Below are 55223 nucleotides of genomic sequence, written 5' to 3'. Positions count from 1 at the left end.
CATCGGTGACGTCACGACCCTGGCCGACAGCACGGTCATGGACCTGATCTCGGAGAAGCTCCCCGCGAGCAAGTCCGAGGACTGACCGGCCCCGGGACGGGCCGCGCCCCCCCCGGGGCGCGGGCCCGTGCCCAGCCCCCCCCCCCCCCGGGGCCCGCGGGCGCCCCCGTTCACGGGGATCCCGTTCACGGGGATTCCGTTCCCGGGGCGGCGGCCGGGACGCCGCGGCGGCGAGCGCCGACGCCAGCAGCCCCGCCGCGAGCCCCGCCCAGGCGACCCGGAACGCGGCGCCGGTCGGCGCGTGCAGCACCGCGGCCAGGCCGCCGATCCCGGCCGCCGCGCCGGCGGACCGGGCCAGCATGATCAGCGCGCTGCCGCTGCCGAACCTGGCGGGCGGGACGTCCTCCACCGCGATGGTCTCGATCGCCACGGCGGCGGCGGCCATCCCCGCCGTGCCCGCGACGAGCGCGGGCAGCACCGCCAGCGGGTAGCTCCGCCCCGCGCCGAGCGCGTCCGCCGCCAGTGGCCAGCACCAGCCGGCGGCGCCGAGCACGCCGCCCGCGACCGCGACCGCCCGCGCGCCCGCCCGCCGCACCAGCGGCCCGCTCCGCCACGACACGACGGCCGAGGTCAGCGGGCCGGGGGTGAGCGCGAACCCGGCGGCGAGCACCGGGTAGCCCCACCGCTCGGTCAGGAACAGCGCCACGCACAGCGCCACCGCGAACTGGGTGACGCTCAGCATCACCATCGCCAGGTTCCCCGCGGCGGCCGACCGGGCCCGCAGCAGCGCGAAGTCGGCCGCCGGGCGCGGATGCCGCAGCGACCGGCGCACCCCGAGGCAGGTCAGCGCTGCGCCCGCGGCGAGCGCGGCGGCGGTCCGGGCGGCCGTCCAGCCCCAGTCCGGGCCCTGCACGACGCCGAGCACGAGGGCGGCGACGCCGCCGGCGAGCAGCGCCGTGCCGAGCAGGTCGGGCAGGCCGCGCCCCTCCGCGGGGCGGGACGGGACGCCGGCCGCGGCGCAGGCCAGCGCGACCGCGCCGAGCGGCAGGTTGACGAGGAAGATCCAGCGCCAGCCGCCGAGCGCGAGCAGCGCGGCGCCGAGCGCGGGCCCGCTCGCCCCCGCGATGCCCGCGGCGGCGCCGAGCAGCCCGAACGCGTGCCCGGCGCGGCCGGGGAACTCGCTCAGCCCGACCGAGATCGACAGCGCGACGACCGCGCCGCCGCCGGTGGCCTGCAGCATCCGCGCCAGCACCAGCGTCACCGGGCCGGCCGCGAGCGCGCACGCGGCCGAGCCGAGCGTGAACACCGCGAGGCCCAGCAGGAAGATCCGCTTGGGCCCGAGCCGGTCGGCCGTGCCGCCGGCGGGCAGCAGCACGGCCGCGAACACCACCGTGTACGCCGTGATCGTCCAGGACAGCCCCGCGAGGGTGCTGCCGGGGAACGCGCGGAGCAGCTGCGGGATCGCGACGCTGACGATGTTGTAGTCGACCACCGCCATGACGTTGGCGAGCACGACCGACGTGAGCGCCAGCGCCCGCCGCCGGGACGGCCGCGGCGGCGCGGCGGGCCGCCCGGCGAGGGACCCGGCGCTCACCGCGCCGCGGCGGTCCGGGCCCTCCGGGCGAACTCCTCCTCGAGGACGCGTTTGCGGACCTTCCCCGTCGGGGTCTTCGGCAGCTCGGCGACGACCTCCAGCCGGTCGGGCTCGTAGCCGGGCGTCATCCCCGCGTCCGCGACGAGCTTCTGGAGGTCCTCCAGCGGCGGCGGCGCGGCGCCCGGCGCGGGCACGACGACGGCGACGGCGGTCTCGCCGAGCAGCGGCTCCGGCTCGCCGACGACCGCGACCTCCGCGACGCGCGGGTCGGCGCGCAGGACGCCCTCGACCGCGACGGCGGGGACGTGCAGCCCGCCCTTGTTGATCATGTCCTTGGTGCGGCCGATGACCTTGATGCCGCCGCGGCCGTCCGGCCGGGCCAGGTCTCCGGTGACGAACCAGCCGTCGTGCAGCGCGGCGGCGAAGACGTCGTCGGCGCCCTCGTAGCCCAGGCACATGTTCGCGCCGCGGACCTCCAGGCGGCCCGGGCCGTCCGCGACGACCGCGCCGTCCTCGCCGACGAGCCGGATCTCCATCCACTCGACGGGCCGGCCGTCGCTCCGCGCGGCCCAGTCCGGCGGGTCGTCCGGGCGGCTGATCGTGACGCCGCCGTTCTCCGTCATCCCCCACAGCGACCGGACCGGGAACCCGAACGTCTCGCGGAACCGCCCCGGCAGATCCGGCGGGATGGGCGTGGAGCCGGTGACCATGTGCCGCAGCGCGACCTCCCGCGGGCGCGCCCGCTGCTCGGCGACCAGCTCGTCCAGGATGAACGGGGTGAAGTACGCGGCGGTGATCCCGTACCGCGCGGCGAGGTCGAGGAAGTCGCCGGGCTTGAACGCGTCCGCCCACACGGCCGTGGCGCCGGCGACGAGCGGCGCGAGCATCCCGTAGAGCCAGCCGCCCTGCCCGCCGACGATGCACGGCGTGGACAGCACGTCGTCCTCGCCGAGCCCGAGCGGGACGGTGTAGGAGCGCGCCATCGCGTACAGGGTGTTGTGGGAGTGCCGGACGCCCTTCGGCCGCCCGGTCGTCCCCGACGTGTACATGATCTGCAGGACGTCGTCGCCGGACGGGCGGTGCGGGGGCGGCGCGCCGCCCGACCCGAGCAGGCCGCTCTCGAAGCCGGTCGCGCCCGCGGGGACGTTCTCCCCCACCACGATCTGGTGGCGCAGCGCCGGCAGCCGGTCGCGCATGCCCGCGATGGTCCCGGCGACGTCCAGGCCGCGGACCCCGTCCAGCGACACGACGGCGCTCGCGCCGGACTCGCGCAGGATCCACTCGGTGTCCGCGGCGCCCGTCGCGATGTAGTACGGCACGGCGACCGCGCCGGCGCGCCCGCAGCCGAGCGCGAGGACGGTGGCCTGCCACTGGTTGACGAGCTGCATCGCGACCCGGTCGCCGGGACCGATGCCCAGCTCCGCCAGGCCCGCCGCGCACCGGTCCACCAGCTCGGCCAGCTCCGCGTACGTCAGCACGACGTCGGGGTCGTCGCCGGTCTCCCAGACATGGCCGACCACCGCCGGGCGGTCGGGGGCGGTCTCCGCCCACCGGTCGAGATCGTCGAGGAACGTCCCGTCCCGCCACCAGCCGCGCCGCCGGAACTCCTCTGCGTCGTGAAGGTTCGCCATCGTCGGCCCCTTCCATGCCGGGTGACTTGATCATGACCACGGCGCGGCGGGCCCGGCAACGGCCAGTGTTGACGAATTCCGGCGGGGGCCTCCGGTTCAGGCGATCTCGCGCCAGTCGAGGACGGGGGCGGCCATGTCCCGGACGGCGGCGAGGAGCCCGAGCCGGTTGGCGCGCACGCCCGGGTCGCCGGCCATGACCATGACGCCGTCGAAGTACGCGTCGACGGGCGCGACGAGCGCGGCCGCGGCCGCGGCGAACTCCGGCAGCGACGGGCGGGCGGTCAGCTCGGCCCTGACGCGGATGAACGCCTCGTGCAGGTCCCGCTCGGCGGGCTCGGTGAACAGGCCCGGGTCGTAGCCGGCGTCCGTCCCGTCCGGGACGATGCGCAGGACCCGCTGCAGCGCCGCGGTGAGCCGCCGGAACCGCGGCGAGCCGAGCAGCCCGGCCAGGTCGCCCGCGGCCCGCGCGGCGTGCGCGGGCGCGCCGGCGAGCGGCAGCACGGCGCGGACGACGCGCACCGGGCGCCCCTCGTCCAGGAGGCTCTGCTCCAGGCGGCGCGCGATGAACCGCTCGGCGTCCGCGAGCGCCTCGGGGGCGACGGCGACCGGCTGGTGCCGGGCGGCGAGGGCGAGGCAGTCCCCGACGGTGACCGGCGCGAGGCGCGGGACGTCCCGCAGGATCGCGGTCAGCGCCAGCGCCGCGCGGCGCAGCCCGAACGGGTCGGAGCTGCCGGTCGGCGCCGACCCGGCGGCGAACAGGCCGGTGAGGAGGTCGAGCCGGTCGGCGGCGGCGAGGACGGCCCCGGCGGTGGTCGCGGGCGGCGCGTCCCCGGCCGAGCGGGGCAGCTCCATCTCGTGGAGGGCGCGGGCGACGGCCTCGTCCTCGCCGGCGCGGCGGGCGTACTCGCGGGCCATCGTCCCGGCGAGGGCCGGCAGTTCGATGACCATGGACGAGGCGAGGTCGAACTTGGCGAGGGCGGCGGCGCGGTCCAGGACGGCGCGCTCCCCGGCGGCGAGGCCGAGGCGGCCGGCGAGGTCGGCGGCGAGCGCGGCGATGCGCGACGACCGGTCGGCCATCGACCCGAGCCGCTCGGTGAACGTGAGCCTGCCGAGCCCGGCCTTGATCTGCTCGGGCGTGCGCCGCAGGTCCTGCCGGAAGAAGAACGAGGCGTCCTCGTAGCGCGCGCGGAGCACGGCCTCGTTCCCGGCCCGGACGGCGCCGTGGTCGCACTCGCCGTCGGCGACCGCGACGAAATGCGGGAGGAGGCGGTTCGAGGGGCCGCGCACCGGCAGGTACCGCTGGTGCTCGCGCATGACCGTGGTGAGGATCTCCTCGGGCAGCTCCAGGTACTTCTCGTCGAACGAGCCGAGGATGGCGACGGGCTCCTCCACCAGGTCGACGATCTCCTCGACGAGCGCCCGCTCGGCGGCGAGGTCGACCGTGCCGCCGCGGCTCCCGGCGAGGTCCCCGGCGGCCTCGGCGACGCGGGTACGGCGGCGGGACCGGTCGGGTTCGATCCCGTGGCGGCGCAGCACGCCGGGCAGCGACGCGGCGTCCGGCACGTCGACCCGCGGCGTGCGGGACGTCCGGTGCACGCGGGTCGAGCGGCCGGCGGTCAGCCCGCCGACCGCGAACGGGATCTCCCGCCCGTCCAGCAGGGCGAGCAGCCAACGGATCGGGCGCGCGAACGACAGGCCGGGGGCGTTCCACCGCATGTTCTTCCCGGCGCGGAGCCCGCCGACGATGCCGGGCAGCAGCCCGGCGAGGACCTCGGCGGCGGGACGCCCCGCCGTCTTCCGGGTGTATCCGGCGTACTCCCCGCCCGCGACGGCGACCTTCCGGACGTCCGCCGGATCGATGCCGTGCCCGCGCGCGAACCCCAGCAGCGCACGCGTCGGCTCACCGGACGCGTCGTAGGCGGCGGCGAACCGGGGCCCCTTCACGACCTGCTCGGTGTCGGGTCCGCGGGCCTCCAGGCCGCGGACGAGCACGATGACGCGGCGGGGCGTCGCGCCCGTGTCGAGCGTGGAGGCGTCCGTGAACAGCCCGGCCTCCTCCAGCCCGCCGCGCAGCCGTCCGGCCACGTGGGCGGCCGTGCGTGCGACCTCGTGCGGCGGCAGCTCCTCGACGCCGATCTCCAGCGCGAACGTCCCGGCCGAGGCGGACTCCGGCGGCGGGCCGGGCTCGGCGGCGGCGGGCCGCGCCGCGGCGTCGCCGAGCGGATGCCCCAGCTCGGCGCGGCGCTCCACCCACAGGGCGGCGACCTCGCGGGCGAGGCCCCGCATCCGGGCGAACGCCCGCGCCCGCTCGGTGGTGCCGATCGCTCCCCGCGCGTCCAGCACGTTGAACGCGTGCGAGCACTTCAGCACGTAGGAGTGGGCGGGGACGGGCAGCCGCGCGTCCAGCATCCGCCGGGCCTCCGCCGCGTACGCCTCGAACAGCTCCCGGTTCGCCGCGATGTCGGCGTCGTCCAGGTAGTAGCGGCTCATCTCGTACTCGGCCTGGCCGAACGCCTCCCCGTAGGTGACGCCGGGCGCGTAGGCGATGTCCTTGAAGTGGGAGACGCCCTGCAGCGCCATCAGGATGCGCTCCATCCCGTAGGTGATCTCGACCGAGACCGGGTCGAGGGTCAGCCCGCCGGACTGCTGGAAGTAGGTGAACTGGGTGATCTCCAGGCCGTCCAGCCACACCTCCCAGCCGAGCCCCCACGCGCCGAGCGCCGGCGACGCCCAGTCGTCCTCGACGAACCGGACGTCGTGGGCGCGCAGGTCGACGCCGAGCGCGGCGAGGCTGCCGAGGTACTGCTCCTGCGCGTCGCCCGGCTCCGGCTTGAGGATCACCTGGAACTGGGTGTGGGTCTGCAGCCGGTTCGGGTTGTCGCCGTACCGGGAGTCGTCGGGGCGGACGCTCGGCTCGGTGTAGGCGACGCGCCACGGCTCCGGGCCGAGGACCCGCAGCGCCGTGGCCGGGTTGAGGGTGCCCGCCCCCACCTCGGTGTTCATCGGCTGCGCGACGAGGCAGCCGCGCCCCGCCCAGTAGCCGGTGAGCCGGATCAGGGCGTCCTGCATGGTCAGCACGGGAGCCTCCAACGGGCGCGAAAGGACAAGCCTAGAAGCGCCCGGGACCCCGCTCGATCGCGACCCGCGGGTTCAGCGGCGCAGCACGTTCAGCTCCACGCCGCCGACGATGCGGCCGCGGAGCACCTCGGCGAGCCGGTCGGACACCCGCTGGATCGTGCCGCGCTCGTCGTGCCCCGGCACCACCGCGAACCGGACGGCGACCTCGGCGGACGTGCCCTCGGTGACCCGGACGCCCGTCACCGACGGGTCGGAGCCGAACGCGGCCTCGACCGCGGCGAGGACCTCCGGGTCCTCGTGCGGCGGCGGGACGGGGCGGCCCTCCGCGAGCAGGTGCAGGCGCAGCCCGTCCACGGCGAACGGGACCGGGCCCGCCACGTCCACGACCAGGGCGTCGGCGCCCTCGTCGAGGGCGGCGCGGCACGCGTCGCCGCCCCGCACCGTCACGGGGCGGGCGTCGGCGCGCCACGCCTTCATCGTCTCCACGCAGGTGAAGCCGAGCACGCCGCGCCGGCCGTCGTCCCCGATCAGCGTCGGCAGCGCCATCTCGCTGCTCTTCTCGCGCCGCGGCTCCCCCGGCGCGGCCTCCTCCTCTTCGGTGAGGACGGCGACGATCGGCACGAGCAGCCGGGCGCCCTGCAGCCGCCGCAGCACGGTGTGCGCGCCGACGCGCCCGGCCGCGTACCCGGCGAGCGCCTCGCACAGCCGGGGGTCGGCGCTCCCGTCGTCCCCGGGGATCAGTGGTTCGGGAATCGTCAGTCCGGACACGCCAGGAAGGCTATAGCCTCCGGCGGCGTCCGCGGGCGGCTAACCGGATACTCTCCGTGTCCGGCGAGTCACCCGAGGTCGGCGATGGCGGCGACGGTGCCGCCGCCCGACGGCCCCTGGTGGACGGCCGCGACCGACACGAACACCGCCGGGTCGCCGGTGACGGACGCCGCGACGCCGCCGACGCACGCCTTGATCTGCCGGTGCCAGTGCACGTCGGAGTCGTCCAGCATGATGTTGCGGCGCCCCCGGACCGAGCCGCTCGGGTCGGCCTCGCACTTGATGAACACGTTGACGAGCCGGCCGCCGAGGTCGGACGTGCGGGGCCGGTCGGGCAGGTCGAGGCCCGTCGTCCGGATCGCGTCCCAGATGCCGTCGGCGTCCAGTGCGTCCTTCATCACACCGTGCCCCGCCCGGTACCGGCCGCCGATGCCGCGCACGTTGCCGACGACGACGATCTGCGCCCGGTCCAGCTCCACGCCGGACGAGCACGACGCCACCGACGAGTACAGCGACAGGTCCCGGTGGATCTGGTCGGCGGAGGGCGTCTCGATCTCGCCGAGCGCGACGGCGATGCCGAGCGCGGTCGTGGAGTTGGAGATGTCCATCGACTTGAGCGTGTCCTCGGTGACGACGTCCCGGCCGCGCGACTTGGCGTCGTTGATCGTGTCGAGGGTGAGCAGCGGCGTCTTCGTCTGCACGTAGTGCACGTCCGCCGGGTCGTCGATCCCGGCGATCTTCATGGCCTCGCGGACGCCGGCGGCGACGGTCTCCACCATCGCGGGCCGCCCGATGTCCTCCGGCAGGATGACGTCGCTCATCGCGACGCCGACCGACAGGCGCGGCTCGTCCGACGCGGGCGCCTTCGCCGGGTCGACGGTCGCGAAGACCGTCGCGTGCGGGCTGAGCACGCCGTCGGTGCCGCCCGACCACACCAGCGGGACGCGCGCCACCTCGTCCGCGCTCCGGGTGCCCTTCGCGGCCAGCACCTCGCGGAACGCCCGGTCGGCCAGCAGCCGCGTGTAGTCGTTCACGCCGCCGTTGCCCTCGGTCTTGCCGACGACGGCGAGGACCCGGTCGGCCTCCAGCACCCCGTCGTCGATCAGCCGGGCCAGCCCGGACGCGTCGGTCACGGACTCGATGGGGATCTTGCGGACTTCGATCGGATCGGGCACGTCATCGCTCCTCAGCTGCTCGGTCGCATCGATCTCTACCCTGCCGGGCCCCGCGGGTCACGCCTCCACGACCGTCCCGGCCTTGCCGTGCGCGGCGTCGCCCAGCCGGGCCAGCGACGCGATCGCGGCGCGCCGCCCGCCGGCCGCGACGAACCGCCGCACCGCCTCCACCTTCGGGCCCATGCTGCCGCCGGCGAAATGCCCGGCGGCGGCCAGCTCCGCCAGCTCCGCGACCGTCGTGCGGTGCAGCGGGCGCGCCCGCGGCGTCCCGAACCCGGCCATCGCGTTCTCCACGTCCGTGGCGATCACCAGGGTGGACGCGCCGAGCCTGCGGGCCAGCAGCTGCGCCGCGAGGTCCTTGTCGACGACGGCCTCGACGCCGCGCAGCCGCCCGCCCGACCGGACCACCGGCGCTCCCCCGCCGCCCGCCGCGACGACGACGTGCCCGGCGTCCAGCAGCACCGCCGCGGCGTCGGCGTCCAGAATCTCCAGCGGCTCCGGCGAGGCGACGACGCGCCGCCAGCCCCGCTCGCCGAACGGCCGCCACACCTCGCCGCGCGCCATGGACCGGCGCGCCTGCTCCTCCGGGAAGTACCGGCCGATCGGCTTGGCGGGGGCGGCGAAGCCGGGGTCGCCGGCGTCCACGAGCGTCCGCGTCACCACCGTCGCCACCGGGCGGGCCGCGCCCCGCGCGGCGAGGGCCCGCTCCAGCGCGTTCATGATCATCACGCCGACAGTGGCCTGGGTCTGCGCGCCGCACCAGTCCAGCGGGACGGGCGGCACCACGCCCGCCGCCAGCTGGTTCTTGATGAGCAGGTTGCCGACCTGCGGCCCGTTGCCGTGCGTGAGCGCGACCCGCGCGCCCGCCGCGACCAGCTCCGCCACGTGCGCCATCGCGGACTCGATCGCCGCCGCCTGCGCGTCCGGCGCGGCGCTGCCGTCCGGGGCGGTCATGGCGTTGCCGCCGAGCGCGATCAGGATCCGCTCGCCGCTGAGCGATCCCCCGTCGTTCCAGGTCACGGGAGGGACGGTAACCCGCGCGAAAGCGGCGCTCACGGGCGAAATCCGCCCAATGAGCGCCGCTTCTTCGGCAACTTCTAGGGGACGCGCACCGAGCGCGGCGGGGCGCTCCGCGAGCGGGGCGAGGCGCTCCGCGAGCGGGACGCCCCACGGACGGGCCGCTCCAGACGGCCGCTCAAGACGGGGCGCTCCACGGGCGGGGCGCTCCACGGGAGGGGCGAGGCGCTCCACGGGCGGGACGCCCCACGGGCGGGGCGCTCCACGGGAGGGGCGAGGCGCTCCACGGGCGGGACGCCCCACGGGCGGGGCGCTCCACGGGCGGGACGCCCCACGGGCGGGGGGCCTCTCAGTGGAGGCGGGTGAGGCGTTCCACGGCCTCGTCGATGACCTCGTCCTTCTTGCAGAACGCGAACCGGACGAAGTGGGCGCCCGCCTCGGCGTGGTCGTAGAACACCTGCGTCGGGATCGCGACGACGCCCGCCTTCTCCGGCAGCGCGCGGGCCAGTTCCATGCCGTCGGTGAACCCGAGCGGCCGGATGTCGGCCTGCACGAAGTACGTCCCCTGCGGCCGGTAGGCGGTGAACCCCGCGGCCTCCAGCCCGGTGATGAGGCGGTCGCGCTTGGCCTGGAGCGACTTGCGCAGCTCCTCCACCCACGGGATCTCGTTGCGCAGCGCATAGGCGGCGGCCTGCTGGTAGGGGGCGCTGACCGCGTACGTGAGGAACTGCTTCACCGTCTGGACGGCCCGGACATACGGGGCGGGCGCGGTGACCCAGCCCGTCTTCCACCCGGTGACGGAGAACGACTTGCCGGCGGACGACACCGACACCGTCCGCTCCCGCATCCCGTCAAGAGTCGCCAGCGGAATGTGCTCGGTCTCGTCGAAAGTGAGGTACTCGTACACCTCGTCGGTGATCGCCACCAGGTCGTGCTCGCGGCACACGTCCGCGATGGCCTCCAGCTCGCCGCGCGTGAACACGGTGCCGGCGGGGTTGTGCGGCGAGTTCACCAGGATCGCCCGCGTGCGGGGGCCGGCCGCCGCGCGCAGCTCGTCCGGGTCGAACGTGAACCGCCCTTCGACGGGGCGCAGCATGACGGGCTTGCGGACGGCCCCGGCCAGCGCGATCACGGCGGCGTAGGAGTCGTAGTACGGCTCGAAGACGATCACCTCGTCGCCCGGCCCGGTGAGCGCGAGCACGGACGCGGCGATGCCCTCGGTGGCGCCGACCGTCACGTACACCTCGGTCGCCGGGTCGTACGACAGCCCGTACCGCCCCAGCCGCTGCACCGCCACGGCCTCACGAAGCTCGGGCAGCCCGGGGCCGGGCGGATACTGGTTCGCGCCGGAGCGGATCGCGTCCACCGCCGCGTCCAGCACGCCCGCGGGGCCCGGCTCGTCCGGGAAGCCCTGGCCCAGATTGATGGACCCGGTCCGGACCGCCAGAGCCGACATCTCGGCGAAGATCGTCTCGCCGAATTCCCGCATGCGCTCGACAAGTGGCTCACTCACGCCACAAGACTAGGCCCCCGATCCCGGCGCGCCCGTGCGCCCCGGGGAGCGCTGCGGGTGCCGAGGGTGCCGAGGAGCGCGCTGCCGATGCTGAGGAGCGCACTGCCGATGCCGTAGAGCATGCTGCCGACCGAGCCCGAGCCGGCCGAAGAGCGCGGGTGGCCGCCCCGCCGCGCTCTTGAGCGGGAGGCCGGCCATGGCCTCGGGGTCGTCGCGGAGCCGGCGGCGGCCGTTGGCGCCCGATGCCGATGCTGCCGCCGATGGCCGGGTCTCCATGCCTTCAGGCTGGTGATTCGGCGGGGCGGCCTGCAGGGGCGTGCGTCGTCGCTCGGCTCCTTTCGTCCGGTTCCTCAGCCCGAGACGCTGATGACGTGCCCGATGGCGGACGGGTCGTCCGCGACGTCGAGGAGGGCCGAGGCCAGGTCGGCGCGGGCGATGGAGGCGCCGCCGAGGACGTTCCGGTCGACGGCCTTGCGGTAGCGGCCGTTGCCGGGCCCGTTCGTGAGCCGCGGCGGGCGGACGATCGTCCAGTGCAGGCCGGAGCCGCGGGTGATGTCCTCGGCGGCGCGCATGTCGGCGAACGCGTGCCTGAGGAGCGGCTGCAGGATCAGCGGCTTGACGACGAAGCGGGTGAACGGGTCGTCGCCCGGTCCGGCGTGCAGGCCGGATGCGCTGACCAGGACGAACCGGTCGGCGCCGGCGGCGGTCATCGCGGTGGTGATGCTGCGCGTGCCGTCCGCGCAGACGGTGGTGGGCGCGCGGCCCTCGCGGGTGCCGAGGGCGGACAGGACGGCGTCGCGGCCCTTGACCGCCTCCTCGATCGCGGCCGGGTCCATGACGTCGGCCTGGACGACGTCGGCGCACGCGCGCAGGTCGGACGGGAGGCGCGCCGTGTCGCGGACGACGGCGGTCACCTCGTGCCCGGCGTCCAGCGCCCGCCGGACGGTCAGGACGCCGGTCCCGCCGGTCGCCCCGAAGATCGTGAGCCTCATCGGTTCCCCCTGATGAACGATGGGTGAGTGAGTATTTACTAACCCCTATCCTGGTAAGCGTTCACTCACCTGTCAAGGGGGCCTCATTGAGCGCGCGGGAACGGATCCTCGACGCCGCGGCGGACATCATGCGGCGGCACGGCGTCGCCCGCGCCACCACCAAGGAGATCGCGAAGGCGGCCGGCTACTCCGAGGCGCTGCTCTACAAGCACTTCCGCGACAAGGAGGAGCTGATGCTGAGCGTGCTGAAGGAGCGGATGCCGCCGTTCACCTCGATGGGCGTCCCCGGCAAGGAGACGGTGGAGGCCAACCTCGTCGCGGTCGTCCACGGCGGGATGCGCTTCTACCGGCTGACGTTCCCGATGATGGCGTCGATGGCGGCGCAGCCCCGGCTGATGAACGCGACCCGCGAGTCGCTGCGCAAGTACGGGGCCGGCCCGCAGGAGCCGGTGCGCGCGCTGACCCGGTACCTGGACGCCGAGCGCGACCTCGGCCGTGTCGCCGCCGGAGCCGACACGGCCGCGGTGGCGGCGCTGCTGATGGGCGCCTGCTTCCAGCAGGGGTTCCTGATGTACTTCGCGGAGGGCGAGGACGGGCCGGACGTCCCGGAGTCGTTCGCGCGAGATCTCGTCCGGCCCGTGCTGGCGGAACTGCTGCCCTAGCGTTGTGAGGGCCACCGGCGGCTGTATGCCGGCTGCTGCCTGCTGCCTGCTGCCTGCTGTCTGCCGTCGGGTGGCTGGCGGGTGGCGGCTCAGAGTTCGTTCAAGCGGGTCTTGACGACCTTGCCCATGGCGTTGCGCGGCAGCGAGTCGACCAGGTGGACGACACGGGGCCGCTTGTGCACCGACAGGCGCTCGGCGACGAAGTCGATCAGCTGGTCTCCGGCGACGCCGTCCGCGACGACATAGGCGGTGACCTGCTCGCCGAGGTCGTCGTGCGGCGTGCCGACGACGGCGGCCTCGCTGACCGCGGGGTGGGCGAGCAGCGCGTTCTCGATCTCGCCGGCGCCGATCCGGTAGCCGCCGCTCTTGATGAGGTCGGTGGACGCGCGGCCCACGATGCGGTGCCAGCCGTCCGGCCCGATCGTGGCGATGTCGCCGGTGCGGAACCAGCCGTCCGGCGCGAACGACGCGGCCGTGGCCTCCGGGCGGTTGAGGTAGCCCTTGAAGAGGAGCGGGGCGCGGACGTGCAGCTCGCCGGGCGTCTCCCCGTCCGGCGGAACGGGCGCGCCGTCCTCGGCGGCGAGGCGCGTCTCGACGCCCGGCAGCGGGGTGCCGACATAGCCGGGCCGCCTGTCGCCGTCGGCGCGCGCGCTGACCGTGATGAGGGTCTCCGTCATGCCGTAGCGCTCGACGGGACGGTGCCCGGTCAGCTCGGAGAGGCGCTCGAACACCGGCACGGGGAGCGGTGCGCTGCCGGAGACGAGCAGCCGCGCGCCGCGGAGGGCCTGCGCGGTGCCCGGATCCGCCGCCGTCCGCGACCAGACGGTGGGGACGCCGAAGAAGAGGCTGCCGCCGTCGTTCTGCGCGGCCGCCGCGTACCGCTCGGGTTTGGGGCGGCCCGTGTGGACGAGCGGCGACCCGGTGCGGAGCGCCCCGAGGACGCCGAGCACGAGCCCGTGCACGTGGAACAGGGGCAGCCCGTGGACGAGGACGTCGTCGGGCGTCCAGGCCCACGCTTCGGCGAGCGCGTCCAGCCCGGCGGCGATCGCGCCGCGCGAGATGAGGACGCCCTTCGGCGCGCCCGTCGTGCCGCTCGTGTAGAGGATCAGCGCGGTCGCGTCGGACGGGGCGGCGGCGCCGCCGCTCCCGTCGTGCGGCAGCGCGTCGACCGGCACGAGGGGCGGCTCGCCCTCCACGGGCTTGGCGTCGCCGGCGGCGAGGAGCAGGCTCGCGCCCGAGTCGCCGAGGATGTGGGCGCGCTCGGCCGGGCCCGAGTCGGGCGGCAGCGGGACCACGGGGACGCCCGCGAGGACGCCGCCGACGACCGCCGCGACCGTCTCCAGGGACGCCGTGGCGTGCACGGCGACGGCGTCCGCGCCCGCGATCTCCGCGGCGACGGCGGACGCCCAGCCGAGCAGCTCGTCGCGCGGAAGCTCGCGGTCCGCGATCCGGACCGGGCCGCCGTTCTCGCCGAGCAGGTCCATCACTCGCCCCTCTCCATGTCGGTCTCGTCGGTCTCGTTCTTGTCGGTCTCGTTCTGCTTGTCGGTCTCGGCGTGGTTCTCGGGCTCGTCGTGGTTCTCAGGCTCGTCGTGGTTCTTGTCCTCGCCGTGGTTCTCGTCCAGACCGTCCAGGGCGTCCAGCCAGGCCAGTACCGCGTCATTGTGCTCGCCGAGCAGCGGCGGCGCGGTGTGCTCGCGCGGCGCCGCGCCGTCGAAGCGCAGCGGCGGCCCCGGCAGCTCGATCCGGCCGAGCTGAGGATGGTCGACCTCGATGACGAGGCCCTGCGAGCGCGTCTGCTCCCACTCGTACACCTCGTCGATCGACCGGATGGCCCCGGCGGGGATCCCCGCCTCGTCCAGGCGTGCGAGCCAGGCTTCGCGCGTGTCTCCCTGGAGGACGCGCTCGATGTCGGACGTCAGCTCCGGCCGCCGTGCCGCGCGGTCCGGGATCGTCGCATAGCGGGCGTCGTCGGGATCGAGGCCCACGATCGGCGCGAACCTGCGCCAGAGGTTCTGGTTGGCGACGCCTATCTGGATCTGCCCGTCCTTGCAGCGGAACGTCCCGTACGGCGCGATCGACGGATGATCGTTGCCGACCGACTCGGGGACGTCGCGGGCGACGGTCCAGCGCGTCCCCTGGAACATGTGGGCGCCGACGACCGAGGCGAGCAGCGACGTGCGGACGACCGTCCCGCGCCCGGTCCGGTCCCGCTCGTAGAGGGCGGCGAGGACGCCGGTGACGCCGTTGTGCGCCGCGAGGATGTCGGCGATGGACAGCCCCACCTTGCTGGGCGTGCCCGGCGGGCCGGTCACGCTCATGATCCCCGCCTCGCCCTGGACGATCGCGTCGTACCCGGGGCGTCCGCCCTCCGGTCCGTCGTGGCCGAACCCGGTGATGGACAGGACGACCAGGCCGGGGTTCAGCTCGTGCAGCCGCTCCACCGGGAAGCCGAGCCGGTCGAGGACGCCCGGGCGGAAGTTCTCCACGAGCACGTCGGCGTGCCGGACGAGCCGGGTCAGCGTGCGCCTGCCCTCCTCGGCCTTCAGATCGAGGGTGATCGACTCCTTGTTCCGGTTGATCGACAGGTAGTAGGTGCTGACCTGGTCGTCCCCCGCGAACGGCGGGCCCCAGCCGCGGGTCTCGTCCCCGCCGCCCGGCTGCTCGACCTTGATGACCCTGGCGCCGAGGTCGGCGAGCGTCATGGTGGCCTGCGGGCCCGCGACCACGCGGCTGAGATCGACGATCACGACGCCTTCGAGCGGTCCGGGCAAGGACGTCCTCCTTCGCGGGTGGGGCACCTGGAAGTATGCCGTCCGTGCCGCACACCACCCAGACCTACTCCGCGCTCGCGGCCCGCCTGCTGGCGCTGCCGCCGTCGTGCGGCCCGGCGCGGCTGGTCGCCGTGGACGGGCCGAGCGGCGCCGGCAAGTCGACGTTCGCCGGCCACCTGGCCGAGGTGCTGGTCGGCGCGCCCGTCATCCGCTCGGACGATTTCCGGGTGCCGTGGGATGCCGACCCGCTGACCTGGTGGGAGCCTCTGCGTGCGACCGTTCTCGACCCGCTCCGCGAGGGACGGCCGGCTGTACTCCGCCGCTACGACTGGCGCCATGACGTCTACGGCCCGGAAGAGGAGATCCCGCCGCCGCCCGTCCTCATCACCGAAGGCGTCGGCGCGGCCTGGGGCGGGTCGCCCGCCGCCTACCGAATCTGGATCGACGCCCCCCACGACCTGCGCCGCGCCCGGGCTCTCGATCGCGACGGCCTCGCCTACGCGGACGCCTGGGACGCCTGGGCCGTCCGCGAACAGGCCCACTTCACCGCCGACGGGACGCGCGGACGCGCCGACCTGCTGGTGGACGGCACCACATTCACCCAGCACCGCTTCTTCACCCTATAAGGCTTTACCGGGTACGTAGAGGTTTCACCGGGTCTACAGAGATGTTGTGACCTCCGCGCGCCGGGCTTGAGGTGTTCGTGCGTATCCGGGTTCACACGTCATCGGAGTCTCGCGTGTATGGGGATAGCGGAGCCGGAGTTCGTTGTTCTGATGTTCTACGGACCCGCGTCTGTAATTTCCGTTCTGGATTCCATGCGCGTTCTCTGAGCGAAGTATCGAGTTCGCCGAATTGTGGTGGGGGCGGCGCTGCGTACGGGGCCGCCCCTCCAAAGTCAAGGGCGCTTCGCGTCGCTTCGCGATGGCCTCCGGCCACCCTTGACTTCGGAGCCTCTGCGGCCCCTGAGTGCAGCTTTCGTCGGGCAGGCTCCGCCTGCCCTCTGCCCGACGCGCCGCCCCCACCCGTCCAGGCGGGAGCCGCCGCACACCGTATTAACGAATGCCCGATTCGAGCACTTTTTTGAGTGTTTGCCAGATTGGCGATTCGGCCTCAGATCATATTCTTGATATTCGTCGTCGGGACGCAAATGTGCCGTCGATCAGGTAGTATTTGGATATGAGCTCAGTTGCGCTCGACCTCGATACGGCGTCCACCATGGAATTGGTGAACGCCGCGTCGGCGATCGCGGCTGAACTCGCTCGTCGCAACCCACCGGAATCGGCTGCGGCCTGTATGGAACTCGCGGATACGCTCGCCACCGCCGGTGACATGCAGGAGGCCGCCCTCACTGGGTTCGTCGGCGTTCTGGATGCGGGCCGGGAAGTGCAGCGTTGGGGGTTTCCTTCCACGCGTGCGTGGCTGCGGTCCCGGCTCGGGATGCGCGAGTCCCGCGCCAAGGAGCGGCTGGCATTGGCGCGGCAGCGGCACCGCCTCACCGAGGTCACCGCCCGCTGGGCCCGCGGCGAGTTGTCCCTCGGCTATGCCGCCACGATCGCCGGCGCGGTCACCCGGCTGGACGACGACGATTGCGCCGCCGCCCAAGGCATCCTCTTGGACATGGTCGACCGGGGCTTCTCGGCCGGAAAGGTCGCCTCCTTCGGCAAGCGCATCCGTGACGTCATCGCCGAGCGCGACGGCACTGAGCACGCCGACCCCGACACCCGGCGCGGCTACGAGCGGTCCTGGATCGACTCGACGCGTTCGCTTGACGGCGGCCGCTACATCAAGGGCTGGCTGAACGCCGAAGACGCCGCCATCTGGGAAGGCGCGCTCGGCCCCCTGGCCAAGCCCGCGGGCACCGACGACCGCCGCGACCTGTCCGAACGCACGGCCGCCGCACTCAGCTCCGTCCTGTCCGGCGGCCACCGCGCCACCAAGGTCACCGTCATCTGCGACCTCGACACCCTCACCGGTGGCCAGGCCCCCGCGCGCCTCACCGACGGCACCCCGATCCCCGCCGCGCAGGCCCGCCGCATCGCGCTCAGCGCGGGCGTCTCACCCCTGCTGCTGGGACGCGGCCACACACCCCTCTACCTCGGTCACAGGGTCCGGTTCGCGACCGGCCCGCAACGCCGAGTCCTGGAGACCCTCTACCCGACCTGTGCGGTGCAGGACTGCGAAGTCCCCGGGACGTTGTGCGAAGTCGACCACGTCAGCGGCTGGGCCCTGGGCTCCCCCACCGACATCGACCGGCTCGCCCTGTGCTGCGGATGGCACAACCGCTACAAGCACGCAAACCCGGAGCGGCTCCGCATCACAAGGGAAGAAGACGGCCGCTACACCTACCGGGTGCACCCACCCGGAGTCAGCCCGCCCGGGGAGGCCGAGCCTCCCCCGGCGCAGGCAGCTTGATCACGGGTCTACGCTCGGGCCATGGCCGGCACCGACCACATCGCGGTCAACAAGGCGCTCTGGGACGAACGGGTGCCCATCCACGTTGCCAGCGACTTCTATGACGTCGCGGGCTTCAAAGCCGGTGGTCTCGCCCTGCGCGACTTCGAGTTGGCCGAAGTGGGGGACGTCGCCGGGCTTCAACTGGTCCACCTTCAGTGCCACTTCGGCCTCGATACCCTCTCCTGGGCTCGACGCGGTGCGCGGGTGACCGGCTTGGACTTCTCTGAGAAGGCCATCGAGGCGGCCCGCGCGCTGGCGGACGAGACACGGCTACCGTCCCGCTTCGTCGCCGCAGACGTGTATGACGCACCCGCTGTCCTCGGCGAAACGTACGACATCGTCTACACGGGCCTCGGTGCCCTGTGCTGGCTTCCCGACGTCGGCCGATGGGCCGAGGTCGTCACATCGCTCCTGCGTCCGGGCGGGTTCCTCTACCTCGCGGAGTTCCACCCCTTCGCCGACACCCTCGACGACGAAGAAGGCCGCACGGTCACCTACGACTACTTCGCTGAGGGACCCCAGATCTGGGACGAGCCCGACGTCGGCAGCTACGCCGACCCGCAGGCCCCCGTCCAGCACACCCGCTCAATCGAGTTCGCCCATGGGTTGGGCGAAGTGGTCACGGCATTGGCCACCGCAGGCTTGCGCATCGACTTCCTGCATGAGCACGACTTCACGCTCTGGCAGCGCTACTCCATCCTGGAGCGGGACGGCACCGCCTAGAGGAAGCGGCGGATCGGGGTGATCGCGAGTTCTTTGGCGCGTTGGGTCAGGGGGCGGCGTGTCCAGCGCTTGGGATCTATCTGTTCGCTGCGGGTCAGGTCCGCGTCGAACTGGGCGTCCAGTGTCGCGGTCAGGTCTTCGTCGATGACGGCGAGCATGACCTCCTCGTCGTGGTCGAGGGATCGCCGGTTGAAGTTCGTCGAGCCGAGCAGGGAGACCTTTCCGTCCATGGTGATGGTCTTGGTGTGCAGCATGGACGGCTGGTACTGGTAGATGCGCACGCCGCAGCCCAGGAGCGTCTCGTAGTGGCGCTGGCTCGCCAGGCGGCTCACTCGCTTGTCGGCGTGCGGGCCTGGTAGGAGCAGTTCCACCTCTACGCCGCGGCCGACCGTTTCGCACAGCAGGTCGACGAAGTAGGAGTCGGGGGCGAAGTAGGCGGTGGCCACCCGTAGCCGCTGCTCCGCCAGTTGGAGGACCACCCTGAAGAGGGTCTGCATGTCCTGCCAGCCGAGGCTGGCCGAGCCCCGCACCACCTGCACCACGGCGTCACCGGCGGGTTCGTGGACGCCGAAGCGGTCGCGGTCGTCGAACAGCGCGTCGTCGACCTCGGCCCAGTTCTGCGCGAACGCGGCCGCGATGCCGTCCACCGCGGGTCCGCGCACGCGGAAGTGGCTGTCGCGCCACTCGTTCTCGTTGCGGGCGTCGCCGCACCATTCCTCGGCGATGCCGACTCCACCGGTGAACGCCGTCTTCTCGTCCACGACCAGCACTTTGCGGTGGCAGCGGTGGTTCTGCTTGAACGGCGAGCGGGTGACGGGCTTGCGGAACCATCTGACCGTGACGCCCGCCTGGTCCATCTGGTCCAGTAGATCCTTTTCGATCTGCCAGCTGCCGATGCCGTCCAGGAGCAGGCGGACCCGCAGGCCGGCGCGCGCACGGTCCGAGAGCGCGTCGGCGAACCGGCGAGCGATGTCCCCGCGCCAGTACACGTAGGTCATCATGTCGATGGTGTGGCGTGCTCCGGCGATCTCGTCCAGCATCGCGGGGAATATCTCGTCGCCGTTGATCAGAGGGGTCACGGCGTTGCCCTCCGTCGCGGCGACGCCGATGAGCCGCTCCAGGGACCGGCGGATCCGGTGCGCGCGGTCGGCCGAGGGGGTGGTCTCAGGTTCAGCCGGTCGTTGCTGGGGGACGGTCATTCCGGCCTCTTCTCCTTACAGTGCCGTCGACGGCCGGCCTCGCGTGGCGCAGCCGGTCGTCTCGGCGGGGATTTGTCCCCCGGTCGGCGTGTTTCATGCCCCGCCGGCGGCCTCGTTCGCGGTCGAGGGGCGGCGCGCGTCGCTGATGTTCCGCTCCCCGACCGCGTCTTCGCCGAGCTCGCCGCCGGCGCGAACCCGAACGGTGAGGCCGCCGAGGCGGGGCTGGGCGCCGGGCGGCGCTTCCACCGGCGACCCGGCTTCCGCCATTGCGGCGGGGTGTGGTCGCCGCCTTCGGCGGTGCGCCGTTTGTGACGACGGCCTGCTTGTGCGGGATCGGGAGTCCGCATCGCCCCTGGTCGTCAGGCCGGTGCGCAGTGCGCGGGGGCTAAAGGGGTGTGCGCTGCGGCTAATGGCCGGCTCGGCGGACGGCGTGCATGCTCTAAAGCGAAGGCGAATGGACGGCGGCGGCCGAGTGCCTTCGCCGAGACTCCAGTCACAACGCCTCGCTCGCCGGATCCCGGGGGCCGCACGTCGATTAGTCGGGCCGTGCTCGGCAGTCCGTATCTCTGACACGCGATCGGCCGCAGGCCGCCAGGAGGGCATCATGACCGCCACCTACACGTTCGACGTCTTCTCCAGCCTCGACGGCTTCGGCGCCGCCGGCGGCGACTGGACCGGCTACTGGGGCAAGCAGGGCCCCGAGCTGCTCGACCGCCGCCTCGCCCAGTACAGCGAGGACCAGCGGATGGTCTTCGGCGCCAACACCTATCGGATGTTCGCCCAGATGCTGGCGTCGAGCACCGAGGACTCCGATGTGCGGGACCCCTGGGTCACCCGGATGCGGGACCTTCCCGCGACGGTGGTGTCGACCACCCTGTCCCGCCCCCTCGCCTCGCTGGACGCGGAAGTCGCCGCCGGCGACGCCGTCGACGTCGTCGCCCGGCTCAAGGAGGAGTCCAAGGTGCCGCTGCGCTCGCACGGCAGCCTGTCCATGAACCGGGCGCTGATGGCCGCCGGCCTGGTCGACCGCGTCCAGGTGACGCTCTTCCCCGTCATCACCGGCCGGACAGGGCTGGACCCCGTCTTCGGGGGCGCGCCCGACTTCGACCTCGAACTGATCGAGCACCGCACGCTGGACGGCGGCATCCAGGAACTCATCTACCGTCCCACCCTGCATCCCTGACAATGGCGGGCACGGCCTTCGACAAGCCTCCGGAGACGGCCGCCTGGCGGCACCTGGACGCCCGTGACGGGTTCGAAGTCCTCCAGGTGTCCTCCCTGCGCGACGGGTGGCGGCTGCACGGCACCACCGCGGCGGTCGAGGACGGTGTGGCCTGGGCCGTCCGCTACGTGATCCAGGTCGATGAGCGGTGGCGTACGCGCACGGCCCGGATCTCGCATCTGCTCGACGGCGGCCCCGGCGAGGTGACGCTCGAGCAGGCCGATGGACGATGGCTGGTGAACGGCAGGCCCGACCCCGGACTTGACGGCTGCCTCGATGTCGACCTGGAGTCGTCGGCCATGACGAACGCGCTGCCCGTGCACCGGCTGGGCCTCGCCGAGGGGGCGGCCGCCGACGCGCCGGCCGTCTACGTGCGGGCCGCCGACCTGGCCGTCGGGCGTCTGGAGCAGACCTACGCGCGGGTCGCCGGCGGTCCGGGGCGGCAGCGCTACGACTATGCGGCCCCCGCCTTCGGCTTCACCGCACTCCTGGTCTACGACGGCTCAGGGTTCGTCGTCGACTACCCCGGACTCGCGGTGCGCTGCGCCTGACGCCCGCTCCAGGGCGTCGACATCGGCGTGGGAGCGGCCGCCGGAGAGTTGGGGGTAGCCGGGGCCCCTGTCGAAGAAGGGGACGGGGCCGCGTTCGGCGCGCAGCCGGGCGCGCAGGGTCGCCGTCGCCTCCTCGTCCACGGCGCCGCCGGTGAGGACCACGCCGTAGTCCCCGCGGGCGCCTTCGACGGAGACCTTGCCGTCGCGGACGTCGTCGGCCACCCGGGACGGGTCGCGGTTCAGCGGGTCGCCCCAGCCGCCGCCCCCCGTCGTGCGGATGCGGATGGTCTGGCCCGCCTTGACCGGATGGTCGTCGACCAGGCCCTCCATCTCCTCGCCGTCGATGTCGACGCGGAAGGGGCGTCCCGCGCGGCCGCCGTTGACGCCCCAGCACGACAGGATGGAGCGGTCGGCGATCGACATGTAGCGGGCGTCGCGGAGCATCCGGATGTGCTTGTCGTAGCCGAGGCCGCCCCGGAACTCCCCCGGGCCGCCGGAGTCGACGGCGAGGCCGAGGCGCTCCACGATGAACGGCCAGCGGGCCTCGGCGAACTCGGCGGGGATGTTGCGGGAGTCGGGGACGACGTGGATGGCGTCCTCCCCGTCGGCGTAGTAGCGGCCGCCGGAGCCGCCGCCGAGCACCTCGCGCATCAGGTACGGGCCGCGGTCGTCCTCGCCGTACACGCCCGTGTAGCGGATCGTCTCCTGGTCGGCGGGCATCCGGCCGTTCGTGGCCTTGGCGAGGACGCCCGCCAGGACGCCCAGGAGCCGCAGGATGACGAAGGTGCGGGCGTTGGTCGGGGCCGGGAAGACCGGCGTGAGGAGCGTGCCCTTCTCCGGGAAGCGCATCTCCATGAGCGGGACGACGCCCTCGTTGACGTCGAGTTCGGCGGCCCGCTCCGGGGTGTCGGCCAGGTTCCGCAGGACGGGGGCCAGCCACTTCTTCAGGAACACGCCGTCGGCGTAGTCGCCCGCGTGGTTGATGGGGCCCTTGGCCTGGGGCGATGTGCCGGTGAAGTCGATGACCAGGGGCACCGCGGCGGACTTGTCCACGGTCAGCGTGATGCGCTGCGCGTGCAGGCGGGGCGGGTCCACCCCGTCGTGCTCGGCGTAGTCCTCCCACGTGAACGTGCCGTCGGGGATCTTGGCGAGCAGTTCGCGGCGGAACGTCTCGGTGGTGCGGTCGATGATCGCGTCGAAGCACGCCTCGACGTCGGCGCGGCCGTAGCGGGCGAACAGGTCGCCGAGGCGGCGGGCGCCCATCAGGCAGGCCGAGCACTCGGCGTCCAGGTCGCCGGCGAGGGAGTCGGGCATCCGCGAGTTGCGGGTCATGATCGTCAGGGCCGCCTCGTTCGGGACGCCCCGGTCCCACAGCTTGATCGGCGGGACCATCAGGCCCTCCTCGAACGCGCTGCGGGCGTGGCTCGGCATCGAGCCGGGGACGGCGCCGCCGATGTCGTCGTGGTGGCCGAACGCCTGGACGAACGCGACCACCTCGTCCCGGTGGAACACCGGGACGGTGACGCACAGGTCGGGCAGGTGGCCGATGCCGCCTTCCGACAGGTACACGTCGTTGTGGAAGAACACGTCGCCGGGGCGCATCGTCTCCGGCGGGAAGTCGCGCGCGACCGGCTGGACGAGCGCCGAGTAGGAGCGGCCGGTCAGCTTGCGCAGGCGGCGGTCGTGGACGCCGGCGCGGAAGTCGTGCGCGTCCCGGATCATCGGGGACCGGGCGGTGCGGGCGATGGCCGTCTCGACCTCGCGCTCCACCGAGGCGAGCGTCCCCTCGACGATCTCCAGGAGGATCGGGTCGATCACCGTGTCACCACCAGGTTGCCGTAGCCGTCGAGCCGCGCGGTGAAGCCGGGGTGGAGAGGCAGGGTGGAGCCGAACTCCTCGATGACGGCCGGGCCCTCGATCGCGTCGCCGGGGGCGAGCTTCTCCCGCCGGTAGATCGCCGTCTCCTCCCAGGCGTCGAAGTAGACGCGGCGGGCGCCGGCGCGGGCGCGGGACGGGTCGCCGTCGCCGCGCGGGCGCTCCGCCAGGCGCGGGCGGTCGATCGGGCCGATGCCGGAGACGCGCAGGTTCACCCACTCCACCGGATGGCGCGGGTCGTCCCGGTAGCAGTAGCCGTAGAGGGCCTCGTGCGCGTCGTGGAACCGGCGGACGACCTCCGCGCGGAACGCCTCGCCGGGCGGCCCGGCCGGGGCGGGCACGCGGACCTCGAACGCCTGGCCGCAGTAGCGCAGGTCGGCGGAGCGGGCGAAGCGGCGCCGCCCCTCCGGGAACCCCTCGCGGGCGAGCGCGCGGGCGGCCTCGCCTTCGAGGTCGGCGTAGACCTCGGCGAGGAGCGCCGGGTCGAGTTCGGCGTCGCGGACGACCCGCGTCCGGACGTAGTCGTTCTTCACGTCCACGGTGAGCAGCCCGAACGCCGACAGGTTGCCCGGGTTCTCCGGGACGACGGCCGCCGGCAGGCCGAGCACGTCGAGGAGCCGGCAGGCGAGCAGCGGCCCGGAGCCGCCGAACGCGACGAGCGGGTAGTCGCGGACGTCCAGGCCCCGCTTCACCGTGATCTGCCGGATCGCGTTGGCCTGGTTCCACGCGGAGATCTCCAGGATCCCCGCGGCGGCCCGTTCGACCGGCAGGCCGAGATCGCCGGCGAGCGCGTCGAGGCCGCGCCGGGCCGCCGCCACGTCCAGCGGCACCTCGCCGCCGAGCAGGTGCGGCGGGATGCGGCCGAGGACGGCGTGCGCGTCGGTCACCGTCACCTCGGCGCCGCCGCGCCCGTAGCAGAGCGGACCCGGGTCGGCGCCCGCGCTGCGCGGGCCGACCTTCAGCGCGCCCTCGGGCGAGCGCCACGCGACCGAGCCGCCGCCCGCGCCGACGGTCACGATGTCGATCATCGGGATCTTGACGGGGTGCCGGCCGATCGAGCCCTCGGTGGTGAGGGTGGGCTCGCCGTCCAGGACGACCGCGACGTCCGTGGACGTCCCGCCGCCGTCCAGCGTGACGACGGAGCCGTGGCCGCTGTGCGAGACGACGAACGCCGCGCCCAGCGCCCCCGCCGCCGGGCCCGACAGGACGGTCGTGATCGGCTGCCGCGCGACCTCCTCCGCCGACAGGACGCCGCCGTTGCTCTTCATCACCAGCAGCCGGGTCGCGACGCGCTCGGCGATCCGCGCGAGGTAGCCGTTCATCGCGGGCTTCACGGCGGCGTCCACCAGCGTCGTCACCGACCGCTCGTACTCGCGGTACTCGCGCAGCACCTCGCACGACAGCGACACGACGGCGCCGGGGTGCTCGCGGCGCAGCACGTCCCGCATCGCCAGCTCGTGGGACGGGTCGGCGTAGGAGTGCAGGAAGCACACCCCGATCGCGCGGATGCCCCGCTCGCGGAACCAGCGGGCCGCCGCCACCGCGGACTCCTCGTCGAACGGGCGGATCTCGGCGCCGGTGTGGTCGAGCCGCCCGCCGACCGTCCGCACCCGGTGCACGGGGACGATCCGGGGCGGCTTCACCCAGAAGTAGCTGTTGCCGTACCCGTCCGGGACGCTCTGCCGCGCGATCTCCAGGATCGACTCGAACCCCTCGGTGGTGATGAACCCGAGGTCGTCGATCCGGTCTTCGAGGAGCCGGTTCGTCGCGACCGTCGTGCCGTGCGACAGCGCCGCGACGTCGTCCGGTCCGGCGCCGAGCAGGCCGAGCACCTTGCCGACCCCGTTCGCGAACCCCTCCGCCGGGTCGGCGGGCGTCGACGGGGTCTTGGTGGTGACGAGCGCGCCGTGCTCGTCCAGCGCGACGACGTCGGTGAACGTCCCGCCCGTGTCGATGCCGATCCGCAGCCGCCTCGCCATGGTGAAGGGTCTACCGGACGGCGGCCACCTGCGAAACCGTCGCAATGTGACAACGGGCGCGTCGTTCTTTGGTGAGAGCGCATAGGGCTAGGCTGAGCCTTTTCCCGACAGACGTTCCCGACAGACGAACCGTCACGACATAGCTGGAGCCCTTCCATGGCGCTTGAACGCCCCGAGATCGACTTCCCCGAGGGACGGCCGCCCGAGTACCTCGACATCACCGACATCACCGAGGGCGACGGCCCCGAGGCGGCCAAGGGGTCGCACGTGTCGATGCACTACGTGGGCGTGTCGTGGTCCACCGGCGAGGAGTTCGACGCGTCCTGGAACCGCGGCTCCACGCTCGACTTCCAGCTCGGCACCGGCCGCGTCATCAAGGGCTGGGACATGGGCATCCAGGGCATGAAGGTCGGCGGCCGGCGCAAGCTCGTCATCCCGCCGCACCTCGCCTACGGCGACCGCAGCCCGAGCCCCGCGATCAAGCCCGGCGAGACGCTCATCTTCGTCGTCGACCTGGTCGCGGTCGGCTGACCCCTCGCCTCCGCCGGGAGGCACCGGCGGACGATCCGGGCGGGCGACCCGCGGGTGAGGACCCGCCCGGATGCCCGCCGCCGATGCACGTCGCTCATCCCGGCGAGGTTCGCGGCGAGGTTCACGGCGCTGCCCATCGGCCGGCCCGGTCCGCACCGGCGCCGCCGGGGGGCGGCGCGGGCGGCGCGGACGTGACTCAGCCGGACCGCCGGGCGCGGCGGCCGAGCAGGTAGCCGAGCGCGACGCCGGCGAGCGCGACGACGCCGCCGGAGACGAACGCCGCCACCATCGGCGGCGCCGCGGACGAGGGGCCCGGCGGGGCCGCGGCGCGTCCCGGGTAGACCGCGCCGCCGCCCGCCGGGACGGCGGGCGGCGCGGGCTCCGCCGCGGCCGCGGGCTCGGCGGGCGCTACCGCCGCGGTGCGGGCGCACAGGTCGCGTTCGACCGCGGCGAAGAACTCCCCGGCGGTGCGCTTGGCGACGCTGCCCAGCATCCGCTGCCCGACCCCGCCGACCATCCCGCCGACGACCGCGTCGGCGTCGTAGTCGATGCGGGTCGCGCCGCCGCCGTCCGACAGCCGGACGCGGACGGTCGCGTCCACCGTGCCCGGCGCGCCCTGGCCGCGCGCCTTCAGCACGAACGATCGCGGCGGGTCCGGGTCGGCGAGTTCCACCTGGCCCACGTAGGTGCCCTGGATCGAGGCGACGCCCGCGGTGACCGTCATCCGGTAGGTGTTCGGGCCGGTCTCCTCCAGGGAGCTGCACCCGGGGATCGTCCTGGCCAGGACGGCCGGGTCCTGGAGCGCGTCCCAGACGCGGTCGAGCGGCGCGGCGACGCCGGCACTGCCGTTCAGCTGCATGTCCCGACTGTAGAGAACGCCGCCGCCGCGCCGAACGGCAACATCTGCCGAGTACACGCCGATGTTTGGGCAGAGCACCCCGAAGGCCGGTGCAAATGATCAAATGTGTCGGGAGGTTCCGGTCCGGCGCGAACCCCGGCGGCGGCCGGCGCGTCAACCGATGCGGGACCCACAACCGAAGACCCCCCACCGAAACGGAGTACGCGGCCGATGCGAGGGAAGACGCCCGTGATCGCCATGGTTGCCGCCGGAGTGCTCGGCGTGGCGCTGGGCGGCTGGCCCGCCGTGGCCGCGCAGGTCGGCGACTCGGGACCGTCCATGCGGACGCAGCTCGCCTCGGTGCTCGGCGACAAGACCTGGGCGACGCCGAAGCCCGGGTCCTGGACGATGCCGAAGCCGGCCCCCAACGGCCTGCCCGCGGTCATCAACCACATCGAGACGCAGGATCGCGTCGTCTTCCTCACCATCGACGACGGCTACACCTACGACTCGGAGTTCGTGGACCTCGTCCGCAAGGAGAAGGTTCCGATCATGACGTTCCTGACCTCGACCTACATCAAGGGGCAGGGGCAGTACTTCTGGGCGATGCGCAACGCGGGCTCGCCGATGGAGAACCACACCGTCGACCACCCGAACATGGCGACGCTCAGCGCCGAGGCGCAGAAGAAGCAGATCTGCGGCGCGTCGGACGCCATCCAGGCGCAGTACGGCCGGCGGCCCGAGGTCTTCCGCCCGCCGTTCGGCAGCTACAACCAGACCACCCTGCAGGTCGCCAAGGAATGCGGCATCAAGTCGGTGCTGCTGTGGTCGGCGGAGTTCTACAACGGCACGTCCGGCCCGGGGGTCGGGTACAACGGCTTCGCCCGCGGCGACGGCGGCAAGGGGTTCAAGCCCGGCGACATCATCCTGATGCACTACCGCAAGGGGCTGGCCGGGGAGTTCAAGATGATCCTCGGCTGGATCAGGCAGGCCGGGTTCCGGCCCGCCGCCGTGCAGAACTACCTGCCGAAGTCGCTCGGCGGCAACGTCCCCGACAAGCCGTCGCACGCCTGACCCGCCCGCCGCGGCCCGACGGCCCCGGCCGTCCCACGTCCCACGTCCCACGGCGGCCCGTCCCACGGCGGCCGCCCCACCGGGGGAATTCCGACCTTCCCGGAGGAATCCCGGTTACGGCCAAGGCCGAGGGGGGCCTTCACTAGGGTCAACACGCTGGCGGGGCCGAGGTCCCCCGCTTCCCGAGCCGGTCCCGCCAGCATCAGCCGGCGACCCCGACGCCCCCGAGACCGGCATCGGCGGACAAGGGCCGGCCCGCCCCGTCAGCCCGCCCGGACGCTCTCCCGGACGCGCAGCGACGGATCGGCCGCGGCCCGCTCCCGCAGCGTGTACAGCTCGTCCGGGGAGATCGGCATCGCGTCGACGCGGACGCCCTCCGCGTCCTCCACCGCCGACGCGATCACCGCCGACACCGGGATGACGCCCGCCTCCCCCGCCCCCTTGATGCCGAGCGGGTTCAGCGGCGACGGCGTCTCCAGATGACCGGTCTCGATGCGCGGGATCTCCGTCGCGTACGGCATGAGGAAGTCCATGAAGGACGCGTTCAGCAGCTGCCCCGCCTCGTCGTACGCCATCCGCTCGTACAGCGCGCCGCCGATGCCCTGCGCCACGCCGCCGTGGATCTGCCCTTCGACGACCATCGGGTTGATGAGCCGGCCGCAGTCGTGGACGACGGCGTACCGGAGGATCGCGATCTCGGCGGTGTCCGGGTCGACCTCCACGATCGCGGCGTGCGCCCCGGCCGCGAACGTGGACCGGACGGGCGAGTAGTAGTCGCGCCCCTCCAGGCCCGGCTCGTCGCCGGACGCGACCGGCGGCTCGGTCGCCGGGCGGCCCACCGCGAACTGCGTCGCCGCCGCGGCCTCCTCGTCGAACGCGTACCGCAGCGGGTTCGACAGCACCGCCACCGTCCGCAGCGGGACCGCCGCCGACCGGTCGCCGCGCACGTGCACGACCCCGTCGGTGATGTCCAGGTCGTCCGGGTCGGCCTCCAGGGCCTCGCCGGCGATGCGCAGCGCCTTGCTCCGGACCTTCCGGCAGGCCAGCGCGATCGCGTTGCCGCTCATCACCGCGGCGCGGGACGCGAACGTCCCGACCGCGTACCCGAACCGGCGCGTGTCGCCCGTCGTGACGTGCACGTCCTCGATCGGGACGCCCAGCTCGGAGGCGGCGATCTGCGCGAACACCGTCTCATGGCCCTGGCCCTGCGAGGTCAGCCCGGTCGACACGTGCACCCGCCCGGCCGTGTCGATCTCGACGTGCCCGCCCTCGTACGGGCCGACGCCCGTCCCCTCCACGTAGACGCCGAGGCCGATGCCGAGGCGGCGGCCCCGGGACGCGGCGGCGGCGCGCTCGGCCTCGAACCCGTCCCAGCCGATCAGCTCCCGCGCCTTGCGCAGCAGCTCCGGGTAGTCGCCGGAGTCGTAGATCAGCGGGCGGCCGTCCTGGAAGGTGAGGCCCTGGTCGTAGGGGAACTCGTCGGGCTGGATGAGGTTCGCGGCGCGCACGTCGGCGCGGTCGGCGCCGAGGTGGCGGGCGATGCGGTCCATCGTCCGCTCCATGCAGAACACGCCCTGCGGGCGCCCCGCGCCCCGGTACGGGGTGACGATCAGGGTGTTGGTGTAGAGGCTGACGACCTCCGCCCGGTACGCGCCGATCTTGTACGGGCCGAGGAGCTGCGTGGACGTGACGATCGGGATGATGATCCCGTACGGGGTGTAGGCGCCGTGGTCGTGCCGGATGCGCACGTCCAGCCCGAGGACGCGGCCCGCGTCGTCGAACCCGACCCGCACGTCCTGCAGCTGGCCGCGCTCGTGCGCGGCGGAGACGAAGTGCTCGCGGCGGTCCTCGGTCCACTTGATCTCGCGGTCCAGCAGCCGCGCCGCCCACGGGACGAGGATCTCCTCCGGCCACGGGTGCACGATCTTGACGCCGAACCCGCCGCCGACGTCGGGGGCGACGACCTCGACCTTGCCGTTCGGCAGCCCGAGCCGCGCGGCGATCGCGGCCCGCACGCTGGTGGACGCCTGCGTGGACGAGTACACGCGCAGCGACCCGTCGTCGGCGTCCCACCGCGCGTACACGCCGCGCCCCTCCAGCGGCATCGACGCGCTGCGCTCGATCGACAGGCTGAACTCCAGCACGTGCGGCGCCGACTCGATCGCGCCCGCCGCGTCCCCCGTCTCCTGCACGAGGACGGCCCCGACGTTGCCCGGCACGTCGTCGTGGACGAGGTGCTCCGCCCGCGTCGCCGCCTCGATCCCGACGACGGCGGGCAGCGGCTCGTACTCGACGCGGATGCGCTCGGCGGCGTCCTCGGCCAGGTAGCGGTCGCGGGCGACGACCATCGCGACGGGCTCGCCGACGTGCCGGACGACGTCCCGCGCCAGCGGGTGGCCGGTGCGGCCGTGCGTCAGCGCCGGGTGCGGGATGAGCAGCGGCAGCGGCTCCCCGACCCGGCCGGGCAGGTCCTCCCAGGTGTAGACGGCGACGAGGCCGTCCACGTCGAGCGCCCCGGACACGTCGATGTCGGTGATGCGGGCGTGCGCGTGCGGCGACCGGACGAACGCCGCGGCGAGGGCGCCCTGCCCGAGGTCGTCGAGGTAGCGGCCGCGGCCGGTGACGAGCCGGCCGTCCTCGCGCCGCTCGACCCGTTCGCCGAAGACGCGCGTGCCCATCAGCCCTCCCCTTCTTCCGCGGCCGCGGCGAGCAGGTCGGCGGCGCGGTGCACCGACTTGACGATGTTCTGGTACCCCGTGCAGCGGCACAGGTTCCCGGAGATCCCCTCCAGGATCTGGTCCTCGGTCGGGCGCGGCGTCTCGCGCAGCAGCGCCGTGACCGTGCAGAGGAACCCGGGCGTGCAGAAGCCGCACTGCAGGCCGTGGCATTCGCGGAACGCCCGCTGCACCGGCGACGGCGTCCCGTCCTCGGCGGCGAGGCCCTCCACCGTGGTGACCTCCCGGCCGGCGGCGGTGACGGCGAACATCAGGCACGACCGCACCGGCTCCCCGTCCAGCAGGACGGTGCAGCAGCCGCAGACGCCGTGCTCGCAGCCGACGTGCGTGCCGGTGAGCCCGAGGTCGTGCCGGAGCAGGTCCGACAGCAGCCGCCTCGCCGGGACGCGCGCGGTGCGGTGCGTCCCGTTGACGGTCAGCGCCACCTCGAAGCTCTCCTCCATCAGTCCTCCGCCTTCCGCGGCGAACCCGTCCTGCGCAGGGCCCGGGCCGCCGCCGCGCGCAGCGCGCGCTCGGTGAGCACGCCGGTCAGGTGCCGCCGGTACGCGGCGCCGGCGTGGATGTCGGGTTCGGGGTCGATCCGGTCGCGGACGTGCGCGGCGGCCGCGGCCCAGTCGCCGTCCGGCCCGGCCGCGCCCGTCAGGTCGAGGACGAGCGGGGTCGCGGCGACGCCCAGGTATCCCGCGCGGGCCGCACTGACCCGCAGGTCCTCGTCGAGGGTGACGACGGCGGCGACGCCGGCGAGCGCGTAGTCGCCGTGCCGGCGGGCCGTCTCGGCGAACGCGGTGCCGGTGCGGGGCGGCGCCGCCGGGAAGAACGCGGAGACGGCCAGCTCGCCGGGCCGCAGCGCCGATTCGAGGGGGCCGGTGAAGAACTCGGCGGCCGGGATGGTGCGGCGCCCCCGCGCGGACGCCGCCTCGACCGTCCCGCCGAGCACGGCCAGCACCGCGGGCAGCTCGGCGGCGGGGTCGGCGTGCGCGAGGCTGCCGACGACCGTGCCCCGGTTGCGGATGACGGGGTGCGCGACGTGCCGCAGCGCCTGCCCGAGCAGCGGCTGCGCGGCCGCGGCCTCCGCCGAGCGCTCGACCCGCGCGTGCCGGGCGAGCGCGCCGACCCGCACGCCCGCGCCGTCCGCGTGCAGGGTGTCCAGTCCGGCGACCCGGTTGATGTCGACCAGGTCGGACGGCGCGGCGAGCCGCATGTTCAGCAGCGGGATGAGGCTCTGCCCGCCCGCGAGCACCTTGCCGCCCGGCGCGGCGGCGAGGGCGTCGAGCGCCTCGCCGACCGTGCCGGGGGCGTGGTAGCCGAACGGGGGCGGCTTCACGCGTCAGCCCGCATCGCTGCTCGGGGCGGGGCGGACCGGGCCGCCGATCTCCTCCTCCGCGGGCGCGATGATGCCGCCGCCCGCGTCCTCCGGTCTGCGCAGCACGTTGAGGACGTGGTAGCCGAGCAGGACCGCGATGGTGCCGAGCGCGATGCCCTGCAGCGGGAAGTCGTCGGTGACCTGCAGCGTCACGTTCCCGATCGCCAGGATGATCGCCGCGGCGACCGGGACCAGGTTGACCGGGTCGGCGAAGTCGACCCGGTTCTCGATCCAGATCTTCGCGCCGAGCAGGCCGATCATCCCGTAGAGGACGACGGTGATGCCGCCGAGCACGCCGCCCGGCGTCGCGGCGACCAGCGCGCCGAACTTGGGGCACAGCCCGAACAGGATCGCGACGGCCGCGGCGACGTAGTAGGCGGCGGTCGAGTAGATGCGGGTCGCGGCCATGACGCCGATGTTCTCGGCGTAGGTGGTGGTGGGGGAACCGCCGACCGCGCTGGCGAGGGTGGTGCCGACGCCGTCCGCGGCGATCGCGCGGCCGAGGACGGGGTTCAGGTCGTCGCCGGTCATCGCGGCCACGGCCTTGACGTGCCCGGTGTTCTCCGCGATCAGCGCGATGACCGCGGGCAGCGCGAGCAGGATCGCCGAGGTCTTGAAGTCGGGGCCGTGCAGGCTCGGGAACCCGAACCAGTCGGCGTCCTTAACGGCGGTGAAGTCGACCCGGTCGTGCGGGAAGGCGGTGGCGACGCAGTACGCGCCCTCGGAGGTGCACGCCTTGCCGGCCCCGTCCAGCAGGTTCTGGCCGGGAAGAACTGACGTGATCTTCCCGGCGGTGCTGTCGAGAATCCACGACAGGACGAAGCCGAAGATCAGCGCGAGCAGGATCGTGATGCGCGCCCAGAAGCCGCGCAGCAGCACCGCGCAGAGCACCGCGAAGGCGAGCGTGGCGAGGGCGACCCACTGGTCCTGCGGCCAGTAGACGGTCGCGACCACGGGGGCGAGGTTGAAGCCGATGAGCATGACCACGGCGCCGGTCACCACGGGCGGGAACACCCGGTGGATGACCTCGGCGCCGGCGAAGTGGATGAGGACGCCGACCAGCGTGAGGACGGCGCCCGCGACGAGGATCGCGCCGGTCACGGTGGCGCTGTCGCCGCCCGCCGCGCGGATCGCCGCGACGGCGCCGACGAACGAGGCGCTGGTGCCGAGGTAGCTCGGCACCCGGCCGCCGACGATCAGCAGGAACAGGACCGTCGCGACCCCGGACATCATGATCGCGAGGTTGGGGTCCAGGCCCATCACGATGGGGAACACGAACGTCGCGCCGAACATCGCCACGACGTGCTGGGCGCCGATGCCCGCGGTCCGCGGCCACGACAGCCGCTCGTCCGGGCGGACGACCTCCCCGGGCGGCGGCGTTCTCCCGTCGCCGTGCAGTTTCCAGCCGATCACCATCGGGGCCCCTCCTGCTCATCCGACCGCGTACATGCGGGCAAGGTAGATCTACCCTGATGGACGGGCATCGGCGAGTTCTGCCAAAGCCCGCGCCGCCGATTGGGAGGACCGGCCGGTGTGGGCTGGATTACACTACCCTCAGATACCGCGCATGCGCAGAACGTGCAGGGCGAGGGTGAGATTGAGCCGTAGATGGGCGTCCTCGGTGAACGCGCCGAGCATCCGTTCCAGCTTCCCGATGCGGTACCGGAGAGTGTTGTAGTGGAAATGCAGCCGGCGGGCCGTCTCGGCGACGTTGAGGTTGGTCTCCAAGAGCACCTGCAGGGTGCGGCGCAGATCCACCAGCTCCGGCTCGTCGTCGGCGGCGAGGTCGCCGAGCGTCTCCCGGACGAACGCGTGCAGCTCCCCCGGGTCCGACACCAGGCTGAGCAGCCGGTACACGCCGAGCTGGTCGAAGTGCGCCCGCGCGCCCGCGCCGTTCAGCTGGCGGCCGACCCGGACGGCCTTCACCGCCTGCTCGTACGCCTCGGGCAGCGCCGCCGGGGACTCCACCGTCCGGCTGATCCCGGTGGAGAACGTCCGCCGCACCGGCAGGTGCTCGGCGAAGATCGACGAAGCCTCCTTCACCATCGCCTGCACCGGCCCGGCCGCCCACTCGGCGGGGTCGGCGCCGTCCGCGCCGACGACCGCGACGACCTCGTGCGCGAAGCTCGCGACCGCCGCCCCCTTGTCGTGCCGGCGGACGGCCGTCGTCCACGCGGCGGCGAGGCGCTCCTGCGCCGACCGCTCCTCGGCGCCGCGGCTCTTCCCGTCGGGGTCGGGCGCCTTCCCGCGCCCCTTGCCGTCGGCCTCGGGGGCGGCGCCGCGCGGGCGCCCGTCCAGTTCGGCGACGAGCACCATCATCGGGCGGTCCAGGTCCCAGCCGAACCCGCCGCAGTGCGCGACGACGCGGTCGTCGTCGCCGGCGCGCCCGGCGAGGATGTCGCGCAGGAAGTCGGCGCGGTACTTGCTCTCCACCGCCGCGACGGCCTGCTGCTTGGTCACCACGAGCGCGGCGACGGTCGCGGCGCGCTCCAGGATGCCGAGGTCGGTGCCGCGCAGCGTCCCGGCGGGGCTGAACGCGACGATCCGGCCGTGGTCAAAGCCGCCCGCCATCACGGGCACGACCAGGTGGTCGCCGGTGCCGTGCGCGCCGATGACGCCGCAGCCGCCGCGCCCGCAGGCCGCGTGCCGGCCCGCGTCGAACGCGCGCATCGCCTGGACGTGCTCGTCCGGCCCGGCGCCGGCGAGCACGCGCTGCTCGCCGTCCAGCACCACGACCGCGACGTCCAGCAGCGACGCGACCTCGTCGACCACCTCCTGGAGGCCGCCGCCGCACAGCACGATCTGCACGAGCGCCCGGTGCACCTCCTCGGTGCGGGCGAGGACCGCCGCCTGCCGGTTCAGGATGTCGGTCAGGACCTGGTTGAGGATGTCGTCGAAGCCGACGTCGTTCGGGAGCAGGATCAGGGGGAAGCCGCGCCGGTCGGCCTGCGCGATCATCTCGGCGGGGAGGGAGTCGAGGTAGCGGCCCAGTTTGATGGCCAGGGCCGCGAGGCCGCGCTCGTCGAGGTCGGCGACCAGGTTGTCGAGCGACTGGGGGGTGTTCCGCAGGGGGTAGCCGGTGGTCAGGAGCAGCTCGTTGGGCTTGACCCACGACAGGATGTCGGGGACCTCCATCACGTTGAGCCGCTGGACGACGCGTTCGAGGCCGGACCGGCCGGCGATGAGGCGGGCGCCGTTCAGGGTGCTGACGCCGAGGACCTCCCCCACCGACAGGCCGTAGGTCAGTGTTCCGGTACTCGCGAGCCGGAGGGCCGGTGGGCCCGGGTCCGCTGTGGTGTAGCTCATGCCAGGGGTCACCTCGCTTTTGGTGCGTACATCGTCCGTGACGATGTGATCGCTACCGGTTCCTGATCAAAAATGACAACAAAGACGAACGATGACAACCATCCTTGGCAGCTTTCTCCATACGACCGGTGCGGGGCCCGTTCTACCGTCGTCGCGAGGCCGGGCCGTCCGCGGGGCGGGCGGCCACCGACACCGGCCTCGGGAGGATCCGTGACTGCCCTCGTCCGCGACCCGATCCCGCTCCCGGCCCGGCCGCGGCGGCGGCCGCCCGCCGCCGGCGCCGCGAGCCTCGCGCTGCGGCCGCTGCTGGACCCGCCGCGCCGCCCGGCGCGGGTCATCGCCGTGTTCCCGTCGGCGCTGTACCTGGAGATGCGGGGCGGCGCCGAGCCGCGCGTGCTCGCCGTCGTCACCTCCGACGCCGGGCGGCTGCCGAACGCGGTGGTGGTCGTGGCGACGCGCCGCGAGCACCCGTTCCGGTCCGTCCGCGAGGGCGGGGACGCCCTCGTCGGCGAGGGCCGGGTGGAGGCGGACGGGCTGGCCGTGCGCGTCCGCCGCTGGTGGGACCCGTCCCCGGCGCTCGCCGCGATGCAGCCCGCGGCGCTCGCCCGCGGCGTCCGCGCCCTGGAGGACGAGCTGGCCTCGGCCGGCGCGCTCACCGCCGCCGGGCCGGCCGGCGGCGGCCTCGACGGGCACCCCGACCCGGCCGGCCTCGCCGCCGCCTGCGCGGCCGGCGACCTCGCCGACGCCGTGGAGGCGGCCGAGCGGATCGTCGGGCTCGGGCCGGGGCTGACGCCGTCCGGCGACGACATCCTGTGCGGCCTGCTCGTCTCGCTGCGGCTGGTCGGCGGCGCCGTCCGGCACGGGGAGGCGGCGGTGCGGATGGCCGACTGGATCGGCGCCGCCGTCACCGCCGACGCCGGCACCCGCACGACGGCGCTGGCCGCGACGCTGCTGCACTGCGCGGCGGCGGGCGGCGCGGGCGCCGAGGTCGCGGCCGTGCTGCGCTTCGTCGGCGGCCACGAACCGCCGGGCGGCGCGGGCCAGAGCGCCGTCCGGCGCCTGCTGTCGGTCGGGCACACCTCGGGCGCCGACCTCGCACACGGCGTCCTCGCCGGCTGCCGCGCCGCGCTCGCCCTGTCCGCCGCCACCGCCCGGAGCGCTGCGAAGGTGACTGCATGAGCGCAGCGGACCGGGGGGCCCGGGGGGCCGTCCCCCGCAGGAGGCACGCATGAGCGATTGGGTCGAGGTCCGGCGGGGGGGCTACCACGATTCGGTCACGCTCATGCGGGTCAGCCGGGAGATGGCCGCGCGTCCCGGCGTCGCCGCGGCGATGGTGGCGATGGCGACGGAGCTGAACCGCGAGATGTTCGAGCGGATGGGGTTCGAGGTCCCCGGCGACGCGGGGCCCGACGACCTCGTCGTGGCGGTCCGGGTGGACGGCGGCGGGCTCGACGAGGCCCGCGAGGCGCTGGACGGGCTGCTGCGCGACGCGTCCCGGCCCCCCGCCGGCGGCGGGCCGCTCGGCGCGCCGGAACCGCCGCGCACCACGGGGTCGGCGGCGGCGCGGGCGGACGCGACCGTCGCGCTGCTGTCGGTGCCGGGCCCGCACGTGTTCCCCGAGGCGATGGACGCGCTGGACGCCGGCCTCAACGTGATGATCTTCAGTGACAACGTGCCGCTCGCGCAGGAGATCACGCTGAAGGAGGCGGCCGCGCGGCGCGGGCTGATCGTGATGGGCCCGGACTGCGGGACCGCCGTCATCGGCGGCGCCGGCCTCGGGTTCGCCAACGCGGTCCGCCCCGGGCCGGTCGGCGTCGTCGCCGCGTCCGGGACGGGCGCGCAGCAGCTGATGTGCCTGCTCGACGCGGCGGGCGCCGGGGTGAGCCACGTGCTGGGCGTCGGCGGCCGGGACCTGTCGCCCGAGGTGAGCGGCCGGTCGGCGCTGTCCGCGCTGGCGGCCCTGGACGCCGACCCGGGCACCGAGCTGATCGTGCTGGTGTCGAAGCCGCCCGCGCCGCAGGTGCTGGACCTGATCCGGGAGGCGGCGCGGCGGCTGGACACGCCCGTGGTGTTCGCGCTGCCGATGGCCGACGAGGACGACCTGACCCGCGCTGCCGAGAAGGTGCTGACGGCGCTCGGCCGGACCGTCCCGGAGTGGCCGCGGTGGACGGCGGCGCGGCGCCCGGCCGCGGTGGCGGGGCGGGCGCTGCGCGGGCTGTTCGCGGGCGGCACGCTGCGGGACGAGGCGGAGATGATCGCGCGGGACGCCCTCGGCTGGGACCTGGAGTCGCGCGGCCACCGCTTCGCCGACTTCGGCGACGACGCCTACACGCGCGGCCGCGCGCACCCGATGATCGACCCGACGCTGCGGCTGGAGGCGCTGCGCGCCGAGGCCGCCGACCCCGGCTGCGGCGTCCTGCTCCTGGACGTGGTGCTCGGGTACGGCGCGGAGCCCGACCCGGCCGCCGCGCTGGCCCCGGCCATCGCCGACGCGGCCGGGAGCCGCCCCGACCTGGCCGTCGTGGTGTCGCTGTGCGGGACGCCGGGCGATCCGCAGGACCGCGACCGGCAGGCCGCGGCGCTGTGCGAGGCGGGCGCCGACGTGTTCGGCTCCAACGCCCAGGCGACCAGGCACGCCCTGCGCCTGGTCACCGGGGGCGCGGTCGGAGGCGGCACGGTCGAAAGCGGCACGGTCGAGGGGGGCGCCGAAGGCGGCGTCGAAGGGGGCATGGCGGAAGGGGGGTCGGCATGACCGATCAGCGGCTGGGCGGGCTGCTGTCCCGCGAGCCCCGGGTGGTCGCCGCGGGCGTCGAGGTGCTGGCCGAGGCGCTCGCCGACCAGGCCGTCCCGGTGGAGGCGGTCGACTGGCGGCCCCCGCCGCCCGGGACGGAGGCGGCGCTCGCCGCGGTGCTCGGCGACCCGCGCCGCGCGGACGCCAACGAGCGCGCCGTGCGGCGCATGGTCACGGCCCGCCCGCACCTGGTGGACGTGCGGCCCGCGCGGGACGTCCTCGGCCTGGAGCCCGGGACGTTCCTGCACGCGGGCCCGCCGCTGGAGTGGGAGCGCGCGTCCGGCCCGATGCGGGGCGCGCTCATCGGCGCGATGCTCCTCGAAGGGCTCGCCGAGACGCCGCTCGGCGCCCGGCACGCGCTGGAGCGCGGCGCGGCCGTGCTGGAACCGTGCCACCACCACGCCGCCGTCGGGCCGATGGCGGGCGTCGTCAGCCCGTCCATGTGGATGTTCGTGGTCGAGGACGCCGAGCACGGCGGGACCTCGTACTGCTCGCTCAACGAGGGGCTCGGGAAGGTCCTGCGGTACGGGGCGTACGGGCCGGAGGTGATCGAGCGGCTCAGGTGGATGGGCGAGGTGCTGGGACCGGCGCTGCGGGCGGCGGTCCGGCGGCACGGCCCGCTCGACCTGATGTCGGTCATCGCGCAGGCGCTGCAGATGGGCGACGAGCTGCACAACCGGAACCGGGCCGCGACGTCGCTGCTGCTGCGCGAGCTGGCGCCCGACCTCGCCGCCGCCGAGGACGTCCCGCGCGGTGAGGCGGCCGAGGCGCTGCGGTTCGCGGCGGGCAACGACCACTTCTTCCTCAACGCGGGGATGGCGGCGGCGAAGGCGTGCGCGGACGCGGCCCGGGACGTCCCCGGGTCGAGCCTCGTCGTGGCGATGGCCCGCAACGGCACCGACTTCGGCATCCAGGTGTCGGGCACGGGCGACCGCTGGTTCACCGCCCCCGCGGGCGTCCCGGACGGCCTCTACCTCGGCGACTACGGGCCGGACGACGCCAACCCCGACATCGGCGACTCGGCGATCACCGAGACGGCCGGGACGGGCGGGTTCGCGCTCGCCGCCGCGCCGGCGATCGTCCGGTTCGTCGGCGGCGAGGTCCCCGACGCGGTCGCCGCCACCCAGCGGATGTACGAGATCACCCTCGCGGAGCACCCGGGGCTGCAGATCCCGCTGCTGTCGTTCCGGGGCACCCCGGTCGGCATCGACGTCACCCGCGTCGTCCGCACCGGGATCCTGCCCGTCATCGACACCGGCATCGCGGGCCGCGAGGCCGGCACCGGCCAGGTCGGCGCGGGCCTCGTCGAGCCGCCGGCGGCGGTGTTCGCCGACGCCCTGCACGCCCTCGCGGAGATCGCGTAGAGGCGGTGCCGGCGGGTACCGTCCCGGACATGAGCGAGTCGATCACCGGGGAGCAGTACGCCCTGAGCGCCGGGCCGTACCAGGCCGTCATCACCGAGTCGGGCGCGAGCCTGCGCGAGCTGACCCGCGACGGCAGGCCGCTGGTGCTGTCGCACGGCGCGGACGAGCCCGCCCCCGCCGCGTTCGGGCACCTGCTGATCCCGTGGCCGAACCGCGTGGACCGCGGCCGCTACTCCTACGGCGGCGCCGAGCACCAGCTGGACGTGTCCGAGCCCGCCCGGGACTGCGCGATCCACGGCCTCGTCCGGTGGGCGCCGTGGCGGGCCGCCGAGCACGAGCCGCACCGGGTGCGGCTCACCCACCGGCTCCTCGCGACGGGCGGCTACCCGTTCCGGCTCGACCTGGAGGCCGAGTACTCCCTCGACGCGTCCGAGGGCCTGCGGGTGCGCATGACCGCCCGCAACCCCGGGTCGAGGACGGCCCCCTACGGCCACGGCGCGCACCCGTACCTGACGGTCGGCGAACCCATCGACGAGTGCACCGTCCGCCTGCTCGCCGACCGGTACCTCCCGGTGAACGACCGGATGATCCCGTGCGGGCCGTCCGAGGACGTCACGGGCACCGAGTACGACCTGCGCACCGGGCCGCTGCTCGGCGGCCGGCGGATCGACAACGCCTTCGCCGACCTGAACCGCGACGGCGGCGGCCGCGTCTGGGTGGTCCTCTCCGGCGGCGGCCGCACCGTGCGCCTGTGGGCCGACGAGGCCCACCCGTGGATGGAGATCTACACGGCCGACGACACCCCCGACCCCAGGCGGGGTCTGGGCGTCGAGCCCATGACGTGCCCCCCGAACGCGTTCGCCTCGGGCGAGGGCCTCGTCCACCTGGAGCCCGGCGCCGAGTTCACCGGCACGTGGGGCATCGTGGCCGACTCCTGATTCCGGCCGCGATCGGTTCCCCGAGGGGCGGCGGTTGGGGGATCATTGCGGGGTGAACCTCAGTGTGCCCTCGTTCGACGACCTGTCCGCGCGCATCGCCGCCGCCCGTGACGCGCACGGCGAGCGCTTCCCCGGCGGTGCGGAGGGGCGGCAGCCCGTGCACACCGTGTACGTGCCGGCCGACCGGTTCTCGCGCTCGACGCCCGCCGACTTCGGCGCCGAGGCGCTGCGGCTGCTGAACACGCACACGCCGGGCGCCGGGTCGTTCGGCGCCGCGTTCGGGCTCGACCCCGAGCTGGCCGAGCCGGTGCGCGCGCGGGTCGCGGCGAAGCTCGCGAACGAGCCGGTCGAGGACGTGCGGATCGACTTCGAGGACGGCTACGGCGTGCGCGAGGACGCCGAGGAGGACGGGCACGTCGAGCAGGTCGTCGAGGCGGTCGCCGCCGCGTACCAGGTGAAGGGCCTGCCGCACTACTGGGGGCTGCGGGTGAAGTCGTTCGCGGACGGCGGGCACGAGCGGGCGATGCGCACGCTCGACGGGTTCCTCACCTCGCTGCGCGACCGGCTCGGGCGGCTGCCGGGCGGGTTCACGATCACCTTCCCGAAGGTGCTGTCGGCCGAGCACGTCCGGCTGTTCACCGAGTTCCTGGACCGGCTGGAGAGCTCGCTCGGGCTGCCGCAGGGCATCCTGCGGTTCGAGATCCAGGTCGAGACGCCGCAGTCGCTCATCGACCACGCAGAGGACCGGGTCGGGCTCGGCCCGCTCGTGGCCGCGGCGCAGGGCCGCGTCACCGCCGCCCACTTCGGGGTGTTCGACTACACCGCCGCGCTGGGGCTGCCGCCGCACGAGCAGCGCCTCGACCACCCGGCGTGCGACTTCGCCCGGCACCTCATGCAGGTGTCGCTCGCGGGCACGGGCGTGCGGCTGTCGGACGGCTCCACCAACGTCATCCCGCGCAACGACGGCCCCGACGAGGTCAACGCGACGTGGGCGGCGCACGCGGCGCACGTCCGGCACTCGCTGGCGCACGGCTTCTACCAGGGCTGGGACCTGCACCCCGCGCACCTGCCGAGCCGGTACGCCGCCGTGTACGCGTTCCACCTGACCGGCGTCGACGACGTCATCGGGCGGGTCCGGGCGTGGCACGAGCAGGCGGCGGGCGGCGCGAGCGGGTTCCTGGACGAGCCCGCCACCGTCAAGGCGCTCACCGCCCGGCTGCGCCGCGCCGTCGACTGCGGTGCCCTGGACGAGAGCGTCCTGCCCGCCTAGCCCTTCCGCCAGAGGGGCGCGACCACGTCGAGGAGCGGACCGAGCTGCTCCTCCACGCAGGCGAAGTGCTCGTCGAGTTCGGCGGTGATCCGGTCGAGTTCGGCGCGGACCGCGTCCGGGTCGCGGGAGCCGGCGTCGTCCAGTACGGCCTGGAGCCTGCGCCTGTTCTCGGTGACGGCGGCGTGCTCGCGGCGCAGCCTGCCGACGACCGGGGCGAGGCCGGGGAACTGGGTCTCCAGGCGGGGGAAGGCGCGTCCTTCCTCGTTGTCGTGGTGCTCGCCGAGGACGCCGCAGACGGAGACGCAGTGTTCGCGCAGCTGCCGGGCCGGGTCGGGGGCGGCGCGGGTCCCGCCGCGCAGAGCGGCGGCGTCGATGCCGCGGTGGTCTCCGCCGCCAAGAAGATCAAGGTGCCGCGGAGCTGGCGTCCTTCGACCTCGCGCCGCGGCACCTGTCGCTGCCGGCCTACCTGCTGTTCGACGGGCCGATGACCGTGAACGCGCTCGCCCGGCGGCTGGAGGTCGCGCCCGCCACGGTCAGCCTGATGGTCGGCGACCTCAGCCGGCAGGGCATCCTCGAACGCCGCGAGGACCCCGCCGACCGGCGCCGCACCATCGTCAGCGTCGCCGCCGGGCACCTGCCCGCGATCAACGGCCGGCTCGGCCGCGGCGCCGGCGCCTGGCGCACCGCCCTGGAACCGCTCACCCCGGCGCAGCGCAAGATGTTCATCGACACGCTGCTCGCCTACGAGCGGGCCGTCACCGCGGCTCGCGGCGGTTGAACGCCTCCAGGTCGTCCGGGGTGTCGATGTCGTCGGGGGCGGCCACGTCGTCGCACGGGACGGGCGTGACCAGGCCGGCGTGGGCGCGCAGGTAGCCGCGGGCGCCCTGGTCGCCGACCGCGGCGGCGGCGACGCCGGCGAAGTGCTCGGCGCGCAGCAGGACCGGGTTGCGGCGCGCTCCCCCGTAGGTCGCGACGGCGATCGCGGCGCCCGCCTCGTAGGCGGTGATCAGCCGGGCGACGGCCGCCGGGGTGACGAGGGGCTGGTCGACGAGCGCGATCACCACGGCGGGGCAGGCGGGCGGCAGCGCGGCGAGGCCGGCGCGCAGCGAGGAGCCCATGCCGTCCCGCCAGCCGGGATTGGGCACGACGACGGCGCCGATGACCTCGATCTGCGCGGCCCCCGCCACCACCAGGACCGGGGAGCAGCCGCCGTCGCGCAGCGTCCGGACGCCCCGGTCGACGAGGCGTTCGCCGTCCAGCTCCAGGGTCGCCTTGGGCCGCCCGAGCCGGCTGCCCTCCCCCGCGGCGAGCAGCAGGCCGGCCGGGGACTCGTCACCGCGCAACGTCATCCGGAGAGGGTAGCCCCGTCAGTGCGCGTCGGCGTGGATCCTGCCGCTGGTGTCGGTGAGCGGGCGGCCCGAACCGCCCCAGCGGAGCTGGACGAGCTCCGCCGCGATCGACACCGCCGTCTCCTCCGGCGTCCGGGCGCCGAGGTCGAGCCCGATCGGCGAGCGCAGCCGGCCCAGCTCCGCGTCGGTCAGGCCCGCCTCCCGCAGCCGGGCCAGGCGGTCGTCGTGGGTGCGGCGCGAACCCATCGCGCCCACGTAGCCGGCCTCGGTGCGGAGCGCCACCTCCAGGAGCGGCACGTCGAACTTCGGGTCGTGGGTCAGGACGCAGATGGCGGTGCGCCCGTCGATCGCGGCGCGCGTCTCCTCCAGGTACTTGTGCGGCCACTTCACCACGACCTCGTCGGCGTCGGGGAACCGCTTGGCGGTCGCGAACACCGGCCGCGCGTCGCACACCGTCACGCGGTAGCCGAGGAACTTGCCGATGCGCGCGACGGCCGCGGCGAAGTCGATGGCGCCGAACACCAGCAGCCGCGGCGGCGGGGCGAAGGAGTGCACGAAGACCGACAGGTCGTCCAGCCGCCGCTCCCCCTGCGGGCCGTAGTGGCGCTGGCCGGTGATGCCCTGCGCGAGCATGCCGCGCGCGTCGTCGTCCACGGCGGCGTCGAGGCGGTCCGCGTGCGGCTCGCCCGGCGCGAGGGAGCCGGAGGCGCGGTCGGCCCAGATGACGCGGCGGGCGCCGATGCGCCCGGGACCGGCGACGACGGTGGCGACCGCGACCGGCTCGTGCCGCTCGATGGCCGCGGCGACCTCGGCGAACTCGGGGAACGTGGCGGGCCCCACCGGCTCCACCAGGACGTCGAGGATGCCGCCGCAGGTCAGCCCGACGGCGAACGCGTCGTCGTCGCTGACCCCGTAGCGCTGGACGACCGGCTCGCCCGTCTCCAGCACCGACTGCGCCAGCTCGTAGACGGCGCCCTCCACGCAGCCGCCGGACACGCTGCCCGCCACCTCCCCGCGGGGCGAGACCGCCATCGCCGCGCCCGGCGGGCGCGGCGCGCTGCGGAACGTGTGCACCACGGTCGCGAGCCCGAAGGTCTCCCCGGAGGCGTACCAGCGGGCGATGTCGTCGAGCACGTCACGCATGAGCCCTCCCCTTTCCGCCGCCCGCGACGATGCGGGCCAGCTCCTCCAGCGCCGCGAGGCTGTGCCCGGAGGTGAAGTCGTCCACGTGCGGGAGCGCCGCCGCCATCCCCGCGGTCAGCGGCTCGTAGCCGGGCCGCGCCTTGTGCGGGTTCGCCCACACGACCCGGTGCGCGAGCCGGTGCAGCCGCGCCATCTGCTCGCCGAGCAGCGTCGCGTCGCCGCGCTCCCAGCCGTCCGAGGCGATCACGACGATCGCGCCGCGGGCCTGGCCGCGCTGCCCGAACCGGTCGAGGAACTCCTTCAGCTCCTCGCCGAGCCGGGTGCCGCCGCTCCAGTCCGGGATGGCCGCGGACGCCGCCGCCATCGCCGCGTCCGGGTCGCGGTGCCGCAGCTCCCGGGTGAGGCGGGTGAGCCGCGTCCCGGCGCTGAACACCTCCACGGCGCGCCCGCCGGACCGGGCGGCGGCGTGCGCGAACCGCAGCAGCGCGTCGGCGTACGGGCTCATCGACCCGCTGACGTCCACGATCAGGACCACCCGGCGCGGGCGGGTGCGGTGCGCGCGGTGCCGCAGCAGGGAGAGTTCGCCGCCGCGGCGCAGCGTCTCCCGGACCGTCCGCGGAGGGTCGAGCCGCCCGGCCGGCGCGGGCGCGAACCGGCGCGACCTGCGCTGTTCGGCGCCGGTGTGCAGGACGGCGATCAGCCGGGCGACCTCGGCGCGCTCGGCGGCGGTGAGCCGCGCGACGTCCCGGTCGCGCAGCACCTCCACCTCGCTGGCGGTGGCGGCCTTCAGCTCGCCCGCCTCCTCGTTCCCGGCCTGCGCGCCCGGGTCGGGCACCGTCATCCGGCGCACGACGACCGGCGGCGGCCTGCGCCCCAGGCGCGCGGTCGCGCCGGAGAAGTACGCGGCGAAGCACCGGTCGTAGCGGGCGAGGTCGTCGGGGTCGGCGCACAGCGTCAGCCGCCCGGCCCAGTACACGTCGCGCGGGTCGAGGACGTCCAGGTGGTCGAGCGCCGCCAGCATCGCCTGGACGCGCTCGGGGTCGGCCGCGCCGCCCGCCGCGCGCAGCGTCCTGGCGAACCCGACCATCGTCTCGGTGACGTCCCGCTCCACGGCTCATCCCCCGTTGAGCAGGGCCTCTAGCCCGGCGCCGAGGACGCGCTGCTGGTCTTCGCGGTACTTGAGTACGGCGCCGAGCGTCACCGCGGCGGTCGCCGGATCCAGCTCGCGGACGCCGAGGGCGACGAGCGCCTCCGTCCAGTCGAGGGTCTCGGCGACGCCGGGCGGCTTCAGCAGGTCGGTCTCGCGCATCCGCTGCGCGGCGCGGGCGACCTGCCCGGCGAGCCGCTCCGCCGCGCCGGGCAGCCGCCGCCGGATGATGGCGACCTCCCGGTCGAACGACGGGTGCTCCAGCCAGTGGTACAGGCAGCGCCGCTTGAGCGCGTCGTGGACCTCGCGGGTGCGGTTGGAGGTGACCACGACGACGGGCGGGCGCTCCGCGCGGATCGTGCCCAGCTCCGGGACGGTGATCGTGAAGTCGCTGAGGACCTCCAGCAGGAACGCCTCGAACTCGTCGTCGGCGCGGTCGAGCTCGTCCACCAGCAGGACGCTCGGCGCGGTCTCCAGCGCCTGGAGCAGCGGCCGGGCCAGCAGGAACCGCCGGTCGTACAGCTCGCCCTCCAGCCGGGACACGTCGTTCACGCCCGCCGCCTCGGCCGCCCGCAGGTGCAGCAGCTGGCGCGGGAAGTCCCAGTCGTAGAGCGCCTGGGACGCGTCGAGGCCCTCGTAGCACTGCAGCCGGATCAGCGGCGCGCCGAGCCCGCGCGCCAGCGTCTTGGCCAGCTCGGTCTTGCCGACGCCGGCCTCGCCCTCCAGGAAGAGCGGCCTGCCCATCCGCAGCGCGAGGAAGCACGCCGTCGCGAGCCCCTCGTCGCACAGATAGGCGTGCCTGTCGAGCATGCCCGCGAGCTCCGCGGGCGATCCGAGCTGGTCCGTGGTCATCGCCGCCGTCTCCCCCACGGCTCTGAGGCTACTCGGCGGGAGACGCAACTCACACGCCCGGGACCCTTGCGTTTTCGCGGCACCGCCCTCCGGTGCGCGATCGCGGCAGGAATTGCCGCGCGGCCGTGGACATCCCGCCCCGCGGGCTGGACGCTGAATGTGGACAGGGGCCCGCACGTCCGACGCGGCCGGTCGCGGCCGGGCGGCGGCCGGTGACCGACGACCCTGAGGACGGACCATGGCACTGTGGAAGCCGGACCCGACCTTCTACGCCTCGCCGCGCGACGCGGCCGCCGCCCCGGCGGAGAGGCTCGCGTACGTGGCGGCGTTCGACCGCGCCGCCGAGAGACCGGACGCGATCGCCGTCGTCGACGTGGACCCGGGCTCGGCCTCCTACGGGTCCGTGGTGGGCTGGACCGACCTGCCGTACCTCGGCGACGAGCTGCACCACTTCGGGTGGAACGCGTGCAGCAGCGCGCTGTGCCCCGGGTCGCCGCATCCGCACGTGGAGCGCCGCTACCTGATCGTGCCGGGGCTGCGCTCGTCGCGGGTGTACGTGCTCGACACGAAGGGTGACCCGGCGGCCCCGGAGATCGTCAAGGTGCTGGAGCCGGACGAGCTGGCCAAGCGCGCCGGGTACTCGCGGCCCCACACCGTCCACTGCGGGCCCGAGGGGCTCTACCTGACGGCGCTCGGCGGCGCGGGCGGCGAGGACGGGCCGGGCGGCATCGCGCTGCTCGACCACAGTTCGTTCGACGTCCTCGGGCGCTGGGAGGTCGACCGGGGGCCGCAGTACTTCGCCTATGACGCGTGGTGGCACATCGCGCACGACGTCCTCATCGCCTCCGAGTGGGGCACACCGTCGATGGTGGAGGACGGTGTCGTCGGCGAACTGCTCCTCGGACGCAAGTACGGCCACTCGCTGAACTTCTTCGACCTGCGCAAGCGCAAGCACGTCCAGACCGTGGACCTCGGGGACGAGCACCAGATGGTCCTGGAGCTGCGCCCCGCGCACGACCCGACCAAGCTGTACGGGTTCGCCGGGGTGGTCGTGAGCGTCGAGGACCTGTCGGCGTCGGTGTGGGTGTGGCACCGCGACGGCGACGCGTGGGCCGCCACCAAGGTCATCACGATCCCCGCCGAGCCGGTCGATCCCGCCTCCCTGCCGCCGGTCATCCAGCCGTTCGGCGCGGTGCCGCCGCTCGTCACCGACATCGACCTGTCCGTGGACGACCAGTGGCTGTACGTGTCGTGCTGGGGCACCGGCGAGCTGAAGCGCTACGACGTCAGCGACCCGTTCCACCCGGTCGAGGCGGGCTCGGTGCGCATCGGCGGCATCGTCGGCCGGACCCCCCACCCCGCCGCCCCGGACCGCCCGCTCGCGGGCGGTCCGCAGATGGTGGAGATCAGCCGCGACGGGAAGCGCGTCTACGTCACCAACTCGCTCTACGGCGCGTGGGACGACCAGTTCTTCCCCGACGGCGTCGGCGCATGGATGGCCAAGCTCGACTCGACCCCCGACGCCTTCTCCTTCGACGAGCGCTTCTTCCCCAACGGCGACGACTTCAGAGGCCGCCGCCCGCACCAGACCCGCCTCCAGGGCGGCGACGCCTCCTCTGACTCGTACTGCTACCCGTGAACGACGGGTCGCTCGCCGCGCTGGTGGCGCTCGGCGCGTTCCACGGCGTCAACCCCGCCATGGGGTGGCTGTTCGCGGTGGCCCGCGGCCTCCAGGAGCGCAGCAGGCAACTCGTCCTGCAGTCGCTCCCGGCCATCGCCGCGGGCCACGCCGCGTCCGTCGGCGCCGTCGCGGTCCTGATCGCGCTCACCCGCTCGGTGGTCGCGACCCAGGCGGCCGCGATCGGCGGCGGAGTCCTGCTCGTCGGCTTCGGGCTCTGGCGGCTGCTGTCGAAGCGGCACTTCCGCTGGGTCGGCATGCGGATCTCGCTGTGGCAGCTCGCCGGCTGGTCGTTCCTGATGTCGTCGGTGCACGGGGCGGGCCTCATGCTGCTGCCCGTGCTCATGTCGTCGGAGGCGGCCCCGGCGCACCACGACCACGGCCTGGCCGCGTCGTCCGGCAGCGCGGTGTCGGCGGGCGTCTTCGTCACCGCGGTGCACACCCTGTCGATGCTCGCCGTCGCGGGCGCCGTCGCGGTGCTCGTCTACGAGGTCGTCGGCCTGGCGATCCTGCGGCGCGCCTGGTTCAACCTCGACCGCGTCTGGGCGGTGGCGCTCATCGGCGCCGGCGCCTTCACCCTCTTCACCGCGCTGTGAGCGCCGCGACCGGGGCCCCGTCTGCCCGCGGGCGGCGTCAGAACGGGCGGCGGCAGAAGGGGCGGTGTCAGAAGGGGCGGCGTCAGAAGGGGTCGGGGGCCTCGCCCCGGGTGCGGAGGAGCGCCTGGAGCTCGGCGAGCTGGCGGGCGGCGAGGGTCTTCTCCGCGCCGTTGATGCCCATGGCTCCGAGGGACGTGCCGTCCGACAGGTCGAGGGTGGGCCACGGGTCGCCGACGTTCATGGTGACGTCCAGGATCTCCGGCCATTCGAGGCGGCGGGTCTTGAACGCGTTGACCACCGTGACGCCGGACTCCTCGGCGGTGACGCGGCAGCGCGCCAGCATGTGCAGCACCCACGCGATGAACGCGCCGAACACGACCATCAGCACGCGGTCGGCGACGGTGTACTGCTCCGGCACCACCACGGCGAGCACGATCAGGGCCAGCACGATCGCGCCCGCCGTGGTGTAGGCCACGATCCGGGTGGTGCGGGGGCGCCACACGGTCGGCAGGGCCGGTGACTCAGTCAACGATCTTCGTGATGGGGATCTCGAGGATGTCGTGCGCGCCGGCCGCCTTGAGCGCCGGGATCAGCGTGTTGACGCCGCGCTTGGCGACCACCGACTCGACCGCGTTGGACTCCCCGCCGGCCAGCGAGGTCACCGTCGGGGACGCCATCGCGGGCATGATGTCGAGGACCTTCCGCAGGTCGGCCTGCGCGACGTTCAGCTTCAGCAGCACCTTGCCGCGCGCGCGGATCACGCCCTGCAGCAGGAGGGAGATGTCCTCCATCGCGGCGCGCTTCTCCGCGTCCTCGTAGGAGTCGCGGTTCGCGACCAGCTCGGTGTAGCTGGTCAGCAGCGTGTCGAGGATGCGCAGGCCGTTCTTGCGCAGCGACGAGCCGGTCTCGGTGAGGTCGACGATCGCGTCCACGATGTCGGGCACCTTCGCCTCGGTCGCGCCGTAGGACGGGACGACCGTGGCCTTCACGCCGTGCTTGTCGAGGAACCGCCTGGTCAGCGCCGGGAACTCGGTGGAGATCCGGACGCCCTCCGGCAGGTCGGACACCGACTGCCACGGCGCGCCGTCCGGCACCGCCATGATCACGCGGACCGGGTTGGCGGTGGCCTTGGAGTACTTCAGCTCGCCGAGGCTGACGACGTCGGCGTCGGTCTCGGTGATCCAGTCGCGGCCGGTGATGCCGAGGTCGAACAGCCCCTGCTCCAGGTAGGTCGGGATCTCCTGCGGGCGCAGGACCCGGACCCGCTCGATGCGGGGGTCGTCGATGGACGCCCGGTAGTCGCGGTCCGACGAGCGCTGGACGGTGAGGTCGGCGGCGTCGAACAGCTGCATGGTCGCCTTCTCCAGCGACCCCTTGGGCAGGACGAGTGACAGCACGGAATTGCCTTTCGGTGAGGATGCGTCCGGGATGTCCGGGTGGTCAGATGCTCGGATGGCGCGCGAGTCCGTCAGGGGCGGAAGCCCTGGACCCGCTCCAAATGCTCTGGACCATGCCCGGCGTGACCGTGATGCCGCAGACCTCGCAGGGTCAGTGCCGTGTCGAGTGCGGCCACAGTCGCCTCCCATCCCTTGTCCTCGGGGCTGCCCGGCAGCCCGCTGCGTTCCAGTGCCTGCTCAATGGTGTCACATGTGAGGACCCCGTTGCCCACCGGAGTCGACTCGTCGAGCGCGACACGGGTCACACCGGCGGTCACCGAGTCGCAGACGTAGTCGAAATGGGCGGTCGCGCCGCGGATGACCGCGCCGAGGCAGACGACCGCGTCGAGCTCGCGGGCCATCTGCTGGGCGACCACCGGCAGTTCGAGCGCGCCGGCGACGCGGGCGACGACCGGCTCGGCGATCCCGCACGCCTTCGCCGCGGCGAGCGCGCGGTCGAGCAGCTGGTCGGTGATCCGCCCGTGCCAGCGGGTGCAGACGATGCCGAGCGTCAGCCCGGCCGCGTCGACGGTGATGTCCTCGGGGCGTCCCGCGCCGCTCATGAGAGTCCCTCGATCTGGTGTCCGAGACGGTCGCGCTTGACCGTCAGGTAGCGCCGGTTGTGCTCGGTGACGACGACGGGCATGGACTCGCGTCCCCGGACGTCCACGCCGAACCCGTCCAGGCCCTTCAGCTTGGCCGGGTTGTTGGTGAGCACCCGCACCGACCGGACGCCCAGCTCCCGCAGCATGTGCGCCGCGTTGGAGTACTCGCGCGCGTCGGCCGGGAGGCCCAGCTCCAGGTTCGCGTCGACGGTGTCGGACCCGTTGTCCTGGAGAGCGTACGCCCGCAGCTTGGCGAGCAGGCCGATGCCGCGCCCCTCGTGGCCCCGCAGGTAGAGGACGATGCCGCGCCCCTCCCGCGCGATGCGCTCCATGGCGGCGTCCAGCTGGGTGCCGCAGTCGCAGCGCTCGGAGTGCAGGACGTCGCCGGTGAGGCACTCCGAGTGCGCCCGGATCAGGACGTCCTCGCCGTCGCCGATGTCGCCGAGCACGAGCGCGATGTGCTCGCCGCCGTCGATGGCGCTGGAGAACCCGACGGCGCGCCACGTCCCGAACCGGTTGGGCAGGCGGGTCTCGACGACGCGGGTGACCATCTTCTCGGTGCGCCGGCGGTGTTCGGCGAGCTGTTCGATGGAGATCAGCCTGAGCCCGTGCTCCTTCGCGAAGACCTGGAGTTCGGGCAGGCGCGCCATGGTGCCGTCCTCGTTGACGACCTCGGCGAGGACGCCGGCGGGGGTGAGACCGGCGAGCCGGGCGAGGTCGACGGCCGCCTCGGTGTGGCCGCGGCGCCGCAGGACGCCGCCCTCCCGGTAGCGGAGCGGGAAGATGTGGCCTGGGCGGACGAGGTCGCGCGGCTCGGACGCCGAGTCGCACAGCGTGCGGATGGTCCTGGCCCGGTCGGCGGCGGAGATGCCGGTGGTGACGCCGAGCCGGGCGTCCACGCTGACCGTGTAGGCGGTGCGCATCCGCTCGTTGTTCTGCGCCGTCATCAGCGGGATCTGCAGCCGGTCGAGGTCGGCGCCCTCCATCGGGACGCAGATGACGCCGCTGGTGTGGCGGATCGTGAACGCCAGCAGCTCGGGCGTCGCCTTGGCGGCCGCGAAGATGATGTCGCCCTCGTTCTCGCGGTCCTCGTCGTCGACGACCACGACGGGGCGCCCCGCCGCGATGTCGGCGACCGCCGCCTCGATGGTGTCGAAAATGCCCGTGTCGTTGCCGCCGCTCATGCGGTCACCGCCTTCTGCCTGGGGGTGTGCGGGCCCCGGGCGCCCCGGAGCCGGTTCCTGAACGCGATCGCGCCGAGCCGTTTCACGACCGGCCGCCCAGCATGCGCTCGACGTACTTGGCGACGACGTCCACCTCGAGGTTCACCGGGTCGCCGGGCTTCTTGTGGCCGAGCGTGGTGAGGGCGAGCGTCGTCGGGATGAGCGCGACGCTGAACCGGTCGGCGCCCGCCTCCACGACCGTCAGGCTGATGCCGTCGACGGTGATGGAGCCCTTGTCGACCAGGTAGCGGCTCAGGTCGGACGGCAGCGAGACCGTCACCACGTCCCACCGCTCGCCCGGCTCGCGGGAGATGATCGTGCCGACGCCGTCGACGTGGCCCTGCACCAGGTGCCCGCCGAGCCGGTCGGACAGCCGGACGGGGCGTTCCAGGTTGACCTTGGAGCCCGGTTCCAGCACGCCGAGGCTGGACTTGTCGAGGGTCTCCTTGATGGCGTCGGCGGTGAAGACCCCGTCCTCGACGTCCACCACCGTGAGGCAGACGCCGTTGACCGCGATCGACGCGCCGTGGACGGCGTCCTCGGTGACGAGCGGCCCGCGGACCGCGAGCGTGACCGAGTCCCCCTGGGGCTCGATCGCCACGATCTCGCCGAGCTCCTCGACGATGCCGGTGAACATCTCCCGGGCCTCCTAGATCAGGGCTCCGGGGGGACGTTCATACATCGGCGCACGCCCCAGGCCAGGGGCGTACCGCGCGCTGCCTCCCATCCGGACTTTAACCGTCGGTCCCGGAATCCCACCGGGTCAACCGGCCGATGGCTTCGGCCGGGTCGCGGACTGTCACCGCCGGTTCGGAGTTTCACCGACCCCGGAGCACGCGTTCATGCTTTGCCAACCAGTGTGCCATGCCTTCCATTCCGCGCCCCATGTGACCATCGCCACTGGCAGCCCAGGTTGAACGTTCAACGATCTTGGAAAGGGGGTAGGTCCTGCGACACATGTGACGCATGACGACATTCCCCCCAGGAGGCAGTCATGGACGTCGTCGCCCTCATCGCCCGCATCGCCTTCGCGGCGATCTTCATCGGCGCCGGAATCGGCCACCTCACCGCCACCGACGCCATGGCCGGATACGCGGCCGCGAAGAAGATCCCCATGGCCAGGCTCGCCGTGCAGGTCTCCGGCGCCTACATCCTGGTGGCGTCTGCCCTGCTCGTCCTCGGCATCTGGCCGGATCTCGGCGCGGTCGCCCTCGTCCCGTTCCTGCTCATCACCGCGTTCGTCCTCCACGACTTCTGGACGCAGGAGTCCGCGGAGGCGCGCCAGATGGAGCAGCAGCAGTTCCTCAAGGACCTCGCCCTCGCCGGCGGCGCCCTCGGATTCTTCGTCCTGTACGCCTCGGACGCCCACCCCGGACTGAACCTGGTCGGCCCCCTCTTCGCCTGACCCCGTCCCGCGGCGGGTCTTGCCATGACCGGGGGGCGGGGCGAAACTCGTTTACTGAAGGCCCGCCGCGGACTCGGGGAAGAGGCCCATGGCCAAGCTGTCCTTGTCGCCGAAGATCCTCGACGTCCTCGACTTCGGCACCCCTTCGGCGGAGCGCGACATCTCCCGGGGGCTGGAGAAGTACTTCGTGGAGTCCGCGGCGTACCAGCGCGTCCGGTCCGGGGCGAAGACGATCCTGATGGGCAACCGGGGATCGGGCAAGAGCGCGATCTTCAAGGTGCTGGCCAGGCGCGAGCGCGCCGCCGGCGGCCACGTCATCGAGCTGTCGCCGGAGGACTACTCCTACGAGCTGCTCAGCGCGACGATGGAGGCGGAGCACGCCGGCTCGTGGGCCAAGACCGGCGCCTACGCCGCCGCCTGGAAGTACCTGATCTACGTCCTGGTCATGAAGGCGCTGGCGAAGAAGGGGATGCGGCTGACCAAGGGCGGCGGGCGGGAGATCCACCGCTACATCAGGGACAGCCACGGCGCGCAGCAGCTCGGCCCCCTGTCGCTGCTGGTCTCGTACCTGAAGCGGCTGGAGGCCATCAAGCTCGGCCCGCTCGAGGCCGGGCTGCGCACCCGGGAGCTGGACCGCCTCTACAAGCTGGAGGAGATCCACAACCTGATGCCGGCGCTGCAGCGGGTGCTGGACGGCCAGCGCGTCGCGGTGTTCGTCGACGAGCTGGACCGCGGCTGGGACTCCTCCGAGGACGCCAGGGCGTTCGTGTCCGGCCTCTTCCAGGCGTGCGTGTCGATCAACGGGATGCACCGGAACCTGCGGGTGTACGTCTCGCTCCGGCAGGAGCTGTACGACGACATCCCGGCCCTCTACGAGGACGCGCAGAAGCACCGCGACCTGCTGGAGAAGATCCACTGGTCGGAGGAGTCGCTGCTCGAGCTGATCGCCAAGCGGATCTGCTACTCCGCGCGCGAGCACGGCTTCGACGCCGACGCGCTCGAACGCGCCGGGGCCCGCGCCTGCTGGTCGGCGGTCTTCGCCGGCCAGCCGGGCCGCGCGCGGCACACCTCGTTCGGCTACATGGTCGACCGGACTCTGTACCGGCCACGGGAGCTCATCCAGTTCTGCTCGGAGGCGCTCGACCAGGCCAGGGGGCGCATCGCGAGGCTGCCCGTCCCGTACGCGGCGATCGAGCGGTCCGAGTACGGCTACTCCGCGGAGCGCACGAAGGACATCGCCGCCGAGTACCGCTCCCAGTACCCGGGCCTGCTGAGCGTCTTCGAGGTGTTCCGCAGCCGCCCGCCCGCGTTCGGCCGCGAGGAGCTGGAACTGCTCTGCCTCGAACTGGCCGTCGGCGACGTCCCCACGCACGGCACCGAGTCATGGCTGCCGCTGTGCGACCCCAACGACCTCATCGAGATCCTGTGGCGCGCGGGCCTCCTCACCGCCCAGCCCGCCGAGAACGGCCGCTTCCTCGGCAGCCACCAGGTCCAGCACCTCAACCTGGCCGCCGTCCGGCGCTTCCGCGTCCACGAGATGTTCCACGCCTCCCTGGGGATCACCTCCGGAGCGAACGCCTGAAGGGTCGCACCAAGGTCTCCCCTGGTCGGCGCCCATGGCGAGCGGCTCGTCGGCGTGGTCCTCGCCGGGCCGGCGCCTCCCGCCTCCTGATCGCCGGCGGGGCGGTCAGGTGGCCAGGCGGAGGCCGGCGGGGGCCGCCGTCACCCGGGTCAGCGTCTCGACGGTGTGGTGGGCCGCGGTCAGGGATTCCTTCGGGTGGCTCGTCAGGACCGCCACGACGGTGGCGCCCGCGGCGCGGCCCGCGGCGATGCCCGCCGGGGCGTCTTCGATGACCACGCAGTCGGCGGGGTCGACGCCCAGGCGTGCGGCCGCCTGGAGGTAGCCGGACGGGTCGGGCTTGCCGGCCGGGACGTCCTCCGCCGTGACGACCGTGGGCGGGAGGGGGACGCCGGCCACGCCGGTGCGGAGCGCCAGCTGCGCCCTGTCCATCGAGGTGACGAAGGCGTGGGGCAGGCCGCCGAGGCCGGCCAGCAGGTCCACCGCGCCCGGCAGGGCGGTGATGCCGTCCGTGCCGGTCGATTCGAGGGCGTCCAGGCGCGCGGTGGCCTCGGCGACCAGGCCGGGCGGGAGGAACTCGGCCACGCGGTCGCTCGTGCGGCGGCCGTGGGCGTCCGCCAGGAACTCCTCGGGGTCGATGCCGTACTCGGCGGCCCATTCGCGGGCCGCGCGCTCGACGAGGGGCGTGGAGTCGACGAGGGTGCCGTCCACGTCGAACAGGACGGCGGCGCAGGGCAGGATCACCAGTCCGCCTTCGCGGTGGCCTCCTCGGCCTGCGCGCGGAGCCCGCG

The 55223-nt window shown here is 74.0% G+C and carries 50 protein-coding genes and 1 riboswitch (1 of these 51 cut by a window edge); of the genes, 18 read left to right on the top strand and 32 right to left on the bottom strand.

Annotation, left to right across the window (positions count from 1 at the left end; all coding sequences use genetic code 11):
• The 8 genes from ABTW95_RS23770 to ABTW95_RS23735 all read right to left on the bottom strand — a co-directional run.
• A partial coding sequence (locus tag ABTW95_RS23770; RefSeq protein ID WP_500227421.1) for an MFS transporter occupies positions 1–1594 on the bottom strand: 1594 nt, incomplete at its 3' end.
• On the bottom strand, positions 1591–3225 hold the full coding sequence (locus ABTW95_RS23765; RefSeq protein ID WP_396454879.1) for an AMP-binding protein: 1635 nt from the start codon (positions 3223–3225) through the stop codon (positions 1591–1593). The genes ABTW95_RS23770 and ABTW95_RS23765, both read right to left, overlap by 4 nt.
• Positions 3226–3321: 96 nt before the next feature.
• A complete protein-coding gene (locus ABTW95_RS23760) occupies positions 3322–6294 on the bottom strand; it encodes a glycine--tRNA ligase (protein ID WP_500227424.1) in 2973 nt (990 codons plus the stop codon).
• 81 nt (positions 6295–6375) lie between these two features.
• Positions 6376–7071, bottom strand: coding sequence for an SseB family protein (locus ABTW95_RS23755; protein WP_396451323.1), 696 nt, complete (start codon positions 7069–7071; stop codon positions 6376–6378).
• 68 nt (positions 7072–7139) lie between these two features.
• On the bottom strand, positions 7140–8246 hold the full coding sequence (gene bar / locus ABTW95_RS23750; RefSeq protein WP_396451325.1) for a barbiturase: 1107 nt from the start codon (positions 8244–8246) through the stop codon (positions 7140–7142).
• A gap of 57 nt (positions 8247–8303) precedes the next feature.
• On the bottom strand, positions 8304–9266 hold the full coding sequence (locus ABTW95_RS23745) for a carbamate kinase (RefSeq protein WP_500227420.1): 963 nt from the start codon (positions 9264–9266) through the stop codon (positions 8304–8306).
• 346 nt (positions 9267–9612) lie between these two features.
• Positions 9613–10776, bottom strand: coding sequence for a pyridoxal phosphate-dependent aminotransferase (locus ABTW95_RS23740; protein WP_396454819.1), 1164 nt, complete (start codon positions 10774–10776; stop codon positions 9613–9615).
• A gap of 350 nt (positions 10777–11126) precedes the next feature.
• A complete protein-coding gene (locus ABTW95_RS23735; protein WP_500227419.1) occupies positions 11127–11768 on the bottom strand; it encodes an NAD(P)-dependent oxidoreductase in 642 nt (213 codons plus the stop codon).
• Positions 11769–11854: 86 nt separating this feature from the next.
• On the opposite strand from ABTW95_RS23735, the gene ABTW95_RS23730 reads away from it, so the two are divergent.
• A complete protein-coding gene (locus ABTW95_RS23730; RefSeq protein ID WP_396451332.1) occupies positions 11855–12430 on the top strand; it encodes a TetR/AcrR family transcriptional regulator in 576 nt (191 codons plus the stop codon).
• 89 nt (positions 12431–12519) lie between these two features.
• On the opposite strand, the gene ABTW95_RS23725 is transcribed toward ABTW95_RS23730, so the two are convergent.
• Positions 12520–13914 (bottom strand): acyl-CoA synthetase, encoded by a 1395-nt coding sequence (locus ABTW95_RS23725; protein WP_396451334.1) that lies wholly within the window; start codon positions 13912–13914, stop codon positions 12520–12522.
• Positions 13914–15203, bottom strand: a complete 1290-nt coding sequence (locus ABTW95_RS23720) for a CaiB/BaiF CoA transferase family protein (protein ID WP_500227418.1) — start codon at positions 15201–15203, stop codon at positions 13914–13916. The genes ABTW95_RS23725 and ABTW95_RS23720 overlap by 1 nt, the downstream gene beginning before the upstream one ends.
• Before the next feature lie 35 nt (positions 15204–15238).
• Between ABTW95_RS23720 and ABTW95_RS23715 the strand changes: the two genes are divergently transcribed.
• From ABTW95_RS23715 to ABTW95_RS23705, 3 genes are all read left to right on the top strand, one after another.
• On the top strand, positions 15239–15829 hold the full coding sequence (locus ABTW95_RS23715; protein WP_396454817.1) for a uridine kinase family protein: 591 nt from the start codon (positions 15239–15241) through the stop codon (positions 15827–15829).
• A gap of 553 nt (positions 15830–16382) precedes the next feature.
• The gene (locus ABTW95_RS23710) at positions 16383–17618 is read left to right on the top strand and encodes an HNH endonuclease signature motif containing protein (protein WP_500227417.1); all 1236 of its coding nucleotides are present in this window, start codon (positions 16383–16385) and stop codon (positions 17616–17618) included.
• A gap of 21 nt (positions 17619–17639) precedes the next feature.
• Entirely contained in the window at positions 17640–18383 is a 744-nt protein-coding gene (locus tag ABTW95_RS23705; protein WP_500227416.1) for a class I SAM-dependent methyltransferase, read from the top strand.
• Here the strand turns inward: ABTW95_RS23705 and ABTW95_RS23700 are convergent.
• Both ABTW95_RS23700 and ABTW95_RS23695 read right to left on the bottom strand, forming a co-directional pair.
• Positions 18380–19582 carry a phospholipase D-like domain-containing protein gene (locus ABTW95_RS23700; protein ID WP_500227415.1) on the bottom strand — a complete coding sequence of 401 codons (1203 nt, stop codon included), beginning with the start codon at positions 19580–19582 and terminating at the stop codon, positions 18380–18382. The genes ABTW95_RS23705 and ABTW95_RS23700 overlap by 4 nt on opposite strands.
• A gap of 93 nt (positions 19583–19675) precedes the next feature.
• On the bottom strand, positions 19676–19849 hold the full coding sequence (locus tag ABTW95_RS23695; RefSeq protein ID WP_500227414.1) for a hypothetical protein: 174 nt from the start codon (positions 19847–19849) through the stop codon (positions 19676–19678).
• A gap of 337 nt (positions 19850–20186) precedes the next feature.
• Between ABTW95_RS23695 and ABTW95_RS23690 the strand changes: the two genes are divergently transcribed.
• A complete protein-coding gene (locus tag ABTW95_RS23690) occupies positions 20187–20765 on the top strand; it encodes a dihydrofolate reductase family protein (protein ID WP_500227413.1) in 579 nt (192 codons plus the stop codon).
• A 2-nt stretch (positions 20766–20767) separates the two neighbouring features.
• Positions 20768–21355 carry a putative glycolipid-binding domain-containing protein gene (locus tag ABTW95_RS23685; protein WP_500227412.1) on the top strand — a complete coding sequence of 196 codons (588 nt, stop codon included), beginning with the start codon at positions 20768–20770 and terminating at the stop codon, positions 21353–21355.
• On the opposite strand, the gene ABTW95_RS23680 is transcribed toward ABTW95_RS23685, so the two are convergent.
• A complete protein-coding gene (locus tag ABTW95_RS23680; RefSeq protein ID WP_500227411.1) occupies positions 21308–23173 on the bottom strand; it encodes a hydantoinase B/oxoprolinase family protein in 1866 nt (621 codons plus the stop codon). The genes ABTW95_RS23685 and ABTW95_RS23680 overlap by 48 nt on opposite strands.
• Complete coding sequence (locus ABTW95_RS23675; RefSeq protein WP_396451348.1) at positions 23170–25209, bottom strand: hydantoinase/oxoprolinase family protein; 2040 nt, start codon at positions 25207–25209, stop codon at positions 23170–23172. The genes ABTW95_RS23680 and ABTW95_RS23675 overlap by 4 nt, the downstream gene beginning before the upstream one ends.
• A 156-nt stretch (positions 25210–25365) precedes the next feature.
• Here ABTW95_RS23675 and ABTW95_RS23670 point away from each other — a divergent pair, with 156 nt between their 5' ends.
• A complete protein-coding gene (locus ABTW95_RS23670; RefSeq protein WP_396451350.1) occupies positions 25366–25740 on the top strand; it encodes an FKBP-type peptidyl-prolyl cis-trans isomerase in 375 nt (124 codons plus the stop codon).
• Between the two features lie 196 nt (positions 25741–25936).
• Here ABTW95_RS23670 and ABTW95_RS23665 read toward each other — a convergent pair whose 3' ends face one another.
• Positions 25937–26599, bottom strand: coding sequence for an SRPBCC family protein (locus ABTW95_RS23665; protein WP_396454812.1), 663 nt, complete (start codon positions 26597–26599; stop codon positions 25937–25939).
• A gap of 237 nt (positions 26600–26836) precedes the next feature.
• Between ABTW95_RS23665 and ABTW95_RS23660 the strand changes: the two genes are divergently transcribed.
• Complete coding sequence (locus ABTW95_RS23660; RefSeq protein WP_396451356.1) at positions 26837–27652, top strand: polysaccharide deacetylase family protein; 816 nt, start codon at positions 26837–26839, stop codon at positions 27650–27652.
• Between the two features lie 263 nt (positions 27653–27915).
• On the opposite strand, the gene cutA is transcribed toward ABTW95_RS23660, so the two are convergent.
• From cutA to ABTW95_RS23635, 5 genes are all read right to left on the bottom strand, one after another.
• Positions 27916–30330 carry an aerobic carbon-monoxide dehydrogenase large subunit gene (gene cutA / locus ABTW95_RS23655; RefSeq protein ID WP_396450810.1) on the bottom strand — a complete coding sequence of 805 codons (2415 nt, stop codon included), beginning with the start codon at positions 30328–30330 and terminating at the stop codon, positions 27916–27918.
• Complete coding sequence (locus ABTW95_RS23650) at positions 30330–30830, bottom strand: (2Fe-2S)-binding protein (protein WP_396450808.1); 501 nt, start codon at positions 30828–30830, stop codon at positions 30330–30332. Before ABTW95_RS23650 ends, cutA begins: the two co-directional genes overlap by 1 nt.
• Positions 30830–31711: an FAD binding domain-containing protein gene (locus ABTW95_RS23645; RefSeq protein WP_500227410.1), complete on the bottom strand. Its 882-nt coding sequence runs from the start codon at positions 31709–31711 to the stop codon at positions 30830–30832. Before ABTW95_RS23645 ends, ABTW95_RS23650 begins: the two co-directional genes overlap by 1 nt.
• Positions 31712–31714: 3 nt before the next feature.
• Entirely contained in the window at positions 31715–33166 is a 1452-nt protein-coding gene (locus ABTW95_RS23640; protein ID WP_396450804.1) for a uracil-xanthine permease family protein, read from the bottom strand.
• A 138-nt stretch (positions 33167–33304) separates the two neighbouring features.
• Positions 33305–35056 (bottom strand): PucR family transcriptional regulator, encoded by a 1752-nt coding sequence (locus tag ABTW95_RS23635; RefSeq protein ID WP_396450802.1) that lies wholly within the window; start codon positions 35054–35056, stop codon positions 33305–33307.
• Positions 35057–35266: 210 nt separating this feature from the next.
• On the opposite strand from ABTW95_RS23635, the gene ABTW95_RS23630 reads away from it, so the two are divergent.
• The 5 genes from ABTW95_RS23630 to ABTW95_RS23610 are packed head-to-tail and all read left to right on the top strand — an operon-like array spanning position 35267 to position 41419.
• Complete coding sequence (locus ABTW95_RS23630) at positions 35267–36235, top strand: oxamate carbamoyltransferase subunit AllH family protein (RefSeq protein WP_396450800.1); 969 nt, start codon at positions 35267–35269, stop codon at positions 36233–36235.
• A 49-nt stretch (positions 36236–36284) separates the two neighbouring features.
• A complete protein-coding gene (locus tag ABTW95_RS23625; RefSeq protein WP_500227409.1) occupies positions 36285–37808 on the top strand; it encodes an AllF/FdrA family protein in 1524 nt (507 codons plus the stop codon).
• Positions 37805–39211: a YlbE family protein gene (locus ABTW95_RS23620; RefSeq protein WP_396450796.1), complete on the top strand. Its 1407-nt coding sequence runs from the start codon at positions 37805–37807 to the stop codon at positions 39209–39211. The genes ABTW95_RS23625 and ABTW95_RS23620 overlap by 4 nt, the downstream gene beginning before the upstream one ends.
• 29 nt (positions 39212–39240) lie before the next feature.
• A complete protein-coding gene (locus tag ABTW95_RS23615; RefSeq protein ID WP_396450794.1) occupies positions 39241–40149 on the top strand; it encodes an aldose 1-epimerase family protein in 909 nt (302 codons plus the stop codon).
• Positions 40150–40201: 52 nt separating this feature from the next.
• Entirely contained in the window at positions 40202–41419 is a 1218-nt protein-coding gene (locus tag ABTW95_RS23610; protein WP_396450792.1) for a DUF6986 family protein, read from the top strand.
• Here ABTW95_RS23610 and ABTW95_RS23605 read toward each other — a convergent pair.
• Positions 41416–41736 (bottom strand): hemerythrin domain-containing protein, encoded by a 321-nt coding sequence (locus ABTW95_RS23605; protein ID WP_500227423.1) that lies wholly within the window; start codon positions 41734–41736, stop codon positions 41416–41418. The two genes, ABTW95_RS23610 and ABTW95_RS23605, sit on opposite strands and share 4 nt — an antisense overlap.
• Before the next feature lie 167 nt (positions 41737–41903).
• On the opposite strand from ABTW95_RS23605, the gene ABTW95_RS23600 reads away from it, so the two are divergent.
• Positions 41904–42197 (top strand): MarR family winged helix-turn-helix transcriptional regulator, encoded by a 294-nt coding sequence (locus ABTW95_RS23600; protein ID WP_500227408.1) that lies wholly within the window; start codon positions 41904–41906, stop codon positions 42195–42197.
• Here ABTW95_RS23600 and ABTW95_RS23595 read toward each other — a convergent pair.
• The 4 genes from ABTW95_RS23595 to ABTW95_RS23580 are packed head-to-tail and all read right to left on the bottom strand — an operon-like array spanning position 42175 to position 45928.
• Entirely contained in the window at positions 42175–42768 is a 594-nt protein-coding gene (locus ABTW95_RS23595) for a nucleotidyltransferase family protein (protein ID WP_396450786.1), read from the bottom strand. The genes ABTW95_RS23600 and ABTW95_RS23595 overlap by 23 nt on opposite strands.
• A gap of 18 nt (positions 42769–42786) precedes the next feature.
• On the bottom strand, positions 42787–43911 hold the full coding sequence (locus ABTW95_RS23590; RefSeq protein ID WP_396450784.1) for an XdhC family protein: 1125 nt from the start codon (positions 43909–43911) through the stop codon (positions 42787–42789).
• Positions 43904–45022, bottom strand: a complete 1119-nt coding sequence (locus tag ABTW95_RS23585) for a vWA domain-containing protein (protein ID WP_396450782.1) — start codon at positions 45020–45022, stop codon at positions 43904–43906. Before ABTW95_RS23585 ends, ABTW95_RS23590 begins: the two co-directional genes overlap by 8 nt.
• Positions 45023–45025: 3 nt before the next feature.
• The gene (locus ABTW95_RS23580) at positions 45026–45928 is read right to left on the bottom strand and encodes an AAA family ATPase (protein WP_500227407.1); all 903 of its coding nucleotides are present in this window, start codon (positions 45926–45928) and stop codon (positions 45026–45028) included.
• A 220-nt stretch (positions 45929–46148) separates the two neighbouring features.
• Here ABTW95_RS23580 and ABTW95_RS23575 point away from each other — a divergent pair, with 220 nt between their 5' ends.
• Both ABTW95_RS23575 and ABTW95_RS23570 read left to right on the top strand, forming a co-directional pair.
• Entirely contained in the window at positions 46149–47549 is a 1401-nt protein-coding gene (locus tag ABTW95_RS23575; protein ID WP_396450781.1) for a selenium-binding protein SBP56-related protein, read from the top strand.
• Positions 47546–48184, top strand: a complete 639-nt coding sequence (locus ABTW95_RS23570) for a hypothetical protein (RefSeq protein WP_396450779.1) — start codon at positions 47546–47548, stop codon at positions 48182–48184. Before ABTW95_RS23575 ends, ABTW95_RS23570 begins: the two co-directional genes overlap by 4 nt.
• A gap of 82 nt (positions 48185–48266) precedes the next feature.
• On the opposite strand, the gene ABTW95_RS23565 is transcribed toward ABTW95_RS23570, so the two are convergent.
• The 5 genes from ABTW95_RS23565 to ABTW95_RS23545 form a co-directional block, all read right to left on the bottom strand.
• A complete protein-coding gene (locus tag ABTW95_RS23565) occupies positions 48267–48713 on the bottom strand; it encodes a PH domain-containing protein (protein ID WP_396450777.1) in 447 nt (148 codons plus the stop codon).
• Entirely contained in the window at positions 48706–49581 is an 876-nt protein-coding gene (gene hisG / locus ABTW95_RS23560) for an ATP phosphoribosyltransferase (RefSeq protein WP_396450775.1), read from the bottom strand. Before hisG ends, ABTW95_RS23565 begins: the two co-directional genes overlap by 8 nt.
• 71 nt (positions 49582–49652) lie before the next feature.
• Entirely contained in the window at positions 49653–50183 is a 531-nt protein-coding gene (gene ribH, locus ABTW95_RS23555; protein WP_396450773.1) for a 6,7-dimethyl-8-ribityllumazine synthase, read from the bottom strand.
• The gene (locus ABTW95_RS23550) at positions 50180–51409 is read right to left on the bottom strand and encodes a bifunctional 3,4-dihydroxy-2-butanone-4-phosphate synthase/GTP cyclohydrolase II (RefSeq protein ID WP_396450771.1); all 1230 of its coding nucleotides are present in this window, start codon (positions 51407–51409) and stop codon (positions 50180–50182) included. Before ABTW95_RS23550 ends, ribH begins: the two co-directional genes overlap by 4 nt.
• A gap of 82 nt (positions 51410–51491) precedes the next feature.
• A complete protein-coding gene (locus tag ABTW95_RS23545; RefSeq protein WP_500227406.1) occupies positions 51492–52085 on the bottom strand; it encodes a riboflavin synthase in 594 nt (197 codons plus the stop codon).
• A gap of 72 nt (positions 52086–52157) precedes the next feature.
• Positions 52158–52288: riboswitch (FMN riboswitch) on the bottom strand.
• A 154-nt stretch (positions 52289–52442) separates the two neighbouring features.
• Between ABTW95_RS23545 and ABTW95_RS23540 the strand changes: the two genes are divergently transcribed.
• Entirely contained in the window at positions 52443–52853 is a 411-nt protein-coding gene (locus ABTW95_RS23540) for a DoxX family protein (protein WP_396454741.1), read from the top strand.
• Between the two features lie 88 nt (positions 52854–52941).
• On the top strand, positions 52942–54435 hold the full coding sequence (locus ABTW95_RS23535; protein WP_500227405.1) for an ATP-binding cassette domain-containing protein: 1494 nt from the start codon (positions 52942–52944) through the stop codon (positions 54433–54435).
• A gap of 105 nt (positions 54436–54540) precedes the next feature.
• Here the strand turns inward: ABTW95_RS23535 and ABTW95_RS23530 are convergent, their stop codons facing one another.
• Both ABTW95_RS23530 and rpe read right to left on the bottom strand, forming a co-directional pair.
• On the bottom strand, positions 54541–55176 hold the full coding sequence (locus tag ABTW95_RS23530; protein WP_500227404.1) for an HAD-IA family hydrolase: 636 nt from the start codon (positions 55174–55176) through the stop codon (positions 54541–54543).
• Positions 55173–55223: the 3' end of a ribulose-phosphate 3-epimerase gene (gene rpe / locus ABTW95_RS23525; RefSeq protein WP_396448041.1), read on the bottom strand. 627 nt of this gene lie beyond the right edge of the window; only the last 51 of its 678 coding nucleotides appear in the window; its start codon lies beyond the right edge, outside the window — the gene reads right to left on this strand; the stop codon is at positions 55173–55175. Before rpe ends, ABTW95_RS23530 begins: the two co-directional genes overlap by 4 nt.

Source organism: Spirillospora sp. NPDC127506 (assembly GCF_040302145.1).
Classification (GTDB): domain Bacteria; phylum Actinomycetota; class Actinomycetes; order Streptosporangiales; family Streptosporangiaceae; genus Spirillospora.
This window is presented reverse-complemented; position numbering and strand designations above follow the sequence as displayed.

What these genes read in the sequence shown, in the direction of transcription:
- ABTW95_RS23765 (WP_396454879.1), bottom strand. Translation starts at nt 3,225, where the DNA reads ATGGCGAACCTTCACGACGCAGAGGAGTTCCGGCGGCGCGGCTGGTGG.
- ABTW95_RS23760 (WP_500227424.1), bottom strand. Translation starts at nt 6,294, where the DNA reads ATGCAGGACGCCCTGATCCGGCTCACCGGCTACTGGGCGGGGCGCGGC.
- ABTW95_RS23735 (WP_500227419.1), bottom strand. Translation starts at nt 11,768, where the DNA reads ATGAGGCTCACGATCTTCGGGGCGACCGGCGGGACCGGCGTCCTGACC.
- ABTW95_RS23725 (WP_396451334.1), bottom strand. Translation starts at nt 13,914, where the DNA reads ATGGACCTGCTCGGCGAGAACGGCGGCCCGGTCCGGATCGCGGACCGC.
- ABTW95_RS23715 (WP_396454817.1), top strand. Translation starts at nt 15,239, where the DNA reads ATGCCGTCCGTGCCGCACACCACCCAGACCTACTCCGCGCTCGCGGCC.
- ABTW95_RS23710 (WP_500227417.1), top strand. Translation starts at nt 16,383, where the DNA reads ATGAGCTCAGTTGCGCTCGACCTCGATACGGCGTCCACCATGGAATTG.
- ABTW95_RS23705 (WP_500227416.1), top strand. Translation starts at nt 17,640, where the DNA reads ATGGCCGGCACCGACCACATCGCGGTCAACAAGGCGCTCTGGGACGAA.
- ABTW95_RS23700 (WP_500227415.1), bottom strand. Translation starts at nt 19,582, where the DNA reads ATGACCGTCCCCCAGCAACGACCGGCTGAACCTGAGACCACCCCCTCG.
- ABTW95_RS23695 (WP_500227414.1), bottom strand. Translation starts at nt 19,849, where the DNA reads ATGGCGGAAGCCGGGTCGCCGGTGGAAGCGCCGCCCGGCGCCCAGCCC.
- ABTW95_RS23690 (WP_500227413.1), top strand. Translation starts at nt 20,187, where the DNA reads ATGACCGCCACCTACACGTTCGACGTCTTCTCCAGCCTCGACGGCTTC.
- ABTW95_RS23685 (WP_500227412.1), top strand. Translation starts at nt 20,768, where the DNA reads ATGGCGGGCACGGCCTTCGACAAGCCTCCGGAGACGGCCGCCTGGCGG.
- ABTW95_RS23675 (WP_396451348.1), bottom strand. Translation starts at nt 25,209, where the DNA reads ATGGCGAGGCGGCTGCGGATCGGCATCGACACGGGCGGGACGTTCACC.
- ABTW95_RS23670 (WP_396451350.1), top strand. Translation starts at nt 25,366, where the DNA reads ATGGCGCTTGAACGCCCCGAGATCGACTTCCCCGAGGGACGGCCGCCC.
- ABTW95_RS23665 (WP_396454812.1), bottom strand. Translation starts at nt 26,599, where the DNA reads ATGCAGCTGAACGGCAGTGCCGGCGTCGCCGCGCCGCTCGACCGCGTC.
- ABTW95_RS23660 (WP_396451356.1), top strand. Translation starts at nt 26,837, where the DNA reads ATGGTTGCCGCCGGAGTGCTCGGCGTGGCGCTGGGCGGCTGGCCCGCC.
- cutA (WP_396450810.1), bottom strand. Translation starts at nt 30,330, where the DNA reads ATGGGCACGCGCGTCTTCGGCGAACGGGTCGAGCGGCGCGAGGACGGC.
- ABTW95_RS23650 (WP_396450808.1), bottom strand. Translation starts at nt 30,830, where the DNA reads ATGGAGGAGAGCTTCGAGGTGGCGCTGACCGTCAACGGGACGCACCGC.
- ABTW95_RS23640 (WP_396450804.1), bottom strand. Translation starts at nt 33,166, where the DNA reads ATGGTGATCGGCTGGAAACTGCACGGCGACGGGAGAACGCCGCCGCCC.
- ABTW95_RS23635 (WP_396450802.1), bottom strand. Translation starts at nt 35,056, where the DNA reads ATGAGCTACACCACAGCGGACCCGGGCCCACCGGCCCTCCGGCTCGCG.
- ABTW95_RS23625 (WP_500227409.1), top strand. Translation starts at nt 36,285, where the DNA reads ATGAGCGATTGGGTCGAGGTCCGGCGGGGGGGCTACCACGATTCGGTC.
- ABTW95_RS23620 (WP_396450796.1), top strand. Translation starts at nt 37,805, where the DNA reads ATGACCGATCAGCGGCTGGGCGGGCTGCTGTCCCGCGAGCCCCGGGTG.
- ABTW95_RS23615 (WP_396450794.1), top strand. Translation starts at nt 39,241, where the DNA reads ATGAGCGAGTCGATCACCGGGGAGCAGTACGCCCTGAGCGCCGGGCCG.
- ABTW95_RS23600 (WP_500227408.1), top strand. Translation starts at nt 41,904, where the DNA reads ATGACCGTGAACGCGCTCGCCCGGCGGCTGGAGGTCGCGCCCGCCACG.
- ABTW95_RS23595 (WP_396450786.1), bottom strand. Translation starts at nt 42,768, where the DNA reads ATGACGTTGCGCGGTGACGAGTCCCCGGCCGGCCTGCTGCTCGCCGCG.
- ABTW95_RS23590 (WP_396450784.1), bottom strand. Translation starts at nt 43,911, where the DNA reads ATGCGTGACGTGCTCGACGACATCGCCCGCTGGTACGCCTCCGGGGAG.
- ABTW95_RS23575 (WP_396450781.1), top strand. Translation starts at nt 46,149, where the DNA reads ATGGCACTGTGGAAGCCGGACCCGACCTTCTACGCCTCGCCGCGCGAC.
- ribH (WP_396450773.1), bottom strand. Translation starts at nt 50,183, where the DNA reads ATGAGCGGCGCGGGACGCCCCGAGGACATCACCGTCGACGCGGCCGGG.
- ABTW95_RS23550 (WP_396450771.1), bottom strand. Translation starts at nt 51,409, where the DNA reads ATGAGCGGCGGCAACGACACGGGCATTTTCGACACCATCGAGGCGGCG.
- ABTW95_RS23545 (WP_500227406.1), bottom strand. Translation starts at nt 52,085, where the DNA reads ATGTTCACCGGCATCGTCGAGGAGCTCGGCGAGATCGTGGCGATCGAG.
- ABTW95_RS23540 (WP_396454741.1), top strand. Translation starts at nt 52,443, where the DNA reads ATGGACGTCGTCGCCCTCATCGCCCGCATCGCCTTCGCGGCGATCTTC.
- ABTW95_RS23535 (WP_500227405.1), top strand. Translation starts at nt 52,942, where the DNA reads ATGGCCAAGCTGTCCTTGTCGCCGAAGATCCTCGACGTCCTCGACTTC.